General features: G+C 57.2%; 24 protein-coding genes and 2 pseudogenes. 12 read left to right on the top strand and 14 right to left on the bottom strand.

Annotated elements, in window-relative coordinates; genetic code table 11:
• Positions 1-256: 256 nt before the first annotated feature.
• From RSSM_RS16175 to RSSM_RS16150, 6 genes are all read right to left on the bottom strand, one after another.
• Positions 257-1,045: an SGNH/GDSL hydrolase family protein gene (locus RSSM_RS16175; RefSeq protein WP_008680872.1), complete on the bottom strand. Its 789-nt coding sequence runs from the start codon at positions 1,043-1,045 to the stop codon at positions 257-259.
• 301 nt (positions 1,046-1,346) lie between these two features.
• The gene (locus tag RSSM_RS16170; protein WP_144059868.1) at positions 1,347-8,504 is read right to left on the bottom strand and encodes a hypothetical protein; all 7,158 of its coding nucleotides are present in this window, start codon (positions 8,502-8,504) and stop codon (positions 1,347-1,349) included.
• Positions 8,505-8,515: 11 nt separating this feature from the next.
• Complete coding sequence (locus RSSM_RS31740; protein ID WP_008680868.1) at positions 8,516-11,692, bottom strand: YfbK domain-containing protein; 3,177 nt, start codon at positions 11,690-11,692, stop codon at positions 8,516-8,518.
• Positions 11,693-11,694: 2 nt separating this feature from the next.
• Entirely contained in the window at positions 11,695-12,240 is a 546-nt protein-coding gene (locus RSSM_RS16160) for an RNA polymerase sigma factor (RefSeq protein ID WP_008680865.1), read from the bottom strand.
• A gap of 147 nt (positions 12,241-12,387) precedes the next feature.
• Complete coding sequence (locus RSSM_RS16155) at positions 12,388-14,967, bottom strand: O-antigen ligase family protein (RefSeq protein ID WP_008680862.1); 2,580 nt, start codon at positions 14,965-14,967, stop codon at positions 12,388-12,390.
• Entirely contained in the window at positions 14,964-16,136 is a 1,173-nt protein-coding gene (locus RSSM_RS16150) for an MraY family glycosyltransferase (protein ID WP_008680860.1), read from the bottom strand. Before RSSM_RS16150 ends, RSSM_RS16155 begins: the two co-directional genes overlap by 4 nt.
• 331 nt (positions 16,137-16,467) lie before the next feature.
• Between RSSM_RS16150 and RSSM_RS16145 the strand changes: the two genes are divergently transcribed.
• From RSSM_RS16145 to RSSM_RS16130, 4 genes and pseudogenes are all read left to right on the top strand, one after another.
• Positions 16,468-19,008, top strand: coding sequence for a DUF1592 domain-containing protein (locus tag RSSM_RS16145; protein ID WP_008680859.1), 2,541 nt, complete (start codon positions 16,468-16,470; stop codon positions 19,006-19,008).
• 83 nt (positions 19,009-19,091) lie between these two features.
• On the top strand, positions 19,092-20,402 hold the full coding sequence (locus RSSM_RS16140) for a DUF1552 domain-containing protein (protein ID WP_044302734.1): 1,311 nt from the start codon (positions 19,092-19,094) through the stop codon (positions 20,400-20,402).
• A 162-nt stretch (positions 20,403-20,564) separates the two neighbouring features.
• Complete coding sequence (gene glgB / locus RSSM_RS16135; protein ID WP_008680855.1) at positions 20,565-22,592, top strand: 1,4-alpha-glucan branching protein GlgB; 2,028 nt, start codon at positions 20,565-20,567, stop codon at positions 22,590-22,592.
• A 262-nt stretch (positions 22,593-22,854) separates the two neighbouring features.
• Positions 22,855-24,506 (top strand): annotated as a pseudogene (locus tag RSSM_RS16130) (arylsulfatase).
• A gap of 59 nt (positions 24,507-24,565) precedes the next feature.
• Here RSSM_RS16130 and RSSM_RS16125 read toward each other — a convergent pair.
• Complete coding sequence (locus tag RSSM_RS16125) at positions 24,566-25,231, bottom strand: CatB-related O-acetyltransferase (protein ID WP_236621184.1); 666 nt, start codon at positions 25,229-25,231, stop codon at positions 24,566-24,568.
• A gap of 286 nt (positions 25,232-25,517) precedes the next feature.
• Positions 25,518-26,639, bottom strand: a complete 1,122-nt coding sequence (locus RSSM_RS16120) for a hypothetical protein (RefSeq protein ID WP_063709081.1) — start codon at positions 26,637-26,639, stop codon at positions 25,518-25,520.
• Between the two features lie 225 nt (positions 26,640-26,864).
• Between RSSM_RS16120 and RSSM_RS16115 the strand changes: the two genes are divergently transcribed.
• Positions 26,865-28,481: a tetratricopeptide repeat protein gene (locus RSSM_RS16115; protein ID WP_008680844.1), complete on the top strand. Its 1,617-nt coding sequence runs from the start codon at positions 26,865-26,867 to the stop codon at positions 28,479-28,481.
• Between the two features lie 214 nt (positions 28,482-28,695).
• On the opposite strand, the gene RSSM_RS16110 is transcribed toward RSSM_RS16115, so the two are convergent.
• The 4 genes and pseudogenes from RSSM_RS16110 to RSSM_RS16090 form a co-directional block, all read right to left on the bottom strand.
• Positions 28,696-32,706, bottom strand: coding sequence for a hypothetical protein (locus RSSM_RS16110; protein WP_063709079.1), 4,011 nt, complete (start codon positions 32,704-32,706; stop codon positions 28,696-28,698).
• 155 nt (positions 32,707-32,861) lie between these two features.
• Positions 32,862-34,244: a LamG domain-containing protein gene (locus RSSM_RS16100; protein WP_008680841.1), complete on the bottom strand. Its 1,383-nt coding sequence runs from the start codon at positions 34,242-34,244 to the stop codon at positions 32,862-32,864.
• A 319-nt stretch (positions 34,245-34,563) separates the two neighbouring features.
• Complete coding sequence (locus tag RSSM_RS16095) at positions 34,564-34,830, bottom strand: hypothetical protein (protein ID WP_144059866.1); 267 nt, start codon at positions 34,828-34,830, stop codon at positions 34,564-34,566.
• Positions 34,817-36,074: pseudogene (locus tag RSSM_RS16090) on the bottom strand (DUF1559 family PulG-like putative transporter). The gene RSSM_RS16095 and the pseudogene RSSM_RS16090 overlap by 14 nt, the downstream one beginning before the upstream one ends.
• A 253-nt stretch (positions 36,075-36,327) precedes the next feature.
• On the opposite strand from RSSM_RS16090, the gene RSSM_RS16080 reads away from it, so the two are divergent.
• The 4 genes from RSSM_RS16080 to RSSM_RS16065 all read left to right on the top strand — a co-directional run bounded on the left by RSSM_RS16080 (position 36,328) and on the right by RSSM_RS16065 (position 41,276).
• The gene (locus tag RSSM_RS16080; protein WP_008680833.1) at positions 36,328-36,915 is read left to right on the top strand and encodes a sigma-70 family RNA polymerase sigma factor; all 588 of its coding nucleotides are present in this window, start codon (positions 36,328-36,330) and stop codon (positions 36,913-36,915) included.
• Between the two features lie 20 nt (positions 36,916-36,935).
• The gene (locus RSSM_RS16075) at positions 36,936-38,408 is read left to right on the top strand and encodes a DNRLRE domain-containing protein (RefSeq protein ID WP_008680832.1); all 1,473 of its coding nucleotides are present in this window, start codon (positions 36,936-36,938) and stop codon (positions 38,406-38,408) included.
• A gap of 118 nt (positions 38,409-38,526) precedes the next feature.
• Positions 38,527-39,855, top strand: a complete 1,329-nt coding sequence (locus tag RSSM_RS16070; RefSeq protein WP_144059865.1) for an SGNH/GDSL hydrolase family protein — start codon at positions 38,527-38,529, stop codon at positions 39,853-39,855.
• Positions 39,855-41,276: an SGNH/GDSL hydrolase family protein gene (locus tag RSSM_RS16065; RefSeq protein WP_144059864.1), complete on the top strand. Its 1,422-nt coding sequence runs from the start codon at positions 39,855-39,857 to the stop codon at positions 41,274-41,276. The genes RSSM_RS16070 and RSSM_RS16065 overlap by 1 nt, the downstream gene beginning before the upstream one ends.
• Before the next feature lie 81 nt (positions 41,277-41,357).
• On the opposite strand, the gene RSSM_RS16060 is transcribed toward RSSM_RS16065, so the two are convergent.
• On the bottom strand, positions 41,358-41,795 hold the full coding sequence (locus RSSM_RS16060; RefSeq protein ID WP_008680829.1) for a hypothetical protein: 438 nt from the start codon (positions 41,793-41,795) through the stop codon (positions 41,358-41,360).
• A 718-nt stretch (positions 41,796-42,513) separates the two neighbouring features.
• On the opposite strand from RSSM_RS16060, the gene RSSM_RS16050 reads away from it, so the two are divergent.
• The 3 genes from RSSM_RS16050 (at position 42,514) to RSSM_RS16040 (ending at position 44,493) form a co-directional block, all read left to right on the top strand.
• Positions 42,514-43,344, top strand: coding sequence for a manganese catalase family protein (locus RSSM_RS16050; RefSeq protein ID WP_044302736.1), 831 nt, complete (start codon positions 42,514-42,516; stop codon positions 43,342-43,344).
• Positions 43,345-43,396: 52 nt separating this feature from the next.
• Positions 43,397-43,780, top strand: a complete 384-nt coding sequence (locus RSSM_RS16045; RefSeq protein ID WP_236621183.1) for a hypothetical protein — start codon at positions 43,397-43,399, stop codon at positions 43,778-43,780.
• 203 nt (positions 43,781-43,983) lie between these two features.
• On the top strand, positions 43,984-44,493 hold the full coding sequence (locus tag RSSM_RS16040; protein ID WP_008680820.1) for a peroxiredoxin-like family protein: 510 nt from the start codon (positions 43,984-43,986) through the stop codon (positions 44,491-44,493).
• A 157-nt stretch (positions 44,494-44,650) separates the two neighbouring features.
• Here the strand turns inward: RSSM_RS16040 and RSSM_RS16035 are convergent.
• Positions 44,651-46,829 (bottom strand): PVC-type heme-binding CxxCH protein (locus RSSM_RS16035; RefSeq protein ID WP_044302731.1); only part of this gene is annotated, 2,179 nt, incomplete at its 5' end.

Here is a 46,829-nt window from a genome sequence, read left to right as displayed (position 1 = left end):
CGGTGTGTCGTCCGCGGCAACCACAGCGAACAAGGAAGGCAGCAGCGCCAAAACGCCGGCACACAATACACGAAAGCCGATCGTTTCGAATGTCGTCATAGCAGGTACTTTCATCTCGTGAGCGTTCTTTCTGAAAGGTGGGGCGGTATGGATGGTGGGGTTGGCGATGGAGTGCAACAACAGCGGACTGCGGATACCACTCGCACCGAGACAGCGCCCGATTCGGCGGGCGCGTCAGCGAGTGTAAACCGTTCGGCTACTCCGTTAAGGCTTTTTTGATTTTGGCAGCAACGACGTCGGCGAGATATTCCGACCCGGCCTTTTTGAAGTGAACGTTCTTGGGCAACTGCAATTCATCGAGTTTGCCGTCACAGGCCGCGTACAGATCGTTTACTTCAATTCCATGTTGATTCATGATCGAAACGGCGACCTCGTTGTAAATCGCAGGCGATTCCTTTGCTCGGTACGGTCCGCTGCTGTCGGCGACAATCGGCGTCGTGGTCGCAAAGATCAGCTTGGCACCGGTGGCTTTCAACTTCGCTACCAGCTTTTTGAGATTCTCTCCGTATTGCTTCGGGGCGGCTTGGGCGGGATCGTCTGGACTTTTTGAGTTGGTCAAACCGCCCGCTTGGGTCACGTGTTTGAGATCATGCAATCCCCAGTTGAAGTGAATCAGATCCCATTGATTCGTCGCCAACCAATCGTCAATTCTCTGGAGGCTCTGCGTCGTGCCGCCGCAATTCTGAGGACGCTTTTGATTGGCGGCGAGAGGTCGATAAACGTTCGCTACGCCCTGCAATCGCTGCTTCAAAGGCAGACCGTAACCGATCGAAATGGAGTCACCGAGAATCAAAACATTCGGCAAACTCGGGTCCGCTTCGGTTGCCCACGTCGGACGTGAGGCGTTGCCTGCGGGTTTTGCTTCGGCGTCCGCGGGCTTCGCCTTCGCACTCGATGATGCCACGTCACTGTCGCCAAACGTGTGGGTGGCCAGACAAAGAACCAAACAGATAGAAACGGTCGAACGACGCAATGCGTAGGACATGGGCTACTCGCAGCGGGAGAAAGGCGGGACGTTGCGGTGAACACAACGTGGTGTGGGTGACTGCGTGACAATGATAGGCGATTTGAGAACCCGCCGTTGCAAGTTCCACCAGAAATCAGAATCAAACCACCGTAACTGGATTCGCCAGAATGCAGACTTCCCACCAATTACCATCGTGGCACGCAGCGTTCAAACAACTTAACGTCGCACCCCCAATCATCGATCCCGAAACGCGACAAACCCGTAACGATTTGCGTCAATCCCACCGCTAAAACGTACGCCATGTGATCTTCATCACGCGTCAGCGTTTTCGCGCATAGACGATGACACTCGCGATCGACGCGAGCAACAATCCGAGTAGCCCTGATTGCCACATCGGCACCCGGTAGCGAGATTCGAACTTCAAGTCCAACTCCAGCGGTTCGTTCTCGGTCACCGACACCGTGCGAGTGAATGCGTACATCGTGCCTTCCTCGGGCAGGTTGATCAGAATCGCCTGCGGCGCCGTTTCGGTTGCCCGTTGATGCTGAACCAATCGATACGCGATCGCTTGCAGCACGGCGTTGTCTTCGGTCGTATTCCCCCTCAACAGTTCGCTGAGTTGTTGCGGACGAAAATTCATTTCCGCCTGTTGTAAGATCGGGTTGTCTGCGGCGGCTTGCCGGAGCTGCTCGTCTTGGGCCGGCGCCGCTTCGTTTTCATAGTTATCCATATACAGACGCTGTCGACGCGTATTGAGTCCCACGATCGCTTGCTGGGTTTGTAGGTTCTCTAACTGGACCCTCGCATCCTCGTTGGACGCCGCGTCGAGGGCGAATTGGTTGGCGACGTTGTTGAACGCCCAACTCGCCTTCTTCTGCTCACCCAATCGAAGCAACTGGTTGGCTTGCTCGAGCAACTCGGCCGCCTTCGCCGCCTGGTTTTGTCGCTTGCCCTTCATCTGCGATAGATACGACGCACGGTCGTAAACCGAACGGTTCTCCTGTTCGATCAATTCCAAATTTCCATCCGAGTCGGTCAACTGAAACCCTTCCGGAGCCAAAACGTTCCACCGAATGTTCTCCAGCGGCACATTCAATTCAGGACTCCGCAATCGGATCCGGCGAATCCCATCGCCCGGTACCGAGTAAACAAAACGCACCTTCGCGGTACGGTCATCGATGCCCGACAAGATGTAAAACTGCCACGCGTTGGTTTGTCCGCCTTGGCGAATCGTGTGCACGCTCTCTCCATTGACGAACACGTTGAACAATTCACTGTCCGCGGGCAGTCCCACACTCAGGCTGCTACGTTGGATGACCTCGACGGTCAAATCGACCGCGGTCAGTTGATCACCGGTCGGCGACAGGATCGTTGCGAACGTTCCCTCGGCTACTCGCAACTTCAACGCATCGGCGAGCGAATGACGACTCGCCCGGATAGCCAACGGCGCGTCGGGCGAAACCGCACGCAGCGACAATGCAGGAACGGTATGGTTCTCCGCCATCCGTAGCGCCGACGGAATCGTGTTCCAATCAACCCGTTGCCACCCTGGGGTGAGCTCTTCGTAGTCGATCTCTAACCGCCCGCCGGCTCGAACGCCGTAGTAATACGCGAGTTGTCGAATTTCGGGAAATTCGACAGGGACGAGCAACTCCGTATCGTCGTCTCGCTCCCCGCGTCGCTCGTACTCGATCCGAAACTCAACCTTGCCGAGCACACGACGTTTGAATTGGATCTGCCAAACGTTCGAATTGGGCTGCACTCGTACCAAGTCACTAACCGCCTTGCCGCTGGCACGGAGTGTTTTGATTTCGCCTTCGTCATCGATCGGCAACACCACCTGCAGGTCACGGATCGATGCGTTCTCGACCTTGAAGTTCCCTACCAGAGTCGAACGTGTTTGACCTTCTCGCATCGTGATTTGATGCAGCACTTGGCCGGTCACCCACGGGTCGAGTTGATCAATGCCCAGCGTCAAACGCCAATCCTGTTGCAGCAAACGAAACGCCAATCCAGCCGAACCGCTTTTCCGATTTCCGGCTGCTTGGCGCGGATCCATTTCGGAAACGTTCTGTCTCGCGACGGTCCGCAATCGAATCCCGGTAGTTGGCCGGACGACGAGTTCACCGGTCTGCCGATCCGCCTCAGTGATCTCAAAACGTGGCAAACTCCATTCGCGTTGCGACGACGGTGAGGCACCTGACAGCACGATCGAGAACTGGTGTTTGCCCATCGTTTTTCCGTTGAGGTGCAAGACAATCTGCCTGCGGTCTTCTTCGTTCGTTTCGGACCAATGGTGCAACGCATCACCGGAAATCGTTTCCACTTCCAACCCGTTAGGCAATGGAAAACTCAATTGGAACAAGCCGGCACGCGTGATATCCACGAGGCAGTTCACGTTCAACACGATCCGTTCGTCGCCGAGCGACAACGCCTGCTGCGTCACGACGCGAACATCCGGTTGCACCGGAACCACTCGCAGTTGCACCGAACCACCGTCAGCCCCGTACCGGAAGACACGGTGCAAGACATCGGATTTCTGCCACATGATCGCACGATCAAAATCACCGAGGTTCACAGCAGACATCTTGGTCGGAGTCGCCTTCTCCGGCTGCGCGTCGGGGCCGAATGCGATCGCTAACAGCCCCACCTCGCCGCCGGCGTCCATCACCCGCATCGGCGATAGAGTCAAATCGGCGGGCAACGTTTCGAGGCTGCGCTGCGTGTCGACGGTTACCGAAAACGGCGCGGACTGCGATGGCGAAATCTGCAGATGCAAGCGCCCGAGGTCCGCATCAAACTGCCACGCGGAGACCGGACCTTCCACGCGGCTGACCGTCAGGCCCTCGGGAACGGTACAGTTCAGCTCAGAAACCTGGCCTTGGGAGGGACGGATTTGGAATCGATGTCGACCGTCTACAACACCCGGACCGGGACGATACAGATTGGACGCTTCGACGAAAAACCGTGTCTCCTCAGACGCCACATCACGGGCTTTCGGCTTGAGCACAACCGACGCCCCGCCCGGGCCAAGCAACACGCTGCCGCTCGTCTTGTCGCCTTCCTTGTCCTGCTCGATCATCACGGCGGCATCACAGAAGATTTCCCAACCCCCGACATCGAGACTCACGTCGACTTTTGAGACGGACGCTTCGCCAGTCAACACAGGAATCGACTTCGTCGCATCGACCGCCTCGAGTTGATACTCAAACGAAGCCTGATAGGTCCGCGGTGCATCCAGTTGCTCGCCATCGCCGTTGTCCTCGTCCTTTCCGTTGTCCTCGTCCTTTCCGTTGTCTTCGTCCTTCCCGTTGTCTTCGTCCTCGTCCGAACCCGAATCGGATTCATCGGCTGATCCGTTGTCGCTTTCGTCGTCGGGATCGTTTGCATCGTCAACCGCTTCTTCCTCGATCGAGATCGGAATGCTGATCACGTACGACAGCCCGCAGCCGGGCACTTCGCTTTTAGTCAGGCGTAAGCCTTCACCTTCGAACCGCGTCAACGTCGCCGGTGACTTGAGCAACAGGAACTGATCGCCGGGACGTCCGGTTAACTCCATCTCTCCTGTGACACGAAGACGTTGCTCGTCGCGAGAGATTTCCCAATCCTGTTGAATCGAATCCGCCGCGACAAACGACGCACTCTCAGCTTCTTTCGCATGAGAGACGCTAGCGCCGGACAGTGCAACTAAAAAGCCCAACGCGATCGACGCAACCACTCCCGAGGCACCGGATGCACCTGCCGAATTCTCGTTTGCTTTTGCGGCTGCGCGTTTTCCTTTCCACTGCTTCCACCGGGCCATCCCCTCCCGCACCGAAACGCGCGATCGCGGAAGGAAAAACAACACAACGATTGCCAACGCGACCAGCATAAAGAAGACTCCCGCACTGCCTCCCTGACAGAGAACACCGATTGCGACGAGCAATGAACCGGCCGCCAAACAAACCGACTTCGCCGACACACGATGCTCGTCGCTCGATCGCACAAAACGTGCCGCCAACATCAATAGTCCACCGATGACCGCGAGAACCAAACCGACAATTGACAAATCCACACGCCACGACGGAACGTTTTGCACTTCGAGCATCACGGTTTCGCCCGCAGCCAAGATCGGCACGTTGAGTTGCAACTGCGACAACGGATCCACATTCGCAAACGCCACCATCGCCGTCACCAACGCGACACCGATCGCAGCGAGATAGCTCAGCAATTCGCCACTGGTCCAAAACGGGCCTCGGCCCACACACCAAACCCCTACCGCGACGAGAACCAAGATCGCACCGAGCGAAACCAATCCGTATCTCGCGACCCAATCGAATCCGCTCGCCGAACGGACCGGAGTCGTCGGCTCGACGGTGCCGCCGCTCGGCACCAAGACCAACTTCTCATCGCCGACCACCTTCCACTGTGTTTTCAAAACGGGAACCATGATCGTTGGTAACGCGAGTTGAGCCATCGAGGAACTCACGGCCGGTTTGCCCAACCGCAAACTCACCCGCACCGGCTCGTTCGGATCGGTGCCGCCGGGCAGCGGTATCAGCGTAGCATCGCCTGCCCGCCGCGCGGTCACCGGACGATCGTTTACCGCAACAGCCCACAGTTTCACCGGATCGGCAGGCAATTCGATCTGCAACGTCCGTCGGCCACGCGACTTCACAAAGTAGACCACATCAGTCACGAGTTCCCCATCTTTCGATACCCGGCTGTTCGCTTCGGCAAACTCGACGACCTGTGTCACCATCGTTCCCGGCTCGAACCATTCGACATTCAGGTTCAACGCGAACGGCCGTTCGGTGTACTGCCACGTTCCCAACGAAGGCGACGTGCTCAACAACCGAAACTCGGCGGGTAATTCCAACGGATCGAGCTCCAACAAGTCTTCGCTCATCGAACTCGTCGTCATCTCAACCTGCATCGGACTGACGACTTGGACGAATCCTCGCTCGCTCTGCACGTCCAACGGGGTCACCAATCCGGCGGAAAATTCACCGGAGGTCTTGTCAGGTTGCTTTTCAAACGTCACCAACAACGTATACGCGCCCATCACCGGTTGATGCAGCGACACGATCAACGTGTCGTCTTCGCGTTGCCACGTCCGGATGTCTTGCCCATCGACCATCACGTTGTCGAGCGATTTAGGAACGGTCAGTCGCCACTGCGACACAGGAGCACCGGTCACGAAGTAGTTGATCAACGCACTGCCGTAGACGGTGCCTTGGCTGAGCGAGTAAAGATGAAACGCGTCCGACTGAACATTACGATCGAGCGGTTCGATTTGCAGCACCGCGTTCCAACCGATCTCACGGATTCGAAACGCGTGTTGCAAATTCGCGACCGGTTTCGGAAAATACGACAAAGGCTTTTCAACCAGCAATTCCGTCTCATTGATCACCGTGCGAAATCCCGGCGTTGCCACGATCCCGATGTCACCACGAACCGATTTCACGCCGGGGTATTTGACCACGGGCAACGTCCACGGTCCGGCTTCGGCGGGTTGATTCTTCTCCAGGTGCAACGTCACGAGCTGCCTGCCCATCACATCCGCCGCAAAAATGACTTTGAGATTCCGTTGCCCTTCGACGACGTCACCCGACGCGATGTAATCCGCGACGCTCGCTCCGGTTACTGCAACGACAGAGTAGTCACCGGGGATCGAAAAATCCCAATCCCGAATCTTGGCTTCGCGGATATCCAACTCCACGTCCGCGACGATCGTGCGATCGGTTTCGGCGAGTTGATAGAGCACCGTTTCGGCCACGTTGACCTCGGGTTGAATTCGATCGGCAACGACAGTGAAAGAGTATTCCGCCGAAGGAAATCGGTACACGAATATTTGTCGTGCATCGATCGAATCACCAGGGAACTGATCCGGCGATAGTTGATTAAGCCCGTTCAGATCGGTCGGCTCGAGTCGCACCGAACCGGAGTTGGACAAACGAATGTGTCCGGAATGACGGATCGCGCCGGCCGGGTCCAACCGCAACCCCTCAACACGTACCGGAAAAGCACTCAGTGGTGTTTGACTGCGGAACGTGAACCGACTCGTCGCCGTGATCGGACTACTCAGCACCGCGTGCAGGGTGCGTTTCCCTTCGTCGCCTTCCACCTTCCATGAAACCAGATCCTTCCCACGCACATCGAGAATCTCACCCGGACCATGCATGTCGATATCGATCGCACGCAACTCCCCCTGCAAGACCTGGAACTCGATCTCATGATCTTGCCGCAGCAGTCCCGCCCCAACACTCGCTTCGATCCGACTCGACGTGGTAAAGAACAATTTGCCTTCCCCGGTTTGCCGCGAGGTTTTCCAAATCATCCGAGTGCGACCGCTCGCGGGCAGGAAGCCAACCCATTGGTCGTCAGAGCGTTTGGGAACGACCGAATCTCCGGTCGCTTCAAACTCCAGATCGTCCCCTAACCCCTCGATGACGATCGGCATCACCGCGCCACCGGCGACTCGAAAATCCATTGAATGACGGCCGTCGCCGAGTCGTTTGAGCCGAGCGACAAACTCAATTTCGACCGAAAACTCGCCCTTTTGCGAAAACGTCATCTGATACGCGGGGGCCTTCTGAACCTTCGTCAACTGCAGGCGAAATTGATCGTCTTGCGGAAGTCTACTGATCGCCGCGTCGCCCGACAGAACCGTCGCGGTCGCGCCCGCCGTGGTGACCTGGGCCGTTCCGCTGAAGACGAACCGCACCGATCGCGAATCCGGCTCCACCGTCCCGGTCAAACGCGTGTCGCTCCATTCCACCGGCGCCAACGCCGCGCCCGCTTTCCCAATCCGCAGTCGAATGGTGCCGCCCGTTGACGTCTGCAACCGCGTCTCGCGGTCGGCGGACTCCAACGGAACAAATCCCTGCACCGAAACCAAGTCGATTTTGACTGACGGCACCGCTTGTACCGTCATCATCGAATCGAATCCGATCGCGTCCCCCTTCGCGAGGTGCGGCAGTTGCACGGTCGTCGGCAACGAATCGATCTTCGTAGTCATCGTGACGTACGCTTGAACCTGCTCGGTGTCCTCTTTGACACGCAAATCAAGGAAACGTTCGCCTTCGGTTTGCCGGATCGACCAAGACAGCAACTCGTCAGACTTCACACTCACGACGCGTCCGTTGCCACGCAATCCGTAGCTCACCGTTCCCGGTTTTCCCTGGACGACCTTCACCTTCAGCTCAATCGACTGCGTGATTTCCTTCTCGCCAACTCGCACCGTCGCCTCGGCCGATCCGGTATGTAACAACTGGGGTTCAGGCGCATCACCGATTGCTTCGATGACGATCACTCCCTTACGGTTGCCGTCACTCGCTTGGGATGCCGTTGACTGATCTCCGGAGTTGTCTCCGTCCGCTGCATGAACAAATGCCAAAGGCATCACCGCGGCAAGGACGCCTACAATGCATGCCCTGGACAAAAACGTGCGAACGGAACGATTGACGGCGGAGGCCGACTGACAAAGAGAAGACATAAGATCGGTTCCTATTCTCGTTCGAGTTGCTGGGCTTGCTGGATCATCTGCTGCAGTTCGTTAACGCGTGAGACTCGACGTGAACGTTCCGGAAGCGAGGACAGTATTGAATAGAGTTGATCGAGTTGGACGTTCTCGCCGCGTGGTTCGCCTCGCAGCTTGGCGGCCAAGAATGCTGCCGACGCGGCAACCTGCATCGATGCCGGTGACTCGTCGAGCCGTGGCACATCAGCGTGATACGGAATCGGCCAACGGTTCTCGACCATCAGTCCGCTCGACAAATCGCGAAAACGCACGGAAACGGATCCCACGTCGCCTTCCCCGTCTGGTTTGGCTTCGATCTCGTAGACAGCAACGCCCGCCTCTTCGGCGGCCATCTCGGCAGCGTCAACGGCGTCGTTGCGGAAGTCTTCCTTCTTCAAGCGATGCTTTTCGAAACCGAGTAAGCGATAGTTGCCGACGCGGTCGGAGTTAAACTCGATCTGCACCTTGACGTTCTTCGCAGACGGACGGAGAGCACCGGCGATCTGTTTCGCAAAGGACGCATCTGCGGAATCAATCGAATCGAGCAAATAATATCGCCCGTCCCCTTTTCGCGTCATCGATTCGAGAACCTCATCGTTGAGCCCGTCGGCAATGATTCCCGCCGCGTCGAAGGCGATCCCGTTGTCGCGAATTTGGGTGATCATCGATGCCAAATTCGCTGGATCGGCGTCACCCAAGTTGACGGCCCCATCGGTCAGAAGCACGATTCGGTTCTGCGCGTTCTCGGACTGTTGTTCTTGTGCCTTTTCAAACGCCAACTGCAACGCCGACTCGATATTGGTGCCACCTTCACTCGGCAGTTGGTCGATCAGGGAAACCAACTCACCGGCTTGCTCCCCAGGAACGCGATCGGCCAACAAACGCGGCTGGCGTGCGAAGCTGATCAACGTGATCGCGTCGTTGGGCTGCAGTTGCTCCGCTAAAGTCGCGAACGCTTTGCGTACCGTGTCCTGACGATCAATCCGCTCCATCGACCCGGAGTTGTCCAGCAAACAGGTCAATCGCAGCGGCGTCTGTGCGGCCCGACCGGCCGCAGCAGTACGCATCGAAATCCGCAGCAGATTGCGTTGTTGCATGAAGGGGTGAATCGCCTGTTCGATCTGGCAGGCAACCTTTTCTTCCTGGGTCGGCGTGGGATCGCGATAGTCGAACGCATTGACAAATTCCTCGACGCGGACCTTCGCCGGGTCGGGCCAAATCCCGTTGGCGAGCGAGTTCTGCGCGAGCTTGAAGGAAACGTCACTGACGTGCAGCGAGAACGTTGAAAACGGTTCCTCGCGTGCGTTCTTCTCATCAACGATCATCGTGTCCTTGGCTCGTTGCAGCACGTCGCGACGCGACTGGCGGCTGAGCGCAATGCTCGACGGCGACGTTTGCCGCTGCAGCGATTCAGCCTGAGTCTGCTCCCCCTGGGAAAGCTTCAGTTGCGGAGTCGGCTCTGGGCGGCGTTCCCTCAATTCTTCGACTTCAACAACGCCACCCGCCACCACGTTCGGGTCGAATTCGGACTGCGCCATCTCGTCTTCGGTAGTCTCGCGCAACCAGGCTTCCACATCGCGTCCCAAGGCAAAATCGCCTTGCTCGATTATCGATCGACGAAGCCCCCGCGTCTTCGCAGCTTCCTGCTTGTCCGCTGAGTCCTGCTTCCCCGCTGAGTCCTGCCGGCCCGCAGACTGCCACGCCCAGTTGCTGCGTCCATAGTCAGACGGCGCATTACGCGGTTGTCCGGCGCTGCCCCCGTACTGCATTCGTCCTCCGGACTGCATTCGCTCTGCAGTTGACTTCTTCAAATCGGCAGTCGCGACTCCCGATTCAAAACGCGGCTGTATTCCACGTGTCGCCAGAGGCTGTTGTGGCTCGGTCGTAGACGAGGGGACGCCGTACCGGAACTCGTTCCCGGCCGAGGAATCGCGGGTGTAACGATCATCGAAAGCCAACGAGGGACGGTTCGGTGCCGTTTGCTGCGGCGTCCCCAGTTGTTGCTCTTCCTGTTCTAGTCCTGACCAACCGAAGTACGCTCGGCTATCGCCCAACATGATTTCGCGATCTTCGATGGAATCTGATATACGGGACTCGTCGGGTACCGTTTGGATTGCCAACCCGTCAACCAAGGCGGGACCGTTTCCGAATCGGACATCACCGCCACCGCTCGACGGTTTCCCCCCCAAAGCCCCTTCCCGCGTCGAGCCGCTCGTTCCGCCCGCCATGCCTCCTCCCATGCCTCCGCTGATAGACCCTACCCCGAAACTTTCGCCGTAGAATTCGTCCATTCCAAAACTCTCACCCGCAGTCGCTTGTCCCGCCGACCGCACTCCCCGGCCCTTCATGTTTCCCGCGATCGAGGGTCGCGATGATGGCCGGTCTTCGGTAATCACATTACCCGCTGTCACAGCCGATTCAGGCATGGGAGATTCAGGCACTGAAAATGCAAAAGGATCGTCTGCCACATTGGTCTCTGCCCATATTCCGTTCGACCGACCGTTGGCATCGCCGAACGGCTCGCTGGAGTCGGAGTCGGAATCCCCAAAAGGAACACGAGAGGGAACTGGAGCCGACCTCGGCATCACAGGAGCAGGTATGGCCGAAGGCGCCAGTTCGACTTCCTCTTCGATCGCGGAGTCCGCCAACAGCAGATCGTCCATGGCGGCATCGAGAGATTGCTGAGCCACCTGCCCCGTCGACATCGCGACGTTGGATTCTCGTGTGACTTGCAATCCGACGACTGCAACGCTGCCGACAATCAACAGCCCTGCGGCGACCGCGATGATCCCGGCCAGGACCCGACGCTGAAAGTATCCTGAGCGGAGGTTATCCAAACCCGAAAGGGGTTCAAACACAATTTCTTCGTCATGCCCGGCCGCTGACTTTTCAATCGTCTGTAACAACTCGGCCCGCTTTTCCGAGGGCAACTGCCACTCGTCGGGCATCGTTTCCTCCGATGCCGCACCAGGCATGCTTTGGTGCAGCGACCGCAGCTCATCATAAAACGCCTTCAATGCAGCGTTCGATTCGATCGCGGCGGCGATCTGCTCACGTTCGAACTCGGATGCTTCACCGAGAACCATCGCGACCACGCGAGCTTCGAGATCCTCGTTTTCGCCTGGGCCGGAGTTATCCGATAGAGGTTGGGATGGATCGTTCATGTTCAGTTGCCGATTCCCAAGGGACGCATTTTGACCGCGAGTTCTTTCAGGATGTGATGCAGCCGATAGCCGACGTTGCCGATGCTCAGCCCGGTCTGCTCGCTGATTGCGCGATACGGAAGATTTTCGAAATACTTCAGCGTCACGAGCCGTTGATCGCGTTCGTCAAGCTGGCCGATCAGTGTTCGCAACGCCCCACACATCTCGGTCTGAGCCATTGCCGCTTCCGGCGAATCCTCCTTCCGACAAGGCTCCGGTTCATAACCGACGCCGTCGAGCACTTCGCGTTGGTGTTTTCGCCGTATGTCCAACGCCCGGTTTCGGGTCGCTCGGAATAGCCATGCCCGCGGTGCCTCCACCGTTGCCCAACGAACATGCAACTGCAAGAAAACCTCCTGCACGATTTCCTCCGCGACCGCACGCCGCCCGGTCAACGAGAACGCATACCGCAGCAACGCCGTTTCTTCCGCGTCAAACAACTCCCGCAAACTCGGACCGCCCGCTTCGGCTTCGTCGGACCGGTCGGTTCGAGGAGTCTGCTGCAACATAAGTTCGTTTCGATGGAATCTAGCCGTGGGGAGAAGATGCGTTGATCCACTCATAAGGATAGACGGCCACGCGGACGCATTCTTAGGCGATCCCGTCAAAAAAGTCCCAAAGAGCCCGCTACCCGCCGAGGTTCACCCGTCCAACGGCTATTTTCCCGCGAGAACTTCGTCCGCCGGTGCACGCACTGGCTGCCCAACCGCAGGAGCACCGATCACCCTCGCGGGCAGAATCCGCTGCAATCTCAGAACGCGGGTGATCACCCCACCGCTTTCGGCCAACATTTCAGCCCGATCGGCCATTTCCGCGGCACTCTCGCCGCCGATGTCGGCCCCGTCAGACGAGTCTACGCCGTCCGCCCCGTCCACTCCGAGCCGCTCGAGTTCGCGGAGCACCTCCGCATACTGGGCCGTGATCGACTCGTGCGTCGGCGACAATTCCCGAGCCCGCGACAACAACTCGGCCGCCTCGACGATATCGGCCCGATTGCCTCCGACCTGATATCGCTGCAGCATCAATTCACTGACCGCACGCAGACGAGTGGGATCGTTGCCCGATCGTCGCACCGCTTCACGAATCGATTCGTCAGCGATCCGGCGCGACCGCGATTCCGTTTGCCCACGCCCCATCGAGACCAGCAAAGCCTGATTGTCGAGCCCCGCGAGCCACATCGCAGCGTCCGCGTTGAGAGGATCGATCGACAAAGCGTCCCGCAACATTGCCGACGCCGCCGGGCGGCGATTGGTGCTCGCCAACATGTTCGCTTGCACGATCGCCTGCTCGGATCGGCTCACCGGACGATACGAAAACCAATAACACACCAACGCCAACCCCAACAGCAACCCACTAACGACCATACGCGAGGACAACAGGGATGTCGAACCATCCTCCTCATCGGTTGACCGCTCATCAGCTGGCGACGTCGCGATCGCCGCCAACGTCAACAAGAACATCGAAACGCCCGGCACCGTCCAACCACCCGAAAAACACAAATGCAACATACCGGTCGCCACTGACGCTGAGGCAACCATTCGGCACTGCATCGGCGTTAAAACAATACCTGTCCCCGCGACAGAAACCAACCAAACCGCCAAAACCGACACCGCAATCGGAACCGCAATCAGATGCGCGTCGAAGTCCGGCAGATCCCCCGCCACGATCCCGTGGTACCAAACACCAACGAATGAAACAAACGCACCGAGGGCTGCCGCGATCACACTGGAACGTATCGATCCCATCGAGACACGCCTGGCCCCTTCCGGATGTTGGGCTTCTGCGTTGACGCCTTTCCAAGTAGCTCGGATCGAAACACCGATCCAAACCACCAACAACCCGGCCGCGCCCCAACCTCCACAGGCGAGCGTTTCGAAGAAAAAGTTGTGTGGCTCGGCGATCAACTCATGAGCCAGAATGTCGCGATACTTTTGATAGACGATTTGGAAGTTACCCGGTCGCGCCGCGAACACCGGATAGTCCGCTGCCATCGCGAGAGTCGACCGCCAATACTGCAACCTCAACTGGATCGTCGCCGGAGCCTGCGACACCCATTCGCCGCCAAGGATCCCGTGGCCAAATCGCCATAAAATTCCAAACGCCGCAATCGACAAAACCGCCAACACACCCGACCACACCCGAAAGTTTCCCTTGCCCGCACCGGGTGATTGCGTAGCGGGCTCGTTCACGATTTCCGCACCGGTGGATTCCGATCGCCGGAATAACTTCCTTCGCATCAGCCAAACCAACGCACCAACACCGCCGACAACAACCACGGACAACACGCCGCTGCGACTGCCCGTTGTAAAAAGGGCCACTGCCAACAATCCCGACAACAGCCCCAGCATCACGCCGGGCAAACTCCCAACCGAGCCCGCCCCGTCGCCGTGCGTATCGTAAGCCTTTCGATTGGCAAGAACACCGATCAACGCTCCCATCGCGAGCACCAACGAGATCGCCAGCGGCCCGGCCAGCGAATTGGCCAACGCAAACGTGCCCGTCGGCCCACCGTCTCGCATCCGGTTTTCGAAAATCATCCGCGCCGCCGAACCGGCTTCCGCGTCGAGCCCGATTTTTGCCAACATTCCTTCGGGATCGCTTTCGTATTCCCGAATCGTCTGAGGAAACGAAATGAAGTACTGGTGCAGCGTATGCGACGCCAAAAGCGCACCGGCTCCCATCACGACACCGACCGCGACAACGGATCGCGCATGGTTGGCAAACAAACGTCTCGCGATCACGAAACACGCCACGTCCGCTACCCACCACCAAACCTCGTTGGTCGCCGCCCGCACGTCGCCACCGACCGACGGGCTCCACGACGTCAGATATCCAGTGCCAACCCATCCGGCGACCGTTACCCACGCGGCCAACAGAACCGGAGCAGCGTCCAACCACCACGACGACGAACTCCATCCAACTCGCGCAGACGCCACGACCGACGAGAAACCAAACGCCCAAACCGAACACGCCGCCCAAACCATCAATCCCAACGACAAACCCAACGCGTCGCCTTGCTCGACCGCCGTCGAATCCGCCGGGTAATAACTCGCCCACACGAGCCCCGCACAAAGACCGCCGAAAACCGCCGACTTCGCAACCGCCAAACGCTCGTACCTTTCGCGTCGCAGCGGTTTGTCGGTCGCAACGTTCGCATGAGAGTCGTTCGCGCCGGCTGCCTTCGATTCGCGACTCGAACGGCCACTGCCCTTCGACGCTGCTTTGCGACCCGTCAAGGCTTCGCCCCACGACCGCGTGTGGATTCTAGGATCGCAACCAATGTCAACATGCAAGCGACAATCCCCAACACCGTGATCGCCTGCAGCAGCGTCACGTGCGTCAACAAGATTGCCGATAACCCACAGGTCGCGGTAATCAGATGGATCGTCGCCACCGCGGCGGTCCGCGACAGCCCCAAGTCCACCAAACGATGCGACAGGTGACTGTGATCACCGAGGAACGGACTGCGACCTTCTCGGATGCGAATCCAAAGGACCGAAATCATGTCGTACAGCGGAACGACCATCACACACAACGGCGCCAACACCGCGTGCGGACGCAGCGTCCCATCGTCCGACGGACCGCCCACGAAGGTCGCCATCAACATCGCCACCGCGATCAGAAATCCAACGAGGTAACTGCCACCGTCGCCCATAAAGATCTTCGCCGGCGGTCGATTGTGAAAGAGAAAACCGAGCAACGATCCGGCGACAACCAACAACAGCCCGGCGACCAACAATTGAGGTCGCCCCGTTTCGGGATCAAACGTGGTCATCATCACCACGGACATGGACGTCGCGATGATCGCAGCAATGCCGCCCGACAACGCGTCCATGTTGTCGAGCATGTTGAACGAGTTGATCACCGCAACGATCCAGATCACCGACAGCAGTTTGGTCATCCAACCGACATGCAAGTAAGCCGTCAACTCGATGCCCAAACCCAACACGACCGCCGCCGCCATTGCGAACTGCACGCCCAAACGAACGATCACCGACAAACCTTTGCGGTCGTCCCACAACCCCAGGATCAGCAAAACGGTGCTGGCCCCGAGCAGACAAAACACATCGGTCGATCGCAACCAAACCCCCGGGGCGTGCAACGCCGCCGCGGCCCAGTAGTTCGCCGGCACCCATCCGCCAACCGACTCGCGCAGACTCTCCGCACGCTGTGGATCCTGCAACAACCACGCGGCAAACAGACCGAGCAACAACGTTCCCGCGATCCCACAGTAAATCCCAATCCCGCCACCGAGCGGAGTCGGCACGGTGTGGCTGCTGTGCCCGCCGGGTCGGTCGAGCAATCCCAACTCGCGGGCGTAGTAACGGACCGGATACAGCACGATCCAACTGATCAACATCGCCAACAACGCAACCGCCATGATCAGCAAGACGGTAACGGACATAGAGCAGGCCAATCAGTTGGAATAGAAAAGATGTAGTCGAGTTCGCAGGTTCCCGCCAAAGGCCCGACTTACTAAGACCTTTTTGATTCGAAATACACAGCCTCGGGTGTGCAGCGTCGTGCGTTACGCACGTCCGCCAATTTTGTTCACCATTCTAGCGACTCTCGCGAAAGCTGATCGACCTCCCCCCTCGATCGCGCAACCGTTTCCCGCGATTCCGTTTTCCTTCTGCCCATTCAATTGTTACAATATGCAGTCCTACCCAATCGCGAATTTCCCCACCCCCACCTTTCGTTCGCGATCGCCCTCCTACCAATACTGACAAACATTGATGCGTTTGTTTGCTTGCCTTCGCGGCGTCCTGTTGTCGATGCTGGTCATCTCCTGCACGCCGATCGCTTCGACACCGGCAATCGCCGCCTCGCCCGACGATGCGCCGCGAATACCAGAATCCTCGCTCGAATTCCTACAAACCAACTGCATCGATTGCCATGACGGCCCGTCCGGCGAAGGTGGATTTGATGTCGAATCGGTGAGCAACGACCTCGCGAGTCTACAGACTTTCGACGCGTGGGTCAGAATATTCGATCGGGTCGAGAAGGGCGAGATGCCGCCGCCCGATGACGCCGACCTCGATGAAGCCGAACGGTCCCAATTTCTAACCCCCACCCGGCGGGCATTGATGAAGGCGTCCCGAACCCGCCGAGCCGAAAGTGGACGAGTTCAAGGACGTCGGCTTTCGAACGAACAACTCGAACGCACGCTGCAGGACCTCCTCGGAATCGACATTCCGTTGTCTCGCTTGATGCCCGCCGAATCGCGAAACAGCGGTTACGTGCACTTGGCGGACGCACAGACGATGTCGCACTTCCAACTCGAATCGCATCTCAACGTCGTCGACGCTGCTCTCGATGCCGCGTTCGATCGGGCGCTGCGGCCGGAGCCGAATTGGTCTGTCGATCTCGAACCGAAAAAGATCGCCAACAAACCGCGGGGACGCCGCAACCGTGAACCCGAAATTCGCGAGGGCCTCGCCGTTACCTGGTCATCCGGTCTGCCGTACTATGGCCGCGTCTCCTCATCGCGAGTTCCTCGGGGCGGAACCTATCGAATCTCCTTCACGGCCTCGGCATTGAAACCGCCTGCCGCATCGGGAGATCCGCAAACGGGGACACCCAACGCTTCCGAGTCGTCCATCGCCCCAGGAGTATGGTGCAGCGTCCGCAGCGGCGAGTGCGTTTCGAGTTCGCCGCTGATGAGCTGGATCGGTGGATTCCGCGTCACCGAACAACCCAAGACTTATTCGTTTGAGGCTTGGATCCCGGAAGGTCACATGCTGGAAATCCGTCCCGCCGACGCCACGCTCGCCCGAGCCAAGGTGCAGGGAGGCAACGTCGGGCTGGGTGAATGCGAAGACCAAGACGTGCCCGGAATCGCGTTGCACCGATTGCAATTGAAACAGATCCACCCGATCGCAAAACGGCCGGCGGTACAGAATCGCCTGCTGCCGAATGTCTCACTGCGACGCGACAAACGATCACGGACGCTCCTTCCCAACCTCAAATCGATGGACGACGCCGAAGTACGTGAGCAATTAACCGATCAGCTCACGCGGTTCGCCAATATCGCGTTCCGCCGACCGACGCCCACCGACCAAATCACACCGTACATTGAGTTCACGCATTCGGTGTTCGACGAAAGCCTCGCCAGCGGAGAGGACCGACGTTCCTCGTTTGTCGCGGCCACGCGAGCAGGCTATCGCGCCGTCTTGTGTTCGCCACGTTTTCTATACTTGTGCGAATCAATTGACGACGACGGACGCCTGGATGACTGGTCGCTCGCCTCGCGACTGAGCTACTTTCTTTGCGGATCAATGCCCGATGAGAAACTGCGTGCCGCCGCGGACCAAGGTAAACTTCGCGGCGCCGATCAACTGAAACAACAAACCGACCGCTTGCTGCAGACTCGGCGAGGTCGCCGGTTCGTCGAAGAATTCACCGCACAATGGCTCGACTTGATCGACATTGATTTCACCGAGCCCGACCGTCGACTCTTTCGCGACTTCGACACCATCGTCCAAAACGCGATGCTCGGCGAAACGCATCATCTCATTCAACACTTGCTCGACAACGATCTTCCCGTCCGAGATCTCGTCAATTGCGACTACAGTTTCCTGAACGAACGGCTAGCGCGTTACTACGGGATACAACAACGGATCGATGTCGACGGCAATTATCTCGACGACGAATTGCGAATGGTACGTTTCGATCCCGACTCGCATCGCGGTGGACTCTTGTCGCACGGTTCCATTCACAAAGTCACCGCGAACGGAAACGATACCTCTCCGGTTCTTCGCGGCATCTGGGTTTGCGAGCGAATTCTAGGGCAAGAGATCCCGCCTCCGCCGAGCAACGTCCCTGCCGTCGAACCCGACATTCGCGGCGCGACCACGATCCGTGAACTGCTCGCCAAACATGAATCGGATCCATCCTGTGCATCTTGTCACAAGAACTTTGACCCGCCCGGCTTCGCATTGGAAAACTTCGACGCCGGTGGCAAATGGCGGGATCACTATAGGCAACTTCGCGGTCGCAAATACGTGCGTGGCGCCAAAGTCGACGCCAGCTACACAATGGTCGACGGAACCGACTTCGATTCCTTCGAACGATTCTGTGAATTGATCGCGAAAGACGACGACACACTCGCGGCAAACCTGGCGACGCAAATGCTGACGTTCGCCACTGGTGCGAAACTGCAATTCGCCGACCGTCCTGTCATTGAATCGATCGTCGCTCAAACTTCCACGAACGATCACGGCGTCCGCTCGATCTTGCACGCGGTAGTTTGCAGCGAAACGTTTCTTAGCAAATAGCGCCACGAAATAGCCCCACGATCGAATTTCCGATTCGCCGTCCAGCACGCTTAACTCAGCCCCACACAACTCAGCGATTTCGAATGACACATCCCTCCAGAACCACTCTGTTCAATTTCCAGAAGCGTTTGCGTCGTCGTACTGTCCTGCGTGGCAGCGGGGTGGCAATGAGCCTGCCGTGGTTGTCGGCGATGCAGTCCGCGTTTGCGCGTGAAAACGAAAGTGTCACTGGCCCCAATCCCGCACCGCAGCGCATGGTCGCCGTGACCGTGGGACTCGGCTTGGTCGCCGACAACTGGATGCCCACGGGAACCGGCAAACAGTACACCCCCTCGCGTTACCTGCGCTCACTCGAAGACCTTCGCGGCCGGATGACGATTGCATCGGGCGTTTCGCACCCGGGTGTCGGCGGCGGACACCGGGCCGAGGCGAGTATCCTGACTGCGACTCCGATGGGCAGCGCGGGCCGTGCGGTCAACACCATCTCGCTCGATCAAATGCTCGCCAAACATCGCGGCGACGCGACACGCTATCCGTCACTCGTGCTCGCCACCGGGGGCACCAACAGTCCCTGCTATACCGAGAGCGGCGCGATGATCCCGCCGATCACGTCCGCCTCGCGGTTGTTCGCGGAGCTGTTCGTTGACGATTCCGCAGCCGAACGTCACAAACAGGCAGCCCGCGTTCGACAAGGCCGCAGCATCATGGACGTGGTCGCCGAGGACGCCAAATCGCTGCAACGAACGCTCGGCCGCGGAGACCGCGATCGACTCGACGCGTACTTCTCCAGCGTCCGCGGCTTGGAACTGCGAATGCAACAGTCCGAGCAATGGGCAAGAAAGCCGAAACCGAAAGTTGACGTTGACCGACCAGTCGACAGCCGCAACCCGAACGACTTGATCGGCCGCTTCCGAACGATGTGCGAGCTGATACATCTCGCGCTACAAACCGACTCGACTCGCTTCGTCACCTTGCACTTGCCTGCCGGTGGTGGCGTGATCCCGATCGAAGGCGTCGAGGAAGGTTACCACTCGCTCAGCCACCACGGACTCGATGACACCAAACTCGATCAACTCGCGCTCGTCGAAGAAGCCCTCGTCGGACAATGGGGCGAGTTCCTTCGAACGCTCGCGAATTCCGACGATGCACGTGGCAGCCTACTCGATGACACCACCTCGTTCTTGACGAGCAACCTCGGCAACGCCTCCAACCACAGCAACCGCAACATGCCAATGCTGATCGCCGGCGGTCGGTTCCAACACGCCGGTCACCTCGCGTTCAGCCAAAACGAAAACTACCCGCTGCCGAACTTTTACCTGACGCTGTTGCAGAAGTTCGGACTAGAAGTCGATCAGTTCGCGACCAGCACCGGAACGATGGACGGGCTGACCTAAAGCCACATCCGCAAACCGAGCTCGTTCGAACATCGAGCCCGCATCACTCTGAAACAGACTGCCCTGCTGTCACCTCGTCGCACCCCCTCACACGCGACGATGTCGATCCTGTAAAATCCACGGGAACCAACGATCGACTCCTCAACACGGGTATCTTTTCAGATGAAATCCACCGACCCTGCAAATAACGATGCCCCCGCCAAGGTCGAAACCACTGCAGGAGGCAATGCGGATGCCAAGGTCGAAGCCGCGGTGAAAGCCGCTGTAAAAACCACGGTTGCAAAGACTGCCGAAGTCACCGCAGACGTCACTGCCGAGCGTAACGAAAGGTATCACTCGCTCGGTGCTCACCCGGAAGTCCGCGATGGCGTCGCCGGGGCTCGTTTCGCCGTTTGGGCTCCCAACGCGACCGAAGTCTGCGTTCTGACCGAAGGCAATGGTTGGCAACACGGTTGTGATTGGCTGCACGGCAGTGATTCGGGAGTCTGGTCGGGCTTCATCGCCGGAGCCGGCGTTGGAACGCATTACAAATACAGCGTCCGAACGAAATCAGGCGAAATTCTCGACAAAGCCGACCCGTACGCGTTCTCCGCCGAACACCCGCCGGCGACCGCGTCGATCATCCACGACCTCGATCAATATCGCTGGAACGACGAGGACTGGATGTGCCGCCGAGGCCTCGTCGATTGGCTCAAACAACCGATCAGTGTCTACGAGGTGCAACTGTCCTCGTGGAAACGTCCGTGGGACGGTCGTCGTTATCACACCTACCGTGAACTCGCCACGATGCTGGTCGACTATGTCAAAGAACTCGGGTACACCCACATCGAGTTGATGCCAATCACGGAATTCCCGTTCGACGGATCATGGGGATACCAGGTAACCAGCTACTTCGCACCGACCAGCCGTTTCGGCGGCCCAGACGAATTCCGATACTTTGTCGACCATTGTCACCGAAACAACATCGGCGTGATCATCGACTGGGTGCCCGCCCACTTCCCGTACGACGATCACGGATTGGCTTACTTCGACGGCACCGGACTCTACGAACACGCTGACAAACGGCAAGGGTTCCATCCCGATTGGAACACCCACATTTTCAATTATGGCCGTCAAGAAGTCCGCGACTTCCTCCACGCCAGTGCTCGGTTCTGGTGCAAGGAGTACCACATCGACGGACTGCGAGTCGACGCGGTCGCCTCGATGTTGTATTTGGACTATTCCCGCAACGAAGGCGAATGGGTCCCCAACCAGTTCGGCGGCAATGAAAACCTCGAAGCGATCGAGTTCCTCAAACAATTCAACACCCACCTGCACGCCGACTTCCCTGGCGTGCTGACCATCGCCGAAGAATCGACATCGTTCGGCGGAGTCTCCAGCCCCGTGTATAACGGCGGGTTGGGGTTCGGCATGAAATGGGACATGGGTTGGATGCACGACACGTTGGAATACCTCAAACGTGATTCGATCTATCGCAAATATCACCAAAACGAGTTGTCGTTCCGTTCGGTGTATCAGTTCAGCGAAAACTTCATGCTGCCGCTCTCACACGACGAAGTCGTTCACGGCAAAGGCTCGCTGCTCTCACGGATGCCCGGCGACCAATGGCAACGGTTCGCAAACCTGCGACTGTTGTACGGTTATCAGTACGCTTCGCCCGGCAAGAAACTGTTGTTCATGGGATGTGAGTTCGGGCAATCATCCGAATGGAACGCCGAGAGCCAACTCGATTGGTCGTTACTGCAGTTCGATGTTCACGACGGAGTGAAACGGTTCATCGGCGATCTCAACCGCATCTACAAAGACTACCCCGCGTTGCACGAACTCGACTGTGACCCGGCCGGTTTCTCCTGGATCGCCGCCGACGATGCCGACAAGAGTATCTTCACGTTCTGTCGCCTTGGCTCAGACGGCAGCACCGTGGTGGTTGTGTTGAACTTCACACCGGCACCTCACGCAGGCTACCGAATCGGCGTTCCACAATCGGGCAAATACATCGAGATCATCAACAGCGACTCGAAGATCTACGGCGGCAGCAACGTCGGCAACCTTGGCAAAATCGCTAGCGAGCCGATCCCGGCACACGGTCGCGAACAGAGTCTCAAACTCAACATCCCACCTCTCGCCATGGTCATGCTCTCGGCAACAGACAACTCGGAACCGGATGACGGGGCAACCAGCCCCCGATAGCCTCCGGACCATCGCGAGAACGCGTCGATCGGCTTGCATTTTTGCCTTGTTCGTCGTCGAGACCTGCTCACGGGAAATGCATTGATGGAAGCGTCGCCGCGTGCACAAAAGCGAACGCGATCGCCAACGGTCAGCCAACGACTCATTGCGAAACGGGCTCACGTCTAACAAACGTGAACTCGCAGATTGCGCGAACGCCGACGTGCTATGATGGCGAGGTCTCAATCCCCACCGTCCGTTTCCCCAACGCGGTTATTGCCAGATGAACAGCCCCCTGCTTTGCTTCCTTGCGGTCGCGTGCCTTCTACCAAACGTTCTTCTGGCCGGGGAACGCCCGAACATCGTCATTGTGATGGTCGACGACATGGGGTTTTCCGACATCGGCTGCTATGGCGGCGAAATCAACACGCCCAACCTTGACAAGCTCGCCGAGAACGGAGTGCGTTTTTCGCAGTTCTACAATACCGGACGTTGCTGCCCGACACGCGCATCACTGCTGACGGGTTTGTACTCGCACCAAGCCGGGATCGGTCACATGACGGCCGACCAAGGCGTCCCCGGTTACCGCGGACACCTGAACGATCGATGCGTGACAATCGCGGAAGTACTCGGTGAAGCAGGCACTTTTCGATCATGACCGGCAAATGGCACGTCGGAGCAATCCCCGGCAGCACACCCGCTACCCGTGGCTTCGACCGCAGCCTGAACACGCCCGCCGGCGGTCTGCACTACTCCGATCAGACCGGCCCGAAAGGGGGCACTAAAGTTTTCCTTAACGGCGAGCAAGTCGCTCGCAACGATCCACAATTCAACCCGCCATGGTACGGCACCGAACTTTGGACCACCGCCGGCCTTCGGTTTGTCGACGAGGCGATCGACGCAGACAAACCTTTCGTCTGGTACCTCGCCCATGTCGCACCGCACTTTCCGTGCATGGCACCGGAGGAAACCATCGCGAAATACCGTGGGAAGTTCATGCAGGGATGGGACCAATTGCGAGAACAACGGTATCGACGCCAAATCGAAATGGGCCTGATCGATCCGGATTGGAAACTAACACCCCGGCCCGAAGAAATCCCCGCATGGGATTCACTCTCACACGACGAGCAAACTCGCTACGACGACATGATGGCGATCTACGCCGCCATGATTGAGGAAGTCGATCGCAACGTCGGCCGCATGGTCGACGCCCTTCAAAACAAAGGCCAACTCGACAACACGTTGATACTGTTCCTCTCCGACAACGGAGGCAACGCGGAAGCAGGCATTTCGGGAACATACACCGGCGATCATCCGGGCGACCCGCACTCAAACGTCTTCATCGGACACTGCTGGGCCCATCTGAACAACACGCCCTTCCGAATGTACAAACATTACAACCACGAGGGAGGGACCGCGTCGCCTCTGATCGCTTCATGGCCGGCAAAGATGAAAGCATCGGCCGCGAACAATCAATGGGTCGACACACCCACTCACGTGATTGACCTGATGGCGACCTGCATCGACCTAGCCGGCGCGACTTATCCCAAAACCTTTCACGGAAACGACATCACGCCGATGCAAGGCCAGAGCCTGCGTCCCCTGATCACGGGCGAAGGCGAGATTGCTGATCGTGCACTCTACTGGGAACACGAAGGCAACGCCGCGATCCGCGTCGCCAACAACAAACTCGTTCGCATCGGTAACCGCGGACAATGGGAACTATTTGATTTGGCCAGCGACCGAACCGAACAGGTCAACTTGATCGAACAGAAGCCGGAACTCGCCGAAGCCCTGCAGAGGCAATGGCAAACATGGGCGACCAACTCCAACGTGCTTCCCAAACCGCCGGCAAAGAAAAGCAAACGCGGCAAGAAGAAAACCGACACGAAGAACAACCAAAACCGCCAAGCAAAACCTACGACTTCTCCGTAAAACGCTTTGCCGTAACACGCTTTGCTGCAAAACCTTTTGCTGCAACATACTTTGCGATATCAGACTTCCGCAGCGGCCTTCTGCAACGCAGAAATGTTCGCCCCGGTGATCGCTTCGAGATTGGATTCAATCAACTCGGTCGGCCAATCCCACCAACGAATCTGCAGCAGCGACGCGATGACCTCGTCATCAAATCGCTGACGTGCCGGTTTGGCCGGGTTGCCGGTAACGATCGAGTAGGGTGCGACGTCTTTGGCGACAATCGAACGCGCCCCCACGATGGCTCCATCGCCGATCGTCACCCCCGGCATGACCACCCCCTCCATCCCGATCCAAACATCATTCCCGATGACCGTGTCCCCTTTCGGTGCCGAAACTTGGAACATCGCTTGGATCTCCTCGAGCGTCGTCTGTTTGCTCATCCGAAAATTGTTGAACGGGTACGTCGAGAAACCTCTCATGCTGTGATTCGCTGAACTCGTGATGATTCGCACACCGTGAGCAATCTGGCAAAACTTTCCGATCACCAACCGCTCGGGGCTGAGCGGAAACAAAAACGGAGCCAGATAAGACGCATAGTCCGACAACTCTTCGAGATGGCCAAAGTAAGTAAAGTCGCCGATCTCCATGCGCGGGTGGTCGATCACCTGGTTGAGATGCACGACCGTTTTGATCACTGTTCCATCAGGCATCACCATCGGATGTTTCTTCTTCGGATCGAGCACGTTTCCTCCAATCGCTTTGGATATCGTTGCGGTTCCTGGTTCAGAAAGTCTAACAGAACATAACAATCAACTGCCTCGGCACTTCACGCCCGCCTGAACTGCAACGGACCGACTTTGGATCAGCGAACGCCGTTCGGCGGATGAGTTTGTAAGTTGACAGCGCATAAAAAAACGATGCGACCGGATTTCCGATCGCACCGTTTCGATATGACATTCTCGAGGCACGCTCTGATCAACTGTCAGCGTCGATCAGATGCCTCGATTCATTGGCGAACCCCAACGCGTTCTAGCGAACGGTCGTGTCGTTGCTCTGAGGAGCGGACGCGGTTTCGGGCTGGGTCGACGCAGTCGGTGCGGACGCGGTTTCTTGTGGTTGGGCAGTCGTGCTTTGTGCCGTGCTCAATTGAGCTTGTGCCGCCGCGAATGCATCGAGTTGCGATTCCATCACGTCGGCTTGAGCCATCAACTCAACGTCAGCCGACGCGAGAGCTTGGTCACGTATTTGCGAGATCTCCGCACGACGTTGGCGAGCGGCGACTTGGATCAACGCACCGAGGTCCACGTTGTTTTGAATCACGCCCGCGATTGCAAGTGCGCTGTTGGCTTGAGCGTCGGCTGTCGCGGTCGACTCGGCTTGAGCAGTCGCTGCGCCGTTTGCGGCAGTGTTTGACGCTGCCACCGCCCCACCGATTGCCTCGGCGAATGCACCGTTGGCTTTGGCTTTCGCCTCACCTGCCCACTGGGTCGCGACATCGGTCGCAATCCCCGTCGCCGTATCCGCAGCGGCGGCGGCACGAGCGCGTGCGTTGGATCGAACCACACCGGCAACCCGCAACGGGTTGAACTGACCAAAGATGCTGTCGTAGGCAGCAACGTCCGCCGAGGTGATTTCCATCGGAGCGACCGATGCGTTTGCGTTGGCACGAAGCGATGCGTTGGTCGATGAATTCGCTCGGGCCGATCGGTTCGACTGTGCGGCAATGGCGGCGTTGGCGTCAACGTTCACGTCGGCATTGACGTCCACGCGGACACCGCTCGCGGTTGCAGTGGCACCGTTGATCGCCGATGCAGCCGCGTTGTTGGCTTGGGCTCGTGCACGCAACGCCAAGCGAGCTGCTTGATCGACCGACGATTGGATTTGATTGTTGACGCGAGCTTGAATGCCGTTGGCAATTTGTGCTTGCACGCGTTGCTGCAGTTGTCCTTGCACCTGAGCCTGCACTTGACCCTGAATCTGAGCCTGGACCCGTTGTTGGACTCGTGCCTGAACTTGTTGTTGTACCTGTTGCTGAACCTGGCTTTGAGAACCAGGCAGCAACCCGCCGATTTGCGCAGAGGCGGGGACAGCGATAGTAACACCTGCCAAGAGGGCACCCACCACGCTACGCAATTGTTTACGACTACTCATACTCGTTTTCGCTCCATGCACGAGACTAGTAAAATTCATTCCGTTGGAAATCAGCGAACGGCTGCACATCTGACGGTCAAAATCGAGGGCAATCTGGACTGGCAATTTACTGCCTTGCCGTGTTACGAATCACTTCTGACACTGGCAAATTGTTCACTTTGCGAAACATTAGCGAACCGAGCCCGACGAACGCCAGTCGAATTTGACTCTGGATCGACAAAAGAGATGCAGCAAACAGTTCCCAATGACATCGCCTATCGTTTCCTGTGCTTCTCGGTGCGGATCCGCCGTCAATCCACCACCATCGGCACTCTCACGCGTTGCGTGATGGCATTGGTGGCGGTCCTCGCGGGAGCCGTCGGCAGCGAACTCCCCGGTCAAAACACAACGTTAACCGCCCCCGCCCCCGCCGGCGACACTGCGTCCGCATCAACCGGGAACACAAACCCAGCCCCCTCGGCGAGTCAATTGAAGATGCTCGCCATGATGCAGCAGCGGGTCGAGTCGTCGCCGCACCACAGCGACTCCTGGCGGATGCTGGCGAAACTCCAGTTCGCGATCGGACAACACGACGAAGCGATCGCATCCGCCCGACGCTCCGTCCAAGAAGACCCACATAACGCCGCATCGCATTTTGACCTTGGTCAGTTCTTGACCCAAACCGGCCATTCCGGACAAGCACGCGTTCACTTCGACCGAGTATTCGCCATCGCGCCGCAAAGCTCCTATGCGGGACAACTCCGCGACCAGGGCATCAACGCGCCGCAACCGAGTACCGCGACCCTGCAGCTACCAACCAGCAACACACCACCTGCCGGTTTTCCCTCGATCAATGACTCCGCGCCCTTGGAACTGCCCGCCCTTCCCGCCGGTCAAACTCCGGTCCAACCGGCGAGCTATGAGATCCAATCTTTCGACGGTTCCGACGACGCACAACTGCGGATGGAACAACTCGAAGCCGAAGTGAAAGCTCCGGCAAACCGCCTCCGCGTCTTTCTGAAAACCGGTGTGCTTTACAACTCCAACGTCACGCTGACGCCGATCAGTCGCGAACTGGCTCAAAGTGACAGCGGTGGTTTTCAGGGATTTCTCAATCCTGATATCGACTGGAAGTGGCTACGCACCGACGACATGCGAGCAGGTCCGCTGTTCCGCGGCTACTTCACCGCAAATGAAGAACACGTGTCCGAGTTCAACCTGGCGAGTTTTCAACCCGGTGCATTTTTCGAGAAGGGATTTGAACTCGGTCAGAGCCAAGCGATCGCACGAGTCGACTACGTATTCTCATCGGATTTCTTCGACGGTGACGCGGTCGGTAACCGTCACTCGGGAACCACGTCGCTAACGCTCATTCGCCCCAGCCTGAACGCCTACTACGTTTACCTGACCTTGGCCCAATCGGCGTTCGAGGACGACGGCGCGACGCCTTCGCAAACATCGCTCGACGGCACCACAATCACAACAGGCATCACGGGCTTCTTTCAAACCGGATGGGAACGCTTGCCAATGCACGCCCTCGGAGTCGACTTCGAATCCGCAGACACCGAGGGTGACGACTACCGCTACCAATCAGTGAACCTCCATGGATCAACCGGTTGGAAGTTCGCACCCAAATGGGAGTTCACGCCGACCTGGGGAGTCGGCTATCGCGACTACGGCGACTTCACCGGAACCGTCGCCCGAAACGAACTGTTTTGGCGGGTACACGGACGTCTGCAGTACCAATGGAATGATTGGTTCTCCGTCGCAGCAGTTTGCGGACACGATCGCTTCGCGTCCGACAACGAAGACTTCGATACCGAACGAACCGAAGGCGGCATGGAATTGACGTTCACACGCTAAGCGGCAGCAACGCCGGCGCATAGCGAGCCCAAATCACCCTTGCCCTGGGAGGGTCGGCCCGCTTTGGGCCGGGGAGGGTTTTATGCTGGATTCCATGCTCCGCCCTCCCCTCGCTGCGCTCGCCCCTTCCCGAGCGAGAATGAAGCCTGGAACCGCTAGGATCGAGACCACCGACGTTAGAAACCGCCCGACACCTCTCTCCCGCGAAAGCTCTTTAACGGATGGCTCTCTTGAGCCAATGCGAAGGGATCTCCTGACGTGCGATCCCTGGACGAGAAATCTGTAACTTGGGTACCCGTCCCCGCCACACCGTTTCAGCCCACGGATAGTGCCCCCACAAGTCGACGCGTTGGTTCTGCAGATCCTTGGCCCGCGCGTCGGCGAACGTGACGAGAAATCGGTGGCAACCTTTTTCGAGCGGTATCGACCAGTTTCCACCGCCGTGCCACATTTGTCCGAGGTCCCATTCCTCGCCGTCGACATACACTCGCAAATCATACCCTGGCTCACAGGAGTGATCGACGAACTCATCGGGCGCGTAAAACGTGTATGTCCCGCTTTCGGGAACCTGCAAATATCCGTGATACCGAACCGCGAACGGACCATCGGTGTCTCGCATGCTGACATCGAGCAACGAACTCGTGACGCCCGTCTTCAACGCAGGCAGCACGTCGGCATAGCTCCACAGTTCGAACCATCGCCCCTCGAGGTAGTCGTATTGCAAACCCTGAGTCAACGAGGCTTGCTCGAGTTGAACTGCCGGACGCATTGCCGACTTCTGGAAACTCGCATAGCTGATCGCACTCGAATCGGTTCCGTCTGAGGTAAACGGCGTGTCACGAATCCCGCTTCTCACTGCCCTCGCACGCACAAAGGTGCCTTCGGAAATCTCAAACGGTCCGGTATACCGTTTCCATCCTTTCGCGTGGTGACTCATCCTCTCAATACCCCTGATTCTCTTTCCTCCATCAAAGTTCTCTGCCGACTCAGTCAAATACAGGATTTCGACGCCCGGAGTCTCGCTCGAAATCGAAACGCGAGTCGACTCCACAAACGTGGTCACCGCAGGCGATATGGTCGGAGGATCGATCGGTCGACGAATCGGTTGTGCGTCAAATTTGTTCTCCATCGTGAAACGGAAATCAGCATCGGCGACTTTCTCCTCGACACCTCCCACGCTTACCTTCCTGGCACCGAGAACCAACCCCGTCGTCGGCTGATCAGGTTGCTCCATCATTAACAACGCTTCGCCTTCGATCTCGATCGCCCCTAGCAACAGTTTTTCGAAATCACGACGTGCGGAGAGGAACGAAACCGTGACACCGTCCACGGTGGACGCGCGAACGCCGACAACACGCTCGTCGGACAAGTCGACAACTTCGCTGAGTGGCGTTTCATCCGCGCGATGACCTCGCAATAGCGACAAAAGAACCGTCTCACCCTGTGCTTCCCAGGTCAGCAACACTTCCTTGCCTTTCGTTTTTCGTAATCCATCAAGCGTGATGGTGGGCGTTCGGCGAAAACTGCCGTGACCGATCTCTGCGGGATTCACTTCCAACTTCGCATCCGGCTGGCCTAAGAAACAGACCGTCACGCCCGCGTTATTCGGATTGTCGGTACGGATTCGCATATTTCGAGCATCCACGACGAGTTGATCGTTCGAGGCCGCCGTCTCGTTGTCCGGATCGATCAACACCATCACGTCATTGAGCTTGTTGACATGCTTTTCATCGTTCGACGCGTATCTCAATCGATCGAGCTGCAGATACATCCGCGCCGGCCGTACGTGAAAGATCTGCCGAGTCGTCGACACCCCATTCACAGGATGCGGGCTCGATCGAAACACTCGCTTGCGTAGATCGTGATCGAACTCGGCTCCGGTTTTGAGATAGTTTCCCTGATAGGTCGCTTCCCCAAAATCCATCTGGTCATCGGTGTACCATCGATTGTTCGCCGGCTTTTCGGTTGCACCGCTGAAGACGTCCTGTTTACTGCCGCTCGGACTGCGACCTTCTTCGGGGCACGGTGGCAAACCATCGATCGAGACACCGAGGCTGGTCAGCAACGGGCTCGCGTAGTCATGAAACCGAAAACTCGTCGCGTTCAAATACCCAGGTGCATAGCGATTGGTGACCGGGTACAACGCCGCGCCACCGTTACTGTTAGGGTTGGTCGGATTGACCATATGCAACATCGAGTCTTCGTGCCCCCATCCGCCGCGGAAGTACCAGAGCCCGGTGTACGGCATCCAGTCGGATAGAAACCCCGGCTCCCCGTCGTAGTCGCCGTAGAACTCGGCGATCCGCTGCTGACTCTCGGCTCGCTGTTTGAACTCAAACGGTTTGCGTCCGTGGCCGTATACCGTGTCGATCACCGCTCGCGGCTGCGTCTCGCTCAGGATCGGTTTGCAGAGCGTTGGATAGTAGTTGGGGTGTTCCGGGTCGTGCTTCTTCCACGACGGATGCTTCAACCCCAACTCAATTTCGACCGGCCCAGCGGAAACATCATTGGTGCTCCATCGCACGTGAGCCCCACTGGGAGAAATGTTCTTTACGTGCGACAGAACATTCGTTCGAAAATGGTCGAGGAAATAGGTTTCCATTGCCGGAGTGAACCAACTCGGGCGACCATACTGTTCAAAAATACCGTAGAGCCGCGCCGGTGCATGAATGGTTGTCATGAAATGCCCTTCATCACCGACCTCCACCATCGAACCGTCGCGATACATGTTGTGCGTGAACAGCCGCACAAAAGCCTGACGCATCTCCTTCTCGAGTCGTTCGCCGGCTCGGAAATCCATGATCGCCCGCGAGAACAACCAACCACCAGGCACCGCGTTGTAGGTGTGGTTGAAGGTGCACGTTCGACAAACCCGCCAAATGGAAACCGGCAACTCTTCGACGATCGGCAACATGTACCGTGCGAGCGTCGCCCCGGAAAGGTCCTTCACGAACTCAGGCCGGTCTTCAGCGGCGTTGACCAGATCCAACAAGTTATCCATCGCCGCCCCGCCACACAAAACAAAATGGTCACGGAGCTTACGCGGATCCTGATCGGCCGCCTCTTGGTACCCCAGCGCCCAATCATCCGTCATCGATTCCCACATTCTCAACGCGTCCAGATCGCCGGTCGCTACGTATCGGAGCAAGAGTGGTTGCATTTGAAACGGGTATTCCAGCGGCGCCGGGGGCAGCAACCCAGGTGTGAATGACTTCACAGTGAGATCATTCTTGTCCCCGTATACCTGAATCTTCAGATCACGCGCACGCATGCCAATGCGTGAGTTCGGGTTGGTGATCCAGGAATACTCGAAGTCCCCGTGAACGTGCTTAAGCACGCCGATCGTTTGAAAGAACGGCTTCTTGAACGCCTCCAACGCTTCGGGGTATCGCCCCTGATTCGCGAGACGTTTTACTTCTCTGAGCCCCGGACGATCGAGATTCACGACTCGAAAGAACTTTTCACCGAGCCGGTCGATCTCGGCGGGATCGTTCCGATGTTCGAACCGATCCAACCGGTCTTGATCCGCTTCGGTGAGATTCTGATTGGCCTCGTTGACTGGTTTACCGAGAAAGTCGCGAATGAACTCCGCTTCGCTCAACCAATTCAGGCTGCCTTGCGGAACCACTCGCCCAGCCGGTGCCCCATCGGCCGGTGCCGGCGTGAACGTCCAATGTCCCTTAACTTCTCTCCAATTGCTTGGATAGATGTTGAACACTTCCCATGACACGATCTGTCGGTCTTCGTTGAGAACGAGCAAATACCGCCATCCGAGATCCTGAAACAACTTGAACGGTTTGTCGTCCATGATGTATCGGCTGCGATAGAACTCGATCCTCTCAATCGGCGTTGTCTTACCGAGATCGACTTCAAACGCACAAAGGCTGTGGGCGCCGTCTTTGTAGCCCAGACCATCGGCGGCCCGTTCGAAAGTGTGTGGCCACCGCTGCAACGTGCTCTTGTTACCGTCAACGAGATTTCGAAAGTGAGTCGCGTTTGATTCCGGATCGCGAGCGGTAATGCAGTGCAACGTGAAGTCGTCCGCTTTCTTGAAAACGACGTTTTCGCCTTCCGAGTAGACCTCGAGTTCAGCGACGCCGAGAATCGATGAAAGCCCATTGCCAAAATAGACATAGCGTCCTTCCACCCCCTTGCCGAAGGACACCCCAGACAGGAAGCAACAAAGAGACAGGATCGCGCATGCGCGACGGAGGGAGATATTCATGGTACGCGGAGAGATGTTAGGCGGGGTGAGATGGAGGGCGGCGGGGGTGGGAACTTCGACCAGGAAGGAAAACGCGGAGGGGGACTACGAGAACACCGTCGCGTGACGCGTGCTCTCTTGCTTATTCATGACAATACGCTGGTGATGCAGAGTCGTTAGAGCTGAGCCGAATCGATCACGGGGATCTCGGCGAGCGTTTTCAGTTCGCTCGCACCCAACGCACGATCGAAGACCGCGACACCGCCGATCCATCCGGTAAAGCCGACTGATCGTGCACTGTGGATCGCCCGACCGATCGTGAACGGTCCGCCACTGCGCGAGTCCGCGGGGCTGTAGATCGGATGCGGGAACCACCATGGGTTCTTGCAAACCGCTACCAAATCGCGATCGACGACTTTCCAACTGCCATCGCCTTGCAATTCCGATGTCACACGTACTCGCGTGTATTCGAACTGCTTCAGTTCGACACGTCGCTTCGCAGACTCGCTTACCGTATCGCTCGAAACGAGCTTGTCTTCAGGCGGATGATAGAATTGGTCGTGCGGGTAACTTTCGTCTTCGCCCTTTTGCAGCCCAGGCACGCTGTGCAGTTCTGCTTGCAACCACGCGTTGTAGACCTGCGGAATGGCTTGTTTGATGTTGTCTTGCCATCGTCGCTCGGCTTCGCCACCGAGCCAGCTCTTCAGTTCCTCTTTCTCTGGATCAAACGTCATCGCGAAACACTGCCACGACTGATCCAGCACCTCGCGATCCGAATCGGCCGGTACCTCCGGTGATCGCTCTTGGCTGTACGTCTTGTGCATCGCGTACTTGTACTGAAACGAACCGGCCCCATTTTCGGAGACGTGGCCGCACGAGGAACCCGATCGCTCGAGGCCCGCGAAGACCGCATACTGCCGCTGCCCACGCACCGCATGTTGAATATTTTTGGTCGATCGCTCTTTCAGATCCGTTCCTTCGTGCCAAATCCCAGCCAAATTATGGTTGCCACTCTCACGAATTGCCCACACCACGACACTCACGGGTCGATCTTCACCTTTGATATCGATTGACGAATCGTGCAATCGTTCGCGTGGCACCATCAACAGCGGGCGAAAAGACGGATCGCTCTCGCGTCGGATTTGAATCGCTTGACCAAACGGCCCGCGTCCCAAAAGGGGAAAGTCGTCGTACGTTGCCTTCCGTCCCGTGCCCCAATAGTCGCGCACATAATTGTTGGCGTCGAGCGCAAACTCGTTTTCCGAGTGAGGCGGAACATGTGCAACAAAACGTCTCGCTCCCTCAGGTTCACGCCGCACGAAATCCCAAAACGCAACCAATCCGGGCGTTTCGGTGACGACACCCACATGACGCTCGTACGCGTTGTCGGCTGCATGCGAATCAGGACAGTAGGCGAGCAACGAAACAACACTCGCTATAAAGCCAACAGCACACGTCCGAACCCCACCTCCTGTCATCGGCGAGTGGCCAATGGGCGATCGTTCGCGGCGAAATCCCTCGCTAGTCAGCGGAAGGTTGTTGACATCGACTTGATTCACAGATGAATCTCTCGGAAAACTTTTCGACATAAGAAACGACATTGAACTGAAATAGGAACAAGAAACATTCGACTCACTCCGAGTCAAAACTCCTCATTGCGAGGAGTTTCTACAGTCGCACCAGCACAGAGAACCGGCAAACGGAATCCTCCGCAGACGACACTGCACCGGACGGCTGACTCGCGCCCGACAACAAAGCGGGCAACATCACCGGCAATGAAGCGAGAGCCGTCTGGTGCGTGAGTCGCCATGCGTTAACCGTCAGGCCACAACGTGAGGATCAAACCACCTTACTGAAGCGAAAAACGGATCACAGGCTTCATTCCTGTCCTTCCATTTTCACGTCCTCACTCAATCCGTTGGGATGCTCTTCGAGAAACGCTTCCAACTCGGATCGAGTCGAGTTCAATTCGGGAGCCGACGAACCACCGCAGCCCGCAACAAAACTCAGCGATGCGGCGAAGATCATGGCGACGGCGGTGAAGCTCCCAGTGCATCCAACGGTTTTCACAACCGGGCCGTTGTGCCCCATCCACCGGGCACCACTGCGACGACACGGTCCTGTGATTGATTCAGAACTCACCATCGATCACCTCCTTCGCTCCGCGTGTACCGAGTGCGCCCCACAAACCGAACGGGCTCGGCGAACCTCCAGGCTCGTAATCCCCGCCGTAACCTACCTGACCGCTCATGACGTCGCCGGCTTCAATCGAATCGGTTATAAACCTCACCGCACCGTCCGACATCAACACGTGACACCCGCCTTGGTGACGACTGGCCGGAGGAAGGATCGCCGGATCCGTGTATCGCCAGTGAAAGCAAACTTCGCTGTTGGGAGGTGTGATCGTGGTCATTCCGGTATGCCAAGGAAGCCCCAACGCCCATTTGAAACCACGCCGATTCTCGGCTGCCCCCGTCTCCTCAAGCGTCGAAGGAAACTCCGACGGGTCACGCCAAAAGTTCGGCCGCAGAGGATCGATCGCCTCTCGGCAAACAACCGCACCGCCCGCTTCGCTCACGGCGGGGCTGTACGAGTTTTTGTGCCCAACACCGTGCGTGCGATTATCACGATCACCCAAGTCCGTCAGGATTTCGCCGCCGGCAATCGTGTTCGCCAAACCGTCCAAAATGTCACGGAACGAAGTCTGTCGGTGCGACTGAAAGACGCCCCGGCAACCGGCGAGCATCTGTTTGATGTTGTGCAAGTTTGAATCCGGTTCACCATTCGACCCCACCGCACCGAGGGCCTGTTTTTGAATCGAATCACCGAGGCAGGCCGCATAGTTTGTACGCCCTTGACTCGGCAGCCCCATTCCCGGATCGCTCGGGCAACGGAACGTGGGAACGTTCGTCATCCATGGCGGATAGCTACATCGTCCTTCGTCGGTCAATGAGCGACGAGGATAAGGCCCCATCGGCGGAAAACGATGCAGCTGCTGTGTAGGCTCGAGCAACGGATTGCTGATTTGCTCCCACAACGCCTGCTGCTCAATGAACGGCGTCAACCCAACCAACCAACCAACTCAACTGAAAGTAGTTGTTCGCGGTACTGATCCGCGACTGCTGGTCCGCCATCGGACTCGGATCCCAAATGTTGTCGTCGTTGGCGGTACCACCGCACTGCATCGGCAATCTGTTATAGGCCGAATGATAGTTGTGCAAACCGAGACCGATCTGCTTGAAATTATTGCTGCAACTCATCCGCCGTGCTGCTTCGCGTGCCGCCTGAACTGCAGGCAACAATAAGCCGACCAACACACCGATAATCGCAATCACGACGAGCAATTCCACTAAGGTGAACGCCCGTCTCCAAGGTCGAGTACTGACCATAAAACCACCCTTTTCTTAGTTAGAACAACAATCAAACCAGATCAAGAAAAGCAGGCAAGCGAACCGTCACTCCTGAGCCGTTTAACCAAATACCGGGAGTTGAAGCGTCCTAAACCACAACATGCCGGTCCGATCATCGGCTATAGATACAAGTGACGATGTCCTCTCGGTTGGACGCACAAAGCATGAAACTTTTCACGAAGTTTCAAAATTGTCAGTCCAATCCACGTTGAACCGGCACTCTTGTTAGCAAATGACAACTCCTGAAATTCAATCGAGACCGAGCGCCCCACAAGACGTCGATTCCGACGCCACCGAACAGTTCCTCCGATTGCTCGGACAACATGAACGGATGCTCGCGGCCTTCGTGATGTCGATGCTTCCAAACGTCAGCGACTCCGACGACATTTTGCAGGAAACCAAAATCGCGCTTTGGCAGTCGTTTGATTCCTTCGAGATTGGAACTGACTTTGGCGCCTGGGCACGAAGGGCAGCCTTGTACCGCATCCTCGACTTTCGCAAACGCATGGCGAGGGAAAAATTGAAGTTCGGAATCAGCGAAGAGAATTACCGATCACTCGCCAAAGAGTTCGAAGATTCGACCTCAATAACGAAAAACAAATTTGGCAAACTCGCAACGTGTCTCGCACGACTCCCTGACGAACACCAACAGATGATCCGAATGCGATATATGGAAAAAATGGATATCGATCAAATCGCTTCGGCGAGTGGACGTTCACGAGCGGCAACCTATCGCATCCTCAGCCGCATTCGACTTTCGCTGCGTGAATGCGTGAAGCGTGAGGAATGCCGAATGATGCACGCGTTAGGAGACGGATAAGCGTCCAAGGAAATACCCCCATGAACTCACGCGATCAAACCGCGCTGTGTCGGATCATCGAACGACTTGTTGACGATGACCTGACCGAACAAGACGCGAACTGGCTCAACGATTTACTGCAAAACGATCCGGAAGCGAGAACGCTGTTCCTGGACCTGACGCACGACAACGCCATGTTGTACCTGAATTGGCCCCAACTCGAGCAACATCAGAACCACAATACGCTCCAATCCGATCCGCCGTCTGTCAGCCCTGTCGCCCATCACGCCGCCACAGGTTTGCGGCCGTACTTTTGGAATGGCGTTTCGGTTCTCGCGGTCTGCACCTGCATTCTCATTTCAGCGTGGTTATGGTCCGCACCCCGCCAAACAACGCATGCTCCTTTTGTGGCCACGTTGACGCACAGCAGCAACGCACGTTGGGCCGAAAGCACGCTGCCGACGACCGTCCACACGCCCCTAGGTCCGGGACGCATGCGACTGAAGCATGGCACCTGCACGCTTCGCTACACATCGGGAGTCGAGGTGTTGCTATCGGGAGATGTTGACTTTGAACTGATCGATTCGTCGACCGCCAAATTGCACTCCGGAGTCGCCAAAGCGAAAGTCCCAAAGTCGCTCGACCGCTTTACCATCAACACACCCAACGCATCTTCGGCCGAGCAAGACGGAGAGTTTTCCGTGACGTACAACCCCGGTGATCGCACGTCGCGAATTCGGGTCATCGAAGGAAAGGTATCGGTACGACACCAACAAACCGGCAAACAACGCATCGCTCAAAAGGGCGAAGCCTTGGAAGCCACCCACTCGGATTTGTTGCAAGCCGACAATTCGATCCCGGAGGGCGAACTCCGCATTCCACCACGGTCGAACTATCTCTCCGACGATACCATGCGAATCACCACCGCGATGGGACGCGGCGGGGATGCGACAATCATCATGAGCAACGATCCGACGTTTCTCGATCCCGCGTTGATCACGGTCAAAAACTGCGAGTCCGACTATCGCCGGAAAGGCTATCTCCGCTTCGACTTGAAAACGATCAAAGGATCCAACTTCGATAACGCGAAACTCATTCTTACTCTGCAGGAAACCCACTGGGCGCACCTACGGGCCCCTCACGACGTTCTCTACTCGGTCTTCGGCGTCACGGACGAATCGCTCGATGGCTGGAGGCCCGAAGACCTGCGTTGGGAGAACGCTCCCGCCAACGTCGATGCGTCCGATCAAGTCGACGAATCAAAAGCCAGACGACTCGGTTCGATGCTTGTCATCGACGGACGGGCAACCGGACAGGTCGCACTGCAGAGCAAAGAGTTGAATCAGTTTCTCCAAGAAGACACGAACGGTCTCGTTACCTTGATCGTCGTCCGAGACAGCCCCGTCTCATCGGACGACTATTCCACGCCAAACGGCTTCGCGAGTCGACGTCACAACTCGCAGTTGCCGCCCACGCTGGAAGTTCAACTCGTTGCAAACGAAGAATCAATTTAGAGATCTTCATCAACGAGTATTCGATGCCGCCGGACCTCGGAGATCGGAATCTTCGCGAATCCAGCTACGCGAATTGGACACGCCAAACTTCACCTTGCTCTCGCCAACGCAGGCTCCCATGAAACTCCATTCGCTGTTGTTCGCAATTTTGCTGGGTTGCACATCGACGTGCATCACCCAAGCTGAACAGATTGTTCCGATCTGGCAGTTGAACCGAGACACTGCCGACGTGACAAACGACGTGACAGAGAACCAATCGCAAACGTCCGACGAACATCGCGAAGTATCGATTGATGCAGAAAGAATTCTCACGCTGCCCTCTCAAATTCTCGGTTCGCAAACGGATTTCACCATCGAGTTCGAGATCAAGCGTCCCAACCAAACGGTTCCCGGCCACGCCGTAGTCTTGGCTTCGAACGCTTCCCACGACGCGGAGAATGGATTCCGTCTGATCTATCATCCTCCGCCGTACAACGCCGCGTGGGTGATGTGCAACGGATACCGCACCGTGGAGAAACGTGGCTTTCTCAATTCCAAATTCAACACGATCACGCTGGTCGCCCACAACAAGCAAATGTCGATCTTCCTCAACGGGCTGATTCTGGCGGTTACCAACGAAGTCAGTCCGAGCGATACGCCTCTGCAGTTCGGTGGTGCATTGCACGACACACGCCCACCCCAAACCTACCCACTCCGCAACATTCGCATCTACGATCGAGCGATATTTCCGACCGATTTTGATCCGTCGCTCAAACGCATGCGGAACTACAGCGGGGATCAGTACATGATCCAGCGCGCACCGATCGAAAACGAGTTGCTGCCCCGCATTCTGGTCGTCGGTGATTCCATCTCGATGGGATACAGAGGGTTCATCACCGACCATTTCGCCGGCCGAGCACACGTCGACTACTGGGTCGGATCTGGCGTCGAGTGGTACGGCAATGACATCCGTGCAAAGGACGCCAAAGCTGCGATAGCTTGGAGAGGAGTGCTCTCCCATGGGCCCTACGACGTCATCACTTGGAACGCGATGACACTGCATTGGTGGAACAGTCAACATGAGGTCCGCTGCCCGGTCGATACGCTCGAACGAAACATCGATGATGCAGCCGGACTCCTTGAGGAACTCGCCCCAGAGACCAAAGTTATCTGGGTACGCTGCACTCCGATTCGATCGATTCGACCTGACGGCAGTCACACGCTCAACAACCCCGACAACGAACGCGTCAAACGATACAACGCGATCGTGGACGATGTAATGCGAAAACGCGGGATCCCAATCGTCGATCTCAACCCAGTCGCATCGGACCAGCTACACACGATCGCCACGGGTTCGCAAGACACGCTGCACTGGGGACGTGAAACGTCGCAGATGTTTGCCAACAAAATCATCGTAGAAATCGAAAACGCGATCACCGAACCAACTCTCGCGACCGGAGCCAACTAGTGCCATCTCAACTTCGAGTCTCGTTCGTAGTGATCGGACTTCTCACGTCCGTGTCGTTGCTCAACGGCGAACAACCACGAGACCTCCGTGCCGCGACCGGTCGTTCGATAGAGACGGAAACTTCTGCCGTCCCCTTTGCCGATGGCGATCGGATTTGCTTCCTCGGAGACAGCATCACCGCGGGTGGCTACTACCAGACGATCATTTCGAACTACTACCTGACACGATACCCGGATCGCCAGTACCAATTCATCAACGCGGGAAGGTCTGGTGATACAGCCGGCGGGGCGCTCAAACGTCTCCAGGAAGACGTCATCGACAAGCGTCCGACATCCGTCGTCATCATGTTCGGAATGAATGATGTCTATCGACACACCTACGTCGACAACCCGACCGAAGACGATATGCGAAAACAAAAATTCGCACTCGATCGCTTTCGCGAAAACATGACGAAACTGGTCGACCGTCTCAAACGCGATGCGAATAATCCCAAACTAGTTTTCTTGACTCCTACTCCGTTCGATCAAACCGTCATTCTCGATCGCGAAAATCAACCGGGATGTAACGACGGACTCGCCCGCTGTGCATCGATTGTCCGCAACATCGCCCGAGCGAACGACGCGTCACTGGTCGATCTGCATGGTCCGATGACCGAATTCAATTTGCGACAACAACAAACCGATCCGACGTACACCATTGTCGGTCCCGATCGAATTCACCCTCGCGACGAAGGTCGGCTGATGATGTCTTGGTTGATCCTGCGAGCCCAACATGTGCCTCCGATCATCTCCGGGGTCGCGATCGACGTCCCAAATTCAGACACGGCCGACTGCACCAATGCGGTGATTTCCAACATCTCGGCGTCCAGTAGTGAGATCCAGTTCGAAATGCTCGAGAACGCCCTGCCGTTGCCGATCGAATCACGACTCAGGCAGTTCAGCTCGTTGCTGCCAATCGCGAACGACCTGTGCCAGCAAATCGTTTCCGTGCGAGGACTCGACGATGGAAAATACGAAATCAGAATCGATGGAACCACGGTAGCCGAACACACCAACCGAGATCTCGAACACGGTATCAACTTGGCTCTCAACAAGCTGACACCGATGTACCAACAAGCCCTCACGGTCACGCAACTAAACTCAAAACGACGTGAAGCCGAGGCATTGGCGTGCAGCCTGCTCAACACTCGGCGTTGGATGCAAAGGCACTACCAAATCGATGTCGACGATCCAGAGGCAGTTCAAGCGCACTACGATAGCTTTGACGACAAACGGCAATACAATGCCAGCATGGCGAAGCGATACATCGAGCACTGGCCTCGCTACGCCGAGATCCTTGAAGAAGTCAAAACATACCAGGCGGAGATCGAAAAGCATCGCGCGCCGACCACCCATCTTTTCCAAATCACACGCATCCCGTGAGCAGGCTTTTCACCATGCACCGGTTGGTCACGTGGAGAGGCGAACACGTTTGGTCGCAACCCAGATTCTCGTCGCGAAATGCTAGATTGACTCCGGCCAGGTAACCGGATCGCAATCCAGCGGACATGGAAAACGATCGAGCCGATCCAGGTACACGCCGCCGGAGCCGTAGAACGGACCGAGCGGACCTCGCCACATGAGAGCAACGGACACGTCGACTTCCGCGCCCGCGACGACCATGTGAATTGCGATCCGTTGATGCGCCATCGGGTTTTCGTGGATCAGGCCCACCGACTTCGAACCGACGTCACGAGTAATCATGTCGAACGGCTCACCGATGGGATGATCTTGATCGTCAATGGCAACGCCAATCACGGGAATCATCATTGCAAAGCGTCCCTCGCGACGACGCTGTCGCCCCTTGTATATAGTCGCATTAACGAATTGACGTCTCGCAAATGCGACGAGCTGAGGTGATAGCGTTCCGGTGTAGCCGCAATTTTCGATGGTTTGATTCATCTGTCTGCCTATTCGACGCGAGTTCGACGGTGCAACGTGAGTGAGCGAAAAAATGGGGCAAGTAAACCAACATGGGTCACAACCGAAGCACCAAGCCTACAAATCGTCGTGACGGCGACACTCTCTCCACAACACGAACAGAGACGTGACGATTATCTTTGTTTTGCAGGCGCCAAAGCCCCGAATACGTCACTCTTCCGGCCAAGAGGGCTGGTCGCCATTTCCATGCTTCGAACTCCCGTCGCTTCGTTCGCCCCTCCTGGAGGGAGGATGAAGCCTGGAACTGCTTGAATCGAAAGAGCGAATGAATCTGCATGCACGCGACACTCTTTATCGCAATTTAACATTTGACCCGCCCGATCCCCGTCGCAGGATTCTCCAAACCTGACGCCACCGAAATCGGACGCAATCAGCTACAGCATCTCGAAATCGCGCTCACGTTTAGCGTTGTGAATGCCCGGACCTCGCAATATGCGACGCGAACCTCACTGGTCATTGAGGGCGCATCGATCTGGTCATCGTGGAAGATGACCGTTCAGCGGAACTGTCGCGAAACGACTGACGAACTCTCTCGTTGCGTTCGATGCCACTCGTGAAGCCGCAATCGCAACAATTTGTGAACTCCCTTTCCGCCGTGATGGTGACGTGGCGCGCGACTTGCAAAAGCCGCGATGAAACTGTTTTTCAGTTCCTCCAACAATCCAAAAAGGAAACACATATGTTTTATCATGACGGCGGCAAACTTCAGTATCCCGTACGAGTCGAAAAGCCAAGCCCGTTGTTTGCCAAAGCGTTGCAACAGGCAATCGGTGGTATCCAAGGCGAGGTTCGTGTTTGTTTGCAGTACCTGTTTCAGGCATGGGGTGCTCGTGGTCCCGCAAAGTACCGCGACATGCTACTGGAGACCGGTACCGAGGAGATGGCTCACATCGAAATGCTGGCGACCGCCGTCGCGTTGAACCTCGAAGGAGCACCGCTCGAACAAGAGGAGGCCGCGAAAGATCCGTTGGTGATGGCGGCGATGGGTGGCATGAACATTCAACATGCTATCGGCACCTGCATGGCAGCGATGCCCGTCGACAGTGAAGGGGTTCCGTTCAACTGCAGCCATGTATATGCCAGCGGCAACGTAGCGGCCGATATGCTCGCGAACGCAACCGCAGAATCCACCGGTCGCATGCTAGCGGTTCAACTGTGGAAGATGACCGACGATCCGGGAATGAAGGACATGTTGAGCTACATGATTGCCCGCGACACGATGCATCAAAACCAATGGCTTGCCGCGTGGGAAGAACTCGGCGGCCCCGAAAACCATCCAATCCCGAACTCCTTCCCACAGGAAGAAGAGAACAGCGACTACGCCTACGCGTTCATGTCCTTCGGTGTCTCGGATGACTTCAAAACCCCGCACGGTGCGTGGACGAAAGGAAAGTCCTTCGATGGCAAAGGCAAGAACTCCGCCGTGCAAATGCGTCCGCTCGGGGACAAGCCAAACCTGGGTGCCGCGTCACCAAAAACAGCCGCTCAAAAAGGACAAATGAAAGAGTAACTGTCGGCGTTCGATGTCGATCAATCACCCCGATCCATGCAAAGGAAATTCGATGGAATCTGAAATCCAACGCCGCCACGTAGTCGGTGGGTTGCTAGGAGGTGTCGGCGGAATCGCCAGCCTGCTCGCAAGCGGTCAATCCAACGCGGCGAACTCAAAAGATGACAACTCGGCTGTCTTCTGTAGTGAACTGACCATTCCACCTTCGCTCGACGGCAAGAACCAAATCCGCCAGTTCGTTCGCACGAACGTTCAGGGAGGACACGTGTTCTGCACGCTCACCGAGCAGGACAACGAGAACCCGGCGATCACTTCCGTTTTCGCTACCCCCGTAACTCGCAAAGGTGAAGTTGGCGCGGAAATTGCGATCAACTTTCTCGGCGACCCGCGAGGCAATGTCACGATGAGCGTTCTGCACGTCGGCAGCCAAGTCTAGTCACAGCATCCTTTTCGTAGCGTCTCCGCAAAACAACTGAGATGGGGCAGCGGCAGCTTTGCTCGTCACGCCCCATCTCTTTGCCGAAGATCGCTGCCAAATCCAGACTCGCGGGTTGCCACGTCACAACGATTGGATGCATCGCACTCGGCTGCGCAGCAACACGTGCCGGTCCAACTCAACACTTTCAACACAACATTGATATGATCAAGCCACAAACCAAAGTCCCTGAACTCTCCGTCCAAACCATCGGCGGAGAAGAATGGAAACTCGGTGACCAAAGTCCCGAGCACTTCACGTTCGTGTTTTTCTACCGCGGATATCACTGTCCAATCTGCAAGAGCTATCTGCGGAGCATCGACCGCAAATTCGACGAACTCTCCTCGATGGGTATCAACGCGATCGCGATCAGCAGCGATTCGGAAGACCGTGCCAAGAAGAGCAAAGACGAATGGAAGATTGAGAACCTTCCGATAGGTTATGAGTTGCCGATCGATAAAGCACGCCAGTGGGGGCTTTATGTTTCGAAGGCGATCAAGTCGGAGGAGCCCGAGGTGTTCAGCGAACCGGGACTCTTCATCGTTCGGCCCGACGGGGAACTCTATGCCTCGTCGATCCAAACGATGCCTTTCACCCGGCCGGGCATCGATGAGCTGATCTCTGGATTCCAGTTCATCATCGAGAAGGGGTATCCCGGGCGCGGCGAAGCGTAAGCACGCCGGCTCGTTTCCCCGAATGCCAATCGGCTTGCGGCCCATCTTGGCCGCGTGTCGTTTCCAGCGTTTTTAGAATTGATATGGCCAATCTTCGGTGGCCTGAGTTCTGGCGAATCCGGCTACGGGGATTCGGCGCGTCAGAGGTTGAAGTGCTCTAGCGCTTCGCAACCACTTCCGCGATGGAACGCAACGCATTTTGTTTCCGCGGCGTGTCGGGTTGGAAGTCAAATGCGCGTAGATAGCGAGCGGAATCGTTCGCGTCCTCGGACTCGGCGAGAATCTTCGCGAGCCACTCGCTCGTCATCGATGCACGGCTTCGCCAAATCAAATCACGCCCCGCCCGCGTGTCCCACTGATCTCCAACTGTTTCGATCCAACCGGTCAGGCACGCGTCCCAATTGCCGTCAGCGGCAATTCCCAATGCCTCGACGTACCATCGGTCGTTTCCGTCATGCTGTTTGGCCAAGTCGACCCAAACCGGAACCATTTCATCCCCCAGTCCACGTAACGACAACGCCGCCTCCCGACGCACTTGCGGAGAATTGTCCGCAGCGAATCGCGCCGCGAGTTTCACAATGTTCATGCCGTGCTGTTTTGCAATTCGGATCCCGGCACAGCGGACATGCGGATCGTCGTCTTGTGCAGCCAGACGCACCGCTCGGTGTGTGTCCAATGAAGCGAGCACCCACAACGCTCGCGATCGCTCGTACGCTTTCTGCGATTGACGAGCCATCTCGGTCAAACGCTTGATGACAGTCGCAACGTCGGCTTCACCTCTCGTCTGACGCAGCCGTTCGGCAGCCAGAAAACGCGTCGAAACGTTGGGACTCTTCAAACCCGCGATCGTTCCTTCGAGTGTTTCGAAATCGACCTCAGGAACGTCGTATCGATCCGCACCGTCCCGACCGGTGACGCGAAAAATGCGACCTCGTTCGGTGTCTCCCATGCGGTGGCCGCCGACGCCTGGATCGTACCAATCGGCGACGAACAATGATCCGTCGGGTGCGACACAGACATCCACCGGTCGGAACCAACGGTCACGCGTGCCGGTCAACATTTCGTTTTGCTCGCCGATATAGCCGGCACCGTCATTTTCGATTTGATACATGCGAACCGAGTTAGGCCCGGGGTCGCAGTGAAGCAACTCGTTGTGATATCGCGACGGAAGCGTCTCTCCTTCATAACGAATGATTCCTGTAGGCGATCCAGCACCGGTTTGCACCACGTTGGGAATCACGCCGGGATCTCGCAAGTGCCAATGCCTCAGTGGGATGTCCTCGTGCATGCCGGTCCGGCGGACTCGCCACGTGGAACCGTCCATCTCGCCGCGATACCCATAGTTACCAAACGGCATGACATAGTTGATTCGCGTCGCGCGGTTACCGTCATCATCGTTATCGGATTGCCAAATCGTGCCGAACGAATCGACGCACAGTTCCCAGTTGTTTCGGAAGTTCCACGCGAGCGTTTCAACGTTGCTCCCGTCGAGATCGCAACGAAACACCATTCCTTGTTGATAAGGTTTCCCGTGATCTCGCACTTCACGACCTGATCGATCGACAATCGGGTTCCCATCGGCATCTTTGATCTGATGACCTTCGTTGCCAAAGTTGAAGTACAGCTTTCCATCAGGGCCCGGAACAAACGCGTGGATTCCGTGGTCGTGCTCGACACCGCCGATGCCGCTGAACATCATTTCTTTGCGGTCGGCGACGAGGTCACCATCGTCATCGAAAAACGAGCAAACTTGGTCGCCAGCGGAAATAATCACGCGATCCCCCAGCACGCAAATCCCGTGGGCGGAGTTCACGTCGTTTCCCTGGTAGAAGACCGTCGATTTATCTGCCGCACCGTCGTGGTCAGTGTCTTCGAGCACCAAGATTCGATCGCCTTCGGAACGAACCGGATTGTTCGGATTGCGAAAATGCCGATAGTTGACGACTTCGCAAACCCATACTCGGCCAAGATGGTCCACGTCGATATTGCTGGGGTTGCGAAGTTCGGGCTCAGCGGAAAAGAGCCGAGCGGAAAGATCGTCGGCGATTTCAATTCCCGCCAAAGCGTCTTCGGATTCATGCGACGCAGCCGGTTCTGATTGGCCGGCATTGCTGCTGCGAATATGAGATCCACTTTGCGTTTTCTTCTTCAGCAGCACGAGATAGTCGACCATGTCCACGAGTTCTTGAACCGTCATCAATTGATGGAGATTCTCCGGCATCAACGAGACATCGCGGCGCACCATCTCTTCGATGTCCTCGGCGGGAATCGTTCGGTCCACACCCTCGGCGGTCTTGATCGTCACTTCCTCGTCGGTTTGATTGACCAGTAAACCG

It is taken from the genome of Aporhodopirellula sallentina SM41 (genome assembly GCF_000346505.1).
In the GTDB taxonomy this organism is placed as follows: domain Bacteria; phylum Planctomycetota; class Planctomycetia; order Pirellulales; family Pirellulaceae; genus Rhodopirellula; species Rhodopirellula sallentina.
This window is presented reverse-complemented; position numbering and strand designations above follow the sequence as displayed.

Bases quoted from the DNA above. Each gene is read 5' to 3' on its own strand.
- RSSM_RS16080 (WP_008680833.1), top strand. From the start codon at position 36,328: ATGACAACTCCTGAAATTCAATCGAGACCGAGCGCCCCACAAGACGTC.
- RSSM_RS16075 (WP_008680832.1), top strand. From the start codon at position 36,936: ATGAACTCACGCGATCAAACCGCGCTGTGTCGGATCATCGAACGACTT.
- RSSM_RS16050 (WP_044302736.1), top strand. From the start codon at position 42,514: ATGTTTTATCATGACGGCGGCAAACTTCAGTATCCCGTACGAGTCGAA.
- RSSM_RS16040 (WP_008680820.1), top strand. From the start codon at position 43,984: ATGATCAAGCCACAAACCAAAGTCCCTGAACTCTCCGTCCAAACCATC.
- RSSM_RS16045 (WP_236621183.1), top strand. From the start codon at position 43,397: ATGGAATCTGAAATCCAACGCCGCCACGTAGTCGGTGGGTTGCTAGGA.
- RSSM_RS16175 (WP_008680872.1), bottom strand. From the start codon at position 1,045: ATGTCCTACGCATTGCGTCGTTCGACCGTTTCTATCTGTTTGGTTCTT.
- RSSM_RS16095 (WP_144059866.1), bottom strand. From the start codon at position 34,830: ATGGTGAGTTCTGAATCAATCACAGGACCGTGTCGTCGCAGTGGTGCC.
- RSSM_RS16115 (WP_008680844.1), top strand. From the start codon at position 26,865: ATGCAGCAAACAGTTCCCAATGACATCGCCTATCGTTTCCTGTGCTTC.
- RSSM_RS16070 (WP_144059865.1), top strand. From the start codon at position 38,527: ATGAAACTCCATTCGCTGTTGTTCGCAATTTTGCTGGGTTGCACATCG.
- RSSM_RS16160 (WP_008680865.1), bottom strand. From the start codon at position 12,240: ATGTTGCAGCAGACTCCTCGAACCGACCGGTCCGACGAAGCCGAAGCG.
- RSSM_RS16110 (WP_063709079.1), bottom strand. From the start codon at position 32,706: ATGAATATCTCCCTCCGTCGCGCATGCGCGATCCTGTCTCTTTGTTGC.
- RSSM_RS16060 (WP_008680829.1), bottom strand. From the start codon at position 41,795: ATGAATCAAACCATCGAAAATTGCGGCTACACCGGAACGCTATCACCT.
- RSSM_RS31740 (WP_008680868.1), bottom strand. From the start codon at position 11,692: ATGAACGATCCATCCCAACCTCTATCGGATAACTCCGGCCCAGGCGAA.
- RSSM_RS16150 (WP_008680860.1), bottom strand. From the start codon at position 16,136: ATGTCCGTTACCGTCTTGCTGATCATGGCGGTTGCGTTGTTGGCGATG.
- RSSM_RS16120 (WP_063709081.1), bottom strand. From the start codon at position 26,639: ATGAGTAGTCGTAAACAATTGCGTAGCGTGGTGGGTGCCCTCTTGGCA.
- glgB (WP_008680855.1), top strand. From the start codon at position 20,565: ATGAAATCCACCGACCCTGCAAATAACGATGCCCCCGCCAAGGTCGAA.
- RSSM_RS16140 (WP_044302734.1), top strand. From the start codon at position 19,092: ATGACACATCCCTCCAGAACCACTCTGTTCAATTTCCAGAAGCGTTTG.
- RSSM_RS16145 (WP_008680859.1), top strand. From the start codon at position 16,468: ATGCGTTTGTTTGCTTGCCTTCGCGGCGTCCTGTTGTCGATGCTGGTC.
- RSSM_RS16170 (WP_144059868.1), bottom strand. From the start codon at position 8,504: ATGTCTTCTCTTTGTCAGTCGGCCTCCGCCGTCAATCGTTCCGTTCGC.